Genomic DNA, 57671 nt, shown 5'->3' with positions numbered 1-57671 from the left:
GAACACACTGAGAACCCAATCTGGCCTCAAACCGCTGCATTAAGCCCTGTATATGAAAACATGGAAGCATGGCAAGAAGACATCACTGGCTGTCGTACTTTTGAAAGCCTACCAAAAGCAGCTCAAGCGTATGTATTACGTATTGAAGAGTTAATGGGCGTACCAGTAAGTATGGTGTCAGTAGGTCCTGAACGTGAGCAAATGATCCTTCGTTAATCGAGTCATATAAAACACGTACATTTGCAAACAAAGAATTAGAAAGCCGCACTCCCCTATTTTGTGAGAATTTTAGGGAGTGTGGCTTTTTTTTATCAAAAATATAAACGTAACTTAACTATAAAATGCATATACGATAATAAAATGAAATACAAAACCGACAAGCACAGGTACAGAAGTTCGTTTAGCAACATCAAAGGGACTCAACTTCGCCCCTGTTGCTGACGCAATAACAACCGCCGACACTGGAGACATCGCACGACCAATTGCCGAAGCTTGTTGCATTGGCATTAACATCGCTGCGGTATTCGCTCCCATGCTTGCTGCGATAGTTGGAATTAATTCAACAAACGCTAAGAATGGTGCATTTCCTGACCCCATAATCACTGCTGCCATTAAGGTAACGACAGCAAAAACTAACGTCATAGCAACACTTGGTAAACCAACCGATTCAGCAAGCATGATTAAGTTAGAAATAGCACCAGTCGCTTGAATACCATACGCAAAAACACCAGCTGCCACTAATAAAATAACGACACTACTAAACGCACTTCCCATTCCTTTTGAAAAGACACCAAAGCCATCAAACACAATCTTTAAGCTTCTTTTCGTAACGCATTCACACAGCATGGCGACAAACATGGAAACAAAGACGATTGTTGTCACATCCATATTGATGGTTGAAACCACTAATTTAGAAAAAACAACAGCCATAATAATAGGAAGTAAAGGTAGCATTACATAGTAACTCGGCGCAGCCCCCCCTTTTTTTGATTCAGTCAGTGCGGCGGCTTCAAATTGCTCTGGGTGTTTTTTATCTACATGGGTTTGCCAGATAACATGCATAATCCCGATCACTACCATTGTTGCAATCGATGTTGGTGCTTGGTAATGAGAAACGTAACTCATTAAATCCATTCCTAATGCTTCACTGGCACGAATAGCATCAACACCCGTTGGGGTAAAGCTTACCGCCAATGAGCTAGCAATAACCGCTGCAGCACTACCACGAGAAAGACCTAAGCCTAACATTACAGGATACAGGGTACCCATTAATAACACGCCTAATCCAGTTGCTGATGGAATTGCGAGTTGAAGAATACTCGCCATACAATAAGCAAAGAACAACATGATATTTTTATTTTTAATGCGACTTAATGGTTTTGTGGCTAAGCGAACGACGACATCATTAGCACCAATATGACTCATATAATCAGCAAATCCGACTAACGCCATTATCATCAAGCCTAATGCTCCCGCACGATATCCCATCAAAAATTGGATATACTTAAACGGGTCAAATCCTGAAAAATTAGTCGATGCCACAGAAGCTGGTAGCATCGGTCCCCAACCAAATACCCCAGTAGCAAAAATTAAAACAGTCCCTGACATTAATAAGGTAGGCTCTGCTTTGTAGCCTTTTAGAATCATTCTGGCGGCAATAACGACAACAATAAGAACCAATATTAACTGAGCCATATTTATATACCTTCATGCTCAGTTAAATTGATAATAATTGTCTTAACCACGTTACTTGCAGCCACTAGTGATGGTACAGGCAAATACTCAAATATTGAGTGGAAGTTATGGGCGCCAGTAAAAATGTTAGGACATGGCAAACCTTTTTCTGAAAGCACTGCCCCATCGTAACCACCACGCATAGGGATCACTTTTGGTTCTATGCCATTTTCTTTATAAGCCGCCATTGCTAAATCAACAGGCAATGTAGAGTCTTTTAAAAAATTATGCACGTTGCTATAACGATCACTCATTTCAAGAACGGCTCGATTGTTATTCGCTTCATTAAACATACTTACTTGTTCGGCAATAAAGGCTTTTCGATATGCATAACCTTCTTCCGTAAAATCTCGAATATCCATATTAAGAATGGTTTTCGCTGAATTTCCTGCAAGTTTTTTCATCCAATAATAACCTTCACGCCCCTCGGTGTGTTCTGGCGTTTCTTTTGCAGGGAATTGGGTCATGAAAGAATTGGCTAACAACAAAGAATTGATCAAATTACCTTTTGAGTTCATCGGATGTGCAGATTGTCCTGTGAATGTAACCACTGCATTACCTGCGTTCCAGTTTTCACAAACAAATTCACCAATTCCACAACAGTCTAGTGTGTAAGCAAAATCAGCACCAAACTCATTCACATCAAATGCATTTGCTCCCAGAAGCCCTTGCTCTTCATCAGGAACAAAACCCACCTTTACCGTTCCATGCTCAACTTCTGGATTTTCGTGGAAAAACTGCAATGCATTTAAAATGGCAGCAATCGCCGCTTTATCATCAGCACCAAGTAATGATTGTCCATCACTCACTATGATTTCTTGCCCAACATAATTTGCAAGTTCTGGCTGCTCTTTTAGAGAAAGAATTGGACCAGTAGATAATGGAATATCTCCCCCTTCATAACGAACCACCTCTGCATGCGTATCTTCAATTCGCTCTGAACTGGTATCAAGGTGTCCAAAGAAGGCAACAGCTGGTAATTGTTTTTTGGAGTTAGACGGTAAAGTAGCGGTAAGAATAGCGGTATCTCGAAGAACAATATCAACACAACCTAGATCTTCTAATTGCTTTTTAACCAAACACGCTAATTCATATTGGCCTGTGCTTGAAGGCATGATACCAGCAGCACCATTCGCTTGATTTGTGGTTGTATTGATCTTTGTGTAACCTAAAAAACGTTCTATTACATTCATTTTTTCAATCCAAAATTACTTATAAAACAAAGATATTACGATTTTTTAAATTTTTTTAAGTGACTATTATCTCAATAACCATAATTTAAAAATGGTTATTTAATTTTCAAAAATAACCGTATTAAGAACCTTATTTCTGTCGTCTCAAATTGTCGCTTTTATTCAATCTTCTTTTTTCATTTATATCTACTATTACTCCTAAGAAATAATTCAAAATAATAAACAGATAAATGATGGCCTGATGCGTCATTTAGTCTTTCTCTATACAGGTAGAAACAATGATTAATATAATAAAAATTGAAGAACTGAATGAACTTAGTACTCTAAAAACAGAATATATAAATCAAGCAACAGCACCATTAGATGGCATGTGGCTCTGTGGTTTTGTTCCAATGGCAACTCATTTTGGTTTTTATCACAATGAAGAATTGATAGGCTTTTGTTGCGTCAACAGTGATGGTTACTTATTGCAGTTTTATGTAAATCAACGTCATTATGTACACGCGGCTGACATTTTCACTTCTGTTATTAGCAAAATAGAATCGCCAGTAGGTAAAGTGAATGGGGCTTTTGCAAGTACGGCTGAATCTCACTATTTTTCACTATGTCTTGATGAACAACAAGAAATGCAAGTGAATGGATTCATGTATCAACAAGTGAAAGCACTCACTACTCCTCAAGAGTCATCCCTTACCATGGCAGTGGCAACCCTAGATCAGCTCTCTGAGTTTGTTGAATTTGCAAAAGAAAACATCGGCGCACCCGAAAAATGGGTATCTGGCTATTATGCAAATTTAATCAGTCGCCAAGAACTCTTTGGCCATTGGAATGGATCTCAACTTATCGCAGCAGGCGAATGTCGCTTATTTAATGAACATCAAACAGATTATGCGGACCTCGGGATGGTTGTTGCCACATCAAAACGAGGAAAAGGACTGGGTGCGCAAGTATTAAGGTACTTAGTTGCATTAACAAACAGCCAAGGATTAACGGCCATGTGCTCAACTGAAAAATCGAATATCGCCTCACAAAAAGCCATTACTCATGCAGGTTTTTCCTCATCACACCGTATTGTTCAGTTTGATTTTTAATCTTAGCGTTAATCACTAATCATCAAAAAAGCTAACCAATCAACTCTAATGGTTAGCTTTTTTATTTCTATTTATAACGACTCAATACCACCATAAATATCAATGGTCAAATCTCTGTTCTTTGCGTATTCCTTCGGCGTTACGCCCAAAGTGCTTTTTAAATAACGGATCAAGTGAGGTTGATCGCTAAAGCCAAATTCATGCGCAACCGTCGTCCAATTGATCTCGTGTTCTTCACGCTGATATAAGTAGGTAAGCATCGCTTCTAACCGGTTCATTGATTGACATTGCTTTAACGTAAAACCCGTCACGCGTAAAAAACTTCGTTCTAATGTTCTTTGCGAACAATGAAGTAATTCTCCTAACTTAGCAATCGGGGTTGTTGCTAATAATGGGATAGCCTTTCTTGTTAATACGTAGTGCTTATCTTCTTTTACCGCAGTAAATAAAGACTGAAAAAGGTCATCTAGCTGAAGGCTTAATTGTTCTGAATCGCTCTTTGCCTGCTGCAATAAGAGCACTTGCTCTCCCTCTTTTACGCACAGAAAATCACTAATATTTGTATCTACAATCTCATTAACAACAGGTTGTTTTGGCTCAATACCTAATAAATACAATGCCCCAACCTGAAATTTTATCCCAATAATAGAAAACCCTTTCGTGTGATCCATTTGTAAGGTCTTACTGTAAGGGAACAGCCAATGACTACCCTGCCCTTTTTTTAAGTCGGACTCAATATCATAATTATATCCTTGCGTAGAGGCTGCAATAATTAAATGTCCCGCTGGCTCAGGGTTCAATTTTGGAAATGGGTTACTGTTTGAATCATCCGTTCTTTCTAGAAACCAATAACAATCAATGTATTTAGCTACATCTGGGTTTTTAGGTGTCTGAATCCAATTAATCATTCAATGGCCCATAAATAGTAAGAGAGTCTCTATTCTAGCATTCACTTTTACTTATCTCATTAACAGCACAATAGATCGCAACAGAACGCTATATCATGTCGTCAATAGTTGAGCTAGAGATCTAATTTTGGACAAAAACTCAACAGAATTAAATGTAAGCATAACAAGATCAGGTAAACTCTGCCTCTTCACTTCTACCAAGGATAGGAAAATGAACACGATTCGTATTGGAGAAAAACGAATTACACCAAGTAAATTGTTGTGCGTTGGCCGAAATTATCATGCTCATATCAATGAACTAAACAATGCGGTTCCTGAGCAAATGGTCGTGTTCAATAAACCCAATTCTTGCATTAGCTCTACGCTGTCTTCTTTTCACCAAGAAACCTTACATTATGAAGCTGAAATCTGTTTTTTAATCGAAAATGCACAACTGTCTGCAGTGGCTATTGGGCTTGATCTGACTAAGCGTGAGTTACAATCTTATCTAAAAAAGAAAGGATTACCGTGGGAAAGAGCAAAAGCGTTCAATGGCTCGGCCCTATTTAGTCGCTTTATTCCCTTAGACACGATTGATATTAATACACTTCAAATTGAACTGTTTATAAATAGCATGCGCGTACAATGCGGCAACGTAAGCCAAATGATTTATTCTCCAGAAACCATCCTTGCAGATCTACAAAGTTATACTCAATTATATGATGGAGATGTGATCATGAGTGGAACCCCACAAGGCGTAGGCGAAATCCACTGCGGTGATATTTTTCTTAGTCGCTTAAAATCAGGCGATAAAACCCTAATAGAAGCAGAATGGGTCGCAAGATAGCCTTACCCTATAAATACCCATAAATTCAGCACTAAAAACACCACCATGCTCACAATGGTCGTCAATAATACATTCTTAGTTTTCCATGCGATTACTGCCGCAATTAATGCGCCCCATAAGTACGGGTTAGAACCAGATAGAGACAACTCATTGTTTGGCATAAACACAATTGGAGCCCAAATAGCGGTTAACACCGCCGGACTAGAATAACTTAATAACCGTTGCGTTTGAGCATTAAGTCGCAGTGGGAGTTTAGGTTCTAAAAATAAATAGCGGCTTAAAAACACCAATGTCGTCATGGCTAAAATCGATAAAAATATCATGATTTACCCCCTCTTAGCGTTTCCGTTAAATACCCTAAACACATGCCACCAATGCTTGCTATCATCAAACTCCCTTCCACTGAGAAATAATTTAATACGACAGAAAGTAGCAACGCACTCAACACCGAGACCAATACTGGTATGTTTTTTATGGTAGGTACGACAATCGCGATAAAGGTAGCGGCAACAGCAAACTCTAACCCCAATTCATTTAATAAGAGAAGATAACTGCCTGCAATAATTCCAGCCAACGTAGCAACATTCCAAAAGAAATAGAAACTGAACCCTGCCCCTAATGCATACCACCGATTAAACTGTTTTTTTGATTGATGCCCGCATACCGCAAATAATTCGTCCGTCAGCAGAAAGCCCAACGGCAAACGCCAACGAAGTGGCAAAGGACTGATCTTATCTCTCATCGACACGCTGTAGAGAAAGTGGCGTGACGTAATAAAAAACGTGGTCAATAACATCGTGGTTAGCCCTGCTCCTGCTTTGATCATCCCCATGGCAACGAGCTGTGCTGATCCTGCGAATAATATAGCCGAAAGCGCTTGGCCTTCAAAAGGCGTTAATCCAACATCTATTGCAAATGATCCTGCTAATAAGCCCCACGGTAATACTGCAATACTAAGAGGGAGCATAGCGAATGTGCCTTGCCAAAAAAGACGAGAATTAGAACAAGGCTGTGCAGCGGTATTTATATCCATAAACTACTCTTTATTAAATTAAATCAGCCTATAATTAGAGCTGTATTCCTTTACCTAAGATTGTACAAACTTGCTTAAAACAGTTTGAGGTATTGCCCTGGAGTTATCCCCATCGCTTTTTTAAAATGACGGTGTAAATGGCTTTGATCATAAAATCCCGTTTCTTGTGCAGTATCAGACAAGGAATGCCCTTGCTTAAGAAGTTTGCGTGCCATTCGTAAACGAGACTGAATTTGATAGCCGTGTGGAGGAAGACCAAATGCCTTTTGAAACGATCTAACTAGATGATAAGCACTCAGATTACTAAGCTGTGATAAATCTTCAAGAGAGACATCCGCTTGAGGGAAGTCGTCTAAAAATTCTTTAATTAAATACAATGGCTTTTGAGCTTTTGAAATCGTTACATCGGTATAACGCGCTTTACTGTGCTTACACATGAGTTTAACCAAAACACCATAGACTAAGGTTTCTCTTAATAAACGGTTATCCGATTGATCCAACATCGTAAACACCAGCCTCAACTGGTTCGCTAGCTCTGGATCATAAACCACAGGCTCTGGAAAATATGGAGATCCAACTTGTCCATAGCTCAATTCTCTGCTTAAACTTTCTAATTGCTCAGGCAAAGGATACATCGCCTTATAACCCCACCCTCCATCAGTAGCAGAATGACCGCTATGTATATCATCCGCATTAATTAAGATAATACTGTCTTGCGGTGCGGTATGATTACCACCAGTCCGATAGAAGTGTTGAGCACCACGTTCAATAACACCAATCGTATATCCTTCATGGCTGTGACGTGAGAAAGTCTGCTTTTCATAATCAGCATTTAATATTTCAAGCCCACCAAGTTCTTCTGTTATTTGGTAGTGTGCTATTTCCTTTTTTACTTTCTCATCATTCATCATAAACACATTTATCCCTATTTATTGGAGTATATAGCAAGGCCTCCCATTTCTTTTGTACAAAATTGCGCATTATCGAACATTCAATTTTATTAACAATAAAAACTATGTTTTTTAATATATCGCGCTTATATTATTCAGCGACTTTTTAATCGTGGATCTTGCCTTCCTACTACTATAAAATTCGCCTCTTAATTTATAATTCAAAATATAATAATGATTGATATATCTATTCTTCCAGTTTATTTGACTGCAGTAATTGCCCTTTTATTACTGCCGGGCCCAGACATGTTATTAATTGCAAGCTCAATCATGAGCTATGGCCGTAAGGTTGGCTTATTTGCTAGCTTGGGGAATGCTACATCTGGCATCATCTTAACGCTGCTTGCCGCTTTAGGCGTTTCAGCCTTAATTGCAATGAGCCCGCTCGCATTGAAAGCCCTGCATCTATTAGGTGGCATATATTTATTAAAAATGGGTTGGGATTGCATTCGGGCTGAGGCTGATGAAGCACCAGAACTTGCTGATAGTTCAAAAATGGCGACCACTTTTTACCAACGAGCTTTAGTCAGTAATTTACTGAACCCTAAAGCATTGGTTTTCTTTGTGATGTTTTTACCACAGTTTGTTTCAACGAATATTGCCGCAACATCTGGTGAGCAAATGCTAGCACTTGGCTTATTACTGAATGTACTTGGCCTGCTATTCAATTTACTTTTGGTTGCTTTAGTCGGTAGCCTTGGTAAATCATTAATTAACAACATAAAGTTTAGAACGTATCAACACAAATTCATGGGAGGAATATTTATTATTCTCGCCTTATGGATGTTGAGCACGTTCTTCATCGCGTAATAATGAAAAAAGCCAGTAACTGATTACTGGCTTTTTTCATTTCGACTCTCTATTGCTGAGTTATTTAAAAAAGTAACCAACTCCTCTATCGATTCCATATTCAAGGATAAATTGGTATTCAAACGGTTCCCTACCTCTATAAAGTTATATAAGAATCGATACACTTTTACCCACTGCATTAAATAACGATGACTTATTTTTCTTGTACTCTCATTTGAGATCCATGAATGAAAACCATCCCAAAATAATTGATTCCAATCAGGGTGTGTTGGAAATAAAGCAATCAAACCATCCACCTTATCTTCTTTCTTTTTTGTTAATGATCCCACCGCAATTGACCACGTCTTATCATTGTATTGATGATTAAAACAATGCCATGTTTCGCCCCACCAACTTAGTGGCTTACCTAAAACAACATCATGAATTTTTTCTGGTAGCTGAATGGGATCTGGCCATTCATAAATATGGGAATAGTACAAGTTAGACTGCCCTTTTTTTACCTCAGAACTCAGCGTCGTAATTGCTGCACCTCGAATAAAACTTTCATGCTCTAAAACACAGGTAATAGAGGTAGTAAAAGGGATGATTTGTCGTAAGGTTTGCATATGTGCATGCGCAGAATACACAGGTCTAACCAAGGTTCCCTCACTCGATTGAGCATAAATTGCGTCACAATAACCAAGTTGGTCAAACTGGCTTCTTGCTAAAATCGTACTGTAAGTCATTTCAGCCGTCAGCAACACGTTGTCATTTTTAACAACTGACAACTCTTTTTTTTCTATTTTGTAACGACACTCTTCTCGTTTTTCTATTTCTCCCGTGTCATTATTAATCAGTAGATTGTCATTAAATAATAGATGATAGCCGTTGCTTGCAATGATTGAATTTAAGCACCAAAGCCGGGTGTGTTTTTGAGGAACTTTTTTACGTAGAAACCCTGAACGACATTCAAGATGATGACTGTTCGTTTGTAAGATTATTGAAGTGTTTTTTTTCAACCACATTATTTCTAGTAACTGACTCACTTGATGTAATACATCGACTAATTCATCGATTTGTTGATAGAAAGTCTTCGGGTTACTTTGTATTTCTTGTCGTAATAAATGTGGAGAAATCCCATTGATTATTCCACGCCATAAAGGCTGTAAACGACGAGAAACCTTATCAGAATTTATTAACGAATCCACTGAACCGCATTGTTTACATTGAACCTTTTGAGTCCCTATTTTCGTTTTTCCATACTTACGCCAATTAAACGATGGCTGATAATCACATCGGCAAAAAAGTATCGATTGGGTTTTAGTTTTATCTTTTGTTATTTGATCTGCTAATTCCAGAATAGGAAAATTCAACAGTACCGGCGGATAAGCACCACAAAGTGGACAATGATAAGCTTCATAGCCTAATCGATTAGAACGATGGTAACGTGATAAATCTGATTCACCACAATTAGCGCACCCATAAGATTTACAACCATTATATTCTTGACGAAAAATTGATGTCATCATTATCCACTAAGTATGAGTATTATTAACGAGTAAGGCTTACATCAATTTGACGGCCAAGTTTAGGTACTTTAATGCTTTTTTTCGCTTTAATACCATCAATTAAGACTTGAGTTACTGACTCTCCCTCTGACACTAGCGTACCTTTTTCAAAAACAGTATAGCCATCACCACCACTGGCAGCAAAAGAATACGTTGCAACGCTGTATTGTCGAGTGTCATTCACTTTTTGGTTGTTAATTTTTAACGTTAACAAACGCTCCCCCGCAGATTTTGTACTATCATACGTTGCATTAATACCGGAGAATTGAGCTAAACCATAAGGTAATGAATAACTGTATTCAACCAATTCTTTCACTTGTTTTCCACTCAGCGATACCACCGATAATTTGTCAGTGAACGGGAATAAGTCCATTACATTTTCTTTTGTAATATCACCTTTGTTAAGATCAACGCGAATACTGCCTGAACTTATCATTCCTATATCGGCATTACCCGCTGAACGCATAATATCAGACACTAAATTACCCACATTTGCTTCACGATAATAACGACGATAAGCCGTTTCATCAATGGTTGCTATTTTTTCAGCAAGATCAGGGAATTGTTGACGTGCCGTTTCAATCAGAGCACTTGTTTTTGCATCACGCTTTAGTTTTTCTGACTCAACAGGTATAAGTTTTCCGTCGATAAATTTAACGTCATGTTTCTCGGTATCTACAGTAAATTGAGTATAACCAAGGTATTTACCTTGACCAAAAGTAAGACTGATCACCGTACCTGTTTTTGGATGAACAACGGGGTTCCATAATCCATGATCTGAATGCCCACCAAAAATAACATCCACATTGTTTAATTTACCTGCCATCTCGAAATCTTCATCAAAACCACGCTGTACTTCTGCATCCGCTTCTTTATCGGTTTGCATTGGGGCCGTTTTATTTTGATGCGTTAATACCACCACCATATCAACATCATCATGAATTTTATCTACCCAATATTGCGTTGTTTTTATTGGGTCATTAATGGTTAACCCTTTTCGATTTCCCTTCCACATCGTATTGTAAAAAGCATCAATCCCCATCACACCAATCACGCCAATTCGCACACCATCACGTTCAATAATTGTGTAAGGTTCTGCAAATGGGCTTTCCCCTTCTTCAAACATAATATTCGCATTAAGTACTGGGAAATTCGCTCGTGGCATGGTTTCTTTTAGTGATTGCCAACCATATTCAAACTCATGATTGCCGAGTGTAATTGCGTCGTACCCCATTGAGCTATAAAGATCAAAAGACAATTTCCCCTTTGTTTTTTTAGATAATGAGCCTGTATAAATATCCCCTGCATCAAATAAAAAGCTTAGTTCTTCTTCTGCTCTAACGTTTTTAATTAACGTTGCCATGTATGGGATCCCACCAATTTTCTTGATGTCATCATTCCAAAAGGCATCAACTGGTTCATAAACACTTTCAATATCATTCGTGCTCAGTAGTGTGACGGTTTTTATCTCTGCAAGTGCAGAAAAGGAATTACCTAATAGCAGTAGCCCAATAGGAAATAAAAGAGGTTTTATCTGTTTCATTATAGAGTCCCGTTAATTAACTGTTTCCGCATTATTGAGTACCAATAACCTGACTCGATAATATGAAAGCGATAACATAACCGATTTGAAGTGACTCACAGAACCGTTCTAAAACACAGACAGGAATTTACATAATTACCTTTTGAGTTGGTAAATTTTTAAGCTGATAATAAAAAAACGGTAAGCTTATACCTACCGCTTTAGATCTAATAACTCATATATCTTGAAGCGAACGCCTCGACAACTTCATCACCGCCCAGAAACCTAGGAGTGACTGTTTATGACTTCACTTGAGGTTTCATTGCTTCATTTTTATCCCCTGTCATGACAAAACTTAAATCACCACCCGCTTTAAATTCTTTATGCTCAAAGAATAAACCGCTTTCAAGTTGCTTTCCGTTAATCGTGACCGATTTGATATACATATTTTCATCCGCGTTATTCGCGGCTCTTACCGTAAAGAACCCATTTTTAACAGGAAGACGAATCTCATCAAATAATGGACGTCCAACAGTGTAGATAGGTGCCGCGCCATTCACTTGGTAAAAACCCATTGCAGACATCACGTACCAAGCTGACATTGAGCCGACGTCTTCATTACCAACAATACCTTCAGGTGTCGCGTGATACATTTCATCAAGAATGTAATCAACGACTTCTTGTGTTTTCCAGGGCTCTGAAGTCCAATTATATAAGTAAGGAATATGGTGTGACGGCTCATTACCAAAAGCAACTTGACCAATTAACCCCGACATATCGGCCGTTTCTTGGCCTGAAGGTTTCGCTAAAAACGTGGCATCTAAGTTTGTTAGAAACGCTTTGTCCCCGCCCATTATCTCTTTTAATCCATCAATATCGTGAGGGGCAAACCACGTCCACTGCCATGCATTACCTTCGGTATAATTCCCCGTTTCATGCGCTGTGCCATACGGGTCAAAAGGGGTCATAAAATCACCCGTTGCCATTACTGGGCGCATAAATCCTGTCACACCTTCTGAAGCGTATTTGTCTGGATTGTTATCAAAATATCGTTTAAATAATGCGGCGCGATCTAAATAAAGAGCGGCATTTTCCTCATCCCCCACCATCTCTGCAATCTGCGAAATACACCAATCATAGTAAGCATTCTCTAACCCATAAGATACGGATTCGATTGTGTAATCGGGGTCCACCGCATTACCTTCTGCATCTCTTTGAATAGCAGGAGCAAAGCCAAACGCGGGGTCTTCAATGTATTTAACGTGTGTGGTTAATGTTTTATCAAGAACTTGTTTATCCCACTCCGAAAACTCTTCAGGCTTATACGTTGACGAAGCGATAGCCGCATTCAGAGCTTGAACCCTCTCTTCTTGCGAGAATTCTTCTGGGTACTTAGTCATGGCATCAGCAATAACAGCAACCGCAGGATAACCTACCATTGTTCCAGTTTCGTCACCCATATGCTCCCATTTAGGTAGCAAGCCACTTTCCATTTGCTTTTGAACTAAGTTCTTCGCGTATTGAACCGCTCGGGTCGGCTCTGTAATCGTTTTTAAAGGATGCAGCGCACGGAAGGTATCCCATAAAGAATAGACCGTAAAATTAGGCTTTTCGTCAGTGGCGGTTCCATAAGTAATTCGGTATTCCCCCTCCCCATTACGCATAGAACCAACCCCCATTCCTCGGAAGCTATTATCTACGTCTTGATATACGATTGGGGCAATTTTAGTGTGGTACAATGCCGTATAGAAAATCTCTTTTTCTTCTTCGGTTCCGCCTTTAATAAAGAAGTTTAACGCTTTGCTCCATTTTTTAACCGCATTACCTCGGGCAAGATCAAATGGCGTTAACTTACCTTCCGTATAAGCCTCTGCATCGTGATTCCCTTTCGCACCTTCAGCACTCACGCCAGAAATAGCCACTTGTGCGTTCAATTCTTGACTGTCACCAGATTCAAATTCTATATAGGCAGTTACATCGGCTTTTGTTCGCTTAATTGCAACACCTTCATCGTTGTAAATCAGCTCAGAACGGTGCTCCGCAATCAAACCATTTACTTTAACGCCACCAGCTAATAGATAAACGTCTTTAATTTTCTTATCGAAAGTGGCATGGAAAAATACTTTTTGATTCTTCGCCCAACCAGAAAAGTTCGCCGAATCTTTTTCGCCCGTAATCGTGTAGCCGTCGTTACTTATCTGCAATTGATTACGAAGAGAGGTTGAACCCCAATCAGAATTTAAGATAGAGTTTAAATCTATCTTAAGCTTCATGGCTTCGCCTTTAGGGTAAGTATAACGGTGAAAGCCAACTCGTTCAGACGCGGTAAGTTCTGCTTTAATTCCATTGTCGGCGATTTCTACAGAATAATAACCCGCTTCAGCGACCTCTGTTGTTTTATCTAACTTAACAAATTTTGCCTTACGATAATCATCGGATTCATCAATGTACTTTTGATTCTCCTCTGTGAATGGAAGGAATTGAATATCACCAAGCCCTCCCATTCCCGCACCGCTAATATGAGTGTGAGAAAAGCCGAATAATGTATCTTTATCATAATGGTATCCTGACGCAGAATGCCATCCGACTAATTCAGTATCTGGAGATAATTGCACCATGCCTTCTGGTACAACAGCACCGGCAAAAGTATGACCATTAAAGCCTGTGCCTATAAATGGATTAATGTAAGCGACGTTCCCTTCAAGCGCTGGAAATGGCAATGTGATTGGGTTATCAGAATCATTGGCTTCAGAATAAACATTATTCACGGTTTCGTCACCGCATCCAATAAGACCGAAAACCACAGCGAATGTTAAGAAAGAGAGTTTAAATTTCATGTAAATCCTTATACTTAAAAAAGTCACTGGCGCTGCATAAACAGCACCAGTGTAGGGTTATTTTAGATTCGCTTTCATTGCTTCTTTTTTATCGCCAGTCATCACAAAATGCAAATTACCACCGGCTTTTATATCACTGTGTGCGAATGAAAAATCAGTCAGTGGTTGGCCGTTGATCGTGACCGATTTAACAAATTTATTATGCGGACTGTTGTTATCCGCGGTAACCGTGAACTCCCCTCCTTTGACTGCCAATACTGCTTTATCAAATAGTGGGCGTCCAATGCTGTAAGTTGGATCAACAGGAGTCACTTGATAGAACCCCATCGCTGACATGATGTACCACGAGGACATTTGGCCAACATCTTCATTACCAACAATTCCGGTTGGCGTTGCTGAATACATTTCACTCATGATACGGTCTAAGTACTCTTGTGTTTTCCAAGGCTCATCAGTCATGTTGTATAGATAAGGAATATGGTGTGATGGCTCGTTACCATGCATATATTGACCAACATACCCTGTTAGATCTGGCAGTTCTTCGCCCGTATTTGCAGAGCTTGCATTAAAAAGTTCATCAAGATCTTCACGGAACGCCTTCTCCGGTGAGGTCTCTTTCCCTTTTGTAATATCGGCTTGATAGATGGCTTCTTTTAGCCCTTCAAAGTCATGCATCGGCTGGAACTTCCATTGCCATGCGTTACCTTCAGTAAAGGCGAACTCGTCTACATAATAGGGATCAAATGGTTCGAATATGCACTTTTCAACCCCATTATCCAGTCCACAATTAGCAATTGGATGGTTAAACTCTGAGGCGGGTTTTTCTGGACGAGTACTTTCTGGATGGTTTTTTGGACGTAAAAATCCAGTTTCCTCATCCCAATGGTTTTTCCAGTTATCAGCACGAGCAATAAACTCGTCTTGAAGTGCAACATCACCACTCATACGAGCAATTTCAGACATTGCCCAGTCACCATAAGCAAACTCTAATGTGTAAGAAGCCGAGTTCCAATAACCATGATGTACAAACCCATTTTCTTCATACACTTTTACTTGCACTACGTTCGCGGCACCTAAGTTCTGATCTTCTGTCCAGCCTGCGTTAACGAACTGTGCTTTCTCTTGGTAACGAGCCGTAAATTCAGCGGCTTCTTTTGCTTTTTCAGGATCAACATTAAGGCCTTTCGCCATCGCATCAGCAATAATAGAAATCGCAGGGAAACCAATCATCGTGCCCGTATAGTGACCATGCAATTCCCACTTAGGAAGAATGCCACCATCTTCATATTTACGAATTAAATCATTCGCGTATTCTTCTGCTCGCTGTGGATTAATGATGGTCTGCAATGGGTGGAATGCACGGAACGTATCCCACATAGAGTAAATAGAATAATTTGGCGTTTCCCCTGCGTCTTTAATTTCCTGAGTACGCATTGCGCGATATTTACCATCAGCATCTTGGAAAATCATTGGTGCAATTGATGCGTGGTAAAGCGAGGTATAAAAAATCTCACGTTGTTCTTCGGTGCCGCCTTCAACTTTTATTTTGCTTAATTCTTGGTTCCAAGCATTTAAAGACGTATTACGAACTTTAGCAAAATCCCAATGAGGAATTTCAGTGTCTAAATTACCTTGCGCACCCTCAACACTAACCGGTGAAATAGCCACTTTCATTTCAACGGGTTTATTTGATTTCGCAAACTCTAAATAAGCAATGGTATGAATCGCTTCGATACTTACGTCACTTTTAAGCGCGATTTCAATTTCAACATCATCAACCAGAGCGGTTGCTTTAATGATTGGCTGACTAAATTTTGCATAAAAATAAATATGCTGATTATTAGCCCAACCATCAGAACTTCGTTTACCGTGGATCGTGTATTCATCCACAATTTCAATATCGCCAATGGTCGTTCTATTTCCCCACGATTTATTTAAGGTATGATCAAGATCCAACTTAATAAAAGGGGTGTTTCCATCTTTAAAAGTATAACGATGATAACCAACACGAGGTGATGTTGTTAACTCTGCTTTTATTTCACCATTATTAAGTTCAACAGAATAATAACCCGCTTGAGCCACTTCATTTTTCTTATTAAATGTATTAAACGTTGCACTCGATTTATCTATAAACGGAAGTACAAGAACATCACCTAAATCCGTAATACCCGTACCCGATAAATGCGTATGAGAAAAACCATACACTGGAATATCTATTAATTTACCATGGTCAAAATAACCCGCAGCTGACCCCCAACCATCCATTTCAGTATCAGGTGATAATTGAACCATACCTGAAGGATATACTGCACCAGGGAAAGTGTGACCATCCGCGCCAGTGCCAATAAAAGGATTTACATATTTAGCAACACCAGAAACCGGTGGAATCGTGACAGAAGGTACATGGGGATCAGCATTAGTAATGTGATTCACAGTTTCATCACCACAACCGGTGAGACCAAAAGCGATAGCAAATGCGAGAAAAGATCGTTTAAACTTCATATGAGTCCTTCATTACTTATAGTGAAATGACACTGACACGCTACTGTGTCGTTGTATTCTCTAGATATTTAGCAAATAGGAACGAATATGAAATACGCCTTTCTCTTAAAAAATGACCTTATTTCTACGACATTACCTGACATGCTTAATTATCACGTTGGTATTTATCTCAACAATAAAGAGCACTAAAAAACGCCGCTCGATACTATTAAAACATGTTAATTAAATTCAACATGGATTTAATTAACACAGAGATATTAAGTATTAAACAACCATATAGTAAGTTGATATTTAGACCATTTACTGGATTTTTGAAGCATCAAAATCAATTTGTGATACGTTGCCAAACATTCAAGTGACAAGTCAAAAAATAAGATATATAAATCACACAAATAATATAACGGGCGTAATTATGCTTATATTAGGGGAATAAAATCCGTTATTTATCACATAAAAAATGGCCTCAAATATAATTTGAGGCCATTAATGATTTAAGAAATAGATACAGTAGATGTATTTATAGACTTTTTTGATGCTCTGCAATTAAATGAGACATGGCTGCATTCGCTTTTTCTTGAACGGCAAGATAATCATCCCCTTCTGAAAAAGCTTGTACGACTTCATAGTAACATTTCAGTTTAGGTTCAGTGCCTGATGGACGGACAATGATACGAGCCCCATTATCTAGATGATAAATAACAACATCACTAGCTGGTAAGTCAATAACGTCTGTTGTTCCATCAGCCATGACCCTTAATGACGCGTTAAGATCGTCAGTAACCACCACAGTAAAACCGGCAATTTCTTTCGGTGGATTAGCTCGAAGCTTGTCACCAATAGACGGCGAGTTTGGCGCCAATGCAATACTGCGTTGGGCATTAACATATACACCGTGCTGGCGGTAAATCGCTTCTAACTGATCCCAAACAGTTTTACCCTGAGTCGATAACTCGGCCGCCAATTGAGCAAAGGCAACCAGAGCAGACAAACCATCTTTATCCCATACTTTACTGCCTACGGTGTAGCCAAGAGCTTCTTCATAAGCAAATAAAAATTGCTTTTCTTCACTCTGTTTTTGCATGGCTACATTCGTCAACCATTTAAAACCAGTTAGGGTTTGAAAGTATTCCGCCCCCATCGATTCGGCAATTTTTTTCAACAATGTCGAAGACACTATCGTATTGCCTACAAGTTGTTTACTCGCGTCAGTGTGATTCAATAAATAATGACCAAACAAAATACCAACTTGATCACCCGTTAGCATTTGATAAGTACCATCGGCTTTTCTGGCCGCTAATGCAAAGCGGTCGGCATCAGGATCATTGGCACAAGCCAACTCTGCATTTACAGACTGCGCTAGTGCAATCACCATATCCATCGCCCCCTTTTCTTCTGGATTGGGGAAGTTTACCGTTGGGAATATTCCGTCTGGTTCTCTTTGCTCTGGTACGCTGTACACATGGTTAAATCCAGCATCACGCAACAAGGTTTCTGCCATATCAGCACCCACACCATGCATCGCTGTATAAGCGATTGAAATCGCAGATGGGTTTGTATGATTAGATAACAGTGGATTGTTATTCATGGTATGACGATAACTTTGGTAGTAATCATCTTCTAGCCAGATCAGTAGCCCTTGTTCTTTCGCGTCATCTAATGACAAATATGGAATGGGTTTTACAGAAACCGTATCAATGTCACTTGCGATACCAGAGTCATGCGGGGGAATAATTTGTGCGCCATTTTCCCAATACACTTTAAACCCATTATATTCTGGTGGATTATGACTCGCCGTAACCACCACGGCACCTGCGGCATTAAAATGCTTAATCCCGTACGCGACAATTGGCGTTGCAGCGACTTTACTGGTTAAATAAACGCGGACACCTAATGCTGTTAATACACTGGCAGTATCATAAGCAAATTGTTGTGAATCTGTACGTCCATCATAACCAATCACAACACCACGTTGTTTCGCGTCAGTAATGTGTTCAATTAAATAGTGGCCAAGACCCGCTGCCGTTTCTTGTATCACTAAGCGGTTCATTCTATTTGGCCCAGCACCTACCATGCCTCTCAGCCCTGCAGTACCAAACTGTAGACGAGATTGAAAACGATCAGTCAGTTCTTCTGTGTTGTTTTGATCAACTAGCTGTTGAAGTTCTTCACGAGTTTTAGGATCTGGATCTCTGGATAACCAGTCAGTAATTTTCTGCATCATAATAGGAACCCTATATTTAATTGTTCAGTGAGGATAAATGATATCTATTATCAATTACTAGAACGCAATCGCTAAACTCCCTATTTATTCATGTATTTTCACCCGAAATAGCCTAGACCTGTTCATATATCAACCAATTATAGTTCTGAGATGCATTTTCACCTTATCTATTCTCTTATATTTATTCTAAATAGTGGTAAAGTGTAGGTAGACACTATGAATATAACCCATTTATTTGTAAGGATATTATATGAAAATCGCGATGTTTAGCACTAAGTCTTATGACGAATCTTCATTTAATAGTATCAATGAAAAGTATCAGTTCGAATGTCAGTATTTCAACTTTCAACTAAACGAAAGTACAGCGCCTATTGCCGATGGCGCTGACGTTATTTGTGCGTTTGTAAATGATGACTTATCGGCTCCCGTATTAAAAAAGCTGGCTTCTCAAGGCACTAAATTAATTGCCATGCGTTGTGCAGGTTTTGATCGGGTTGACCTAGATGCAGCAAAAGCCCTTGGTTTACAAGTGGTTCGTGTCCCTGCTTATTCTCCAGAAGCCATTGCAGAACATGCCGTTGGACTGATGATGTGTTTGAATCGTCGTTTCCATAAAGCGTATCAACGCACGCGTGATGCTAACTTCTCTCTAGAAGGCTTAACTGGATTTAACTTCTTTGGTAAAACGGCGGGCGTCATTGGCTCTGGTAAAATTGGTTTAGCGACAATGCGAATTTTGAAAGGTCTTGGCATGAACATTTTGTGCTATGACCCTTACCCAAGCCAAGTAGCGATTGATTTAGGTATTACGTACACATCATTAGACGATATTTTTGCTCAATCAGATGTGATTACTCTGCATTGTCCTTTGACTGCAGATAACACGCATCTTTTAGATACCGATTCTTTCGCTAAAATGAAAGATGGTGTCATGATCATTAATACCAGTCGAGGTGGGTTACTGAATTCAGCAAGCGCAATTGAAGCACTTAAAAGCGGTAAGATTGGCGCTCTTGGTTTAGATGTTTATGACCAAGAAAAAGAGCTGTTTTTCCAAGACAAATCGAATGACATTATTACGGATGACGTTTTCCGTCGTTTATCAGCATGCCATAACGTGTTGTTTACAGGACACCAAGCTTTCTTAACTGACGAAGCACTTGATAACATTGCATCAACGACATTGGGGAATATCAACGATTTCCATCACAATGAAAAATCAGGTAATGAATTGATTTAAAGAAATTACCTTCCTATTCTGAACGATAAATTGACTCGCTTGCAGGTAACGATAATGCAAGCGAGTTTTTTATATCTCACATTAAAATACGATTAACGTAAACGAGCAAGTACCACTTGTTGATCTAAATGCTCTTGATAATCGGTATATTCCAAGCCTTTATCAAAAATATACTCCGTAATTAAACGTCGAGATAACGCTAATAACTCACTCGCATTCCACGGTTTCTCAATGTAACTTTCAATACGTGCTCGGTTAATTGCCGTAATAGTATCTTGATGTGTCGCCTGCCCGGTTAACAACACTTTCTTTGTTCTTAAAAAACGATAGTCTTGAGAAATTTCAGTTAACAGCTCAACGCCACTTTTCCCCGGCATAACATGATCAGATAACACAAGAGCAATATGCCCGCCTTCGTTATCCAACTCTTCCATTAAATCCAACGCCTCAGATGCTGATTCACAATCTTCAATGTTAATCCATGACTTCAATGGCGCTAAATCTTGCAGAACCGCACTCAACACTTCACGTTGATCGTCTACGCAAATCAGATTAATTTTTTCCATGACCGTCCTCGACTGGCAATTTAATTCTAAAAATGGTTTTCTCTTGATTGCTTTTTACTGCAATAGATCCACCGTATCCACTGATAATTCGTTTTACGATGGAGAGCCCCAACCCCAATCCAAAAGAGAGTCCGCCTTTTTTGGTTGTAAAGTTAGGCTGAAAAATTTTCCGTCTTGTCGCTTCATCTATTTCAGGACCATTATTCGCAATAGTCACCAGCACAAAACGGTTTGAAACACGGGTTGATATTTCAATAACAGGTTCGTCAATATCAACCATCGCATCACTGGCATTTTTAATTACATTAGCCCAAATTTGAACAAGCTCGGTAGCTGATGCTCTAATCATAGGTAATGCGGCGGGACTAAGATGTACTGACACTCGACGTAAATCACTTTGTAATAGCACGAGCGCTTTATTAATGCTGTCATTTACATCCAGTAGTTCATCGGTATCGATGTCTGTTCTACCAAGTTGTTTAACTGAACGAACAATACCAACAGAGTGTCTTGCCGCTAATCTCATGTCATGCAAATCACGGCCAATATTCCAATAACGAATGGCTTGCTCTGGGCTATTTAACCAATAATGAGATAACTCACCACTAGGCACCGCTCTTGCTAATTCACGTGCGGTGTCTCTATCAAAACCATAGTGACTTTCTAACTCTCGCCCTCTGATACGTACTTCAGAGGAGCTGATATTTTGTCCGTGTAATAAACCCTGATCAACAAACTGACTGGCTTCTGGGTGTATCTCTTCTAACAGCTCTAAAATAATATTTTGTAGCCGATCTGTTTTACTGCTTAATACACCAACCGCATTATTTAATTCATGCGCAATGCCTGCTGCCAATTGACCTAACGTTGTCATTTGCTCTGCGGTGTATAACTTTTGTAATGCGTTTTCTTTTTCAATCGCTTCTTTTGTCGCCCTTCGCTGCCTGCGAGATAGCTCATTAACGATAACAGGAGTAAATTGTGCACTTAATGGACCATAGCGATCAAAATCAATAGCAACGGTATTGGTATCTATCCAACTTAACTCGCTGTCGGTTTTACTTATCACGGTTGAAGATGCAATGAACGTTTCAGAAAATAAACTGTGTACGCCAATAAACGCCCCCTCTGATGCACTGAACACCTTAACGGAATGCGTCGCCTCTTCTTCCAGATAAAACCCCTCAAGCTCACCTGAACAAACATAATAGAGACGCTCATTATTCTCCCCCTGAACCAGTATCGTCTCCCCTGCTGGAATCATGATTCTACGTTCAGGTTGATTAAAATAAACATCAATAATACGCTGTAATTTCGCTTGATTCATAAGTTAACCAATGTGTCCGACTGTATGTAAAACCCACACCATAACAAAACTCAATAACACACCAACAACACCCAATATAACGCCCGTTTTTGCCATTTGGCTGCTTTCGACATTACCTGTTGCGTGCGCTAATGCATTCGGTGGCGTACTAATTGGTAACGACATACCTAACGACGCAGCAAACGTCACAATTAAGATTAAAGTAAGCTCCCCACCCAATGGCGTTAATGACGTCATAGACGTGCCTAGCGCCGCCATAATCGGCATTAATAAATTTGCTGTCGCAGTATGAGACATAAAGTTAGCCATAATTAAACACAGGAAGGCGGCACCAAATAAAACAACATAAGGTGAGTACGCATCAAATGGAATACTATGAACCACTAACTTCGCTAAACCGGTCTTATCCAAAGCCAAACCAAGTGCAATACCCCCTGATACTAACCATAGAACATCCCATGAAATTTTCTTAAGATCTTCTTTATTAATGATCCCTGTTATTGAGAATATAGCCACAGGTATTAAAGCAACCGTATAAGAGTTCATGCCATGACTTGATCCCATTAACCATAATAAGATCGTTCCAGCAAACGTAATGTAAACCATAATCGCTTTCGGTGTTTTTAAGAACTTACCTTTAATGTCTAAATTCATTACCGTCTGCTTTGCAGGGTATAAGTAGGTAATTAAAAACCATGCTAATGCCATCATGACGATAACAAATGGCACACCAAAGACCATCCACTCACCAAAGGTAATTAAATTATCTCCAACTAAGTATTTCAACGCTATCGCATTAGGTGGTGTTCCGATAGGAGTACCAATACCACCAATATTCGCCGCAATTGGAATACACAATGCAAAAGCAATACGACCTGGATCTTTAGGTCCAAATACGGCAATTACAGGCGTTAAGATAGATAACATCATTGCGGTAGTTGCGGTGTTAGACATGAACATTGAGAAAATGCCCGTAATCAACATCAAACCAAGCATGACAAATTTTGGATCTTTTCCAAATGGCTTCAACAATACTCTGGCTAAGTTAACATCTAAACGGTATTTCGTAGCGGCCATTGCCAGAAAGAATCCACCTAAAAACAACATGATAATTGGGCTAGCAAACGTGGCCATGATGTCGGTGTAATTAAGAAGCTCGCCAAATTGCGGCGCATCTTGATTAAATTTAAATATGAAAAGGCCTTTATCCGATACCATTAGCAGTTCTAAAACAATGATAACAACGGAAGTGGCGTAAATAGGGATTGGTTCAAATACCCAACATAATGCAGCGAGTAAGAAAATAGCGATCACCCGTTGCTGAATAACTGTCATGCCTTCAAAAGGAAAAGCAGACAATGGCATCAAAAGGATGATAAGAGGGATAATTGTTGGGATTAAATACTTCATGTATTGACGCATAACGCTACCGACTTCCATAGAACAATAAATGGTGATGGCTATTATTATCTACTTGAGCGCGCGTTCGGTATGACGTGTTAGATCAATCATTATTTCGAAATAAGAATAAATATGAAATTTTGTGACAGTGGTATCATAAAAAAAGAGCCGCATATCTGCAGCTCTCATTTATCTATTTCTGATTATAATGTCTTAATTATTAAGACTCTTTCTCAGCTTTTGGCTTTTTACGCTTATCGGTAACAGCCCATTTCCCATCAAGATACAACCCCGTCCAACCTGATGGCTTACCATCAGTTTCAGTACGAACGTAATTTTCTTTAGTCTTACGGCTAAAACGAATTACGGCTGGTTTACCGTCTGGATCGTGCGTTGGCGCTTCCGTTAAGTATAAGAACTTAGGTGATAGGCGATCTTTAAAGCGAACTAACTCTTCCACTAATGGCGCACGTGTTTCACGCGATTTAGGGAAGGTACTTGCCGCTAAGAATAACCCAGACGCACCATCACGCAATACAAAGTACGCGTCAGATTTTTCACATTCCAATTCAGGAAGGTGTACTGGATCTTCTTTTGGTGGCGCAACATCGCCATTTCTTAGGATCTTACGTGTGTTTTTACACGTCTCACTCGTACAATCCATGTATTTACCAAAGCGACCGTTCTTAAGTTCCATATCAGAACCACATTTGTCACATTCAACAATGGGTCCATCATAGCCTTTAAGTTGGAATTCACCTTTCTCAACAATATAACCATCACAGTTCGGGTTATTACCACAAACGTGCAGTTTACGATCTTGATCGATTAGGTAAGGGTCCATTGCTGTTTCACACTTAGGACAACGTTTTTTGGCACGTAATGCGGCCGTTTCTACGTCTTCTTCAAGAACATTTATAATGCCCTCTTCATTACCTAAGTTAATCGTTTTCTTACAGCGCTCTTTTGGCGGTAATGCGTAACCTGAACAACCAAGGAATACCCCAGTTGATGCAGTACGAATACCCATATTACGGTCACACGTCGGACATTTAATATCAGTTTCTACGATATTATTTGGTGACATGCCGCCTTCTGATTCATCAAGCTCAGCTTTTGCTATATCGTCAGTGAAGTCTTGGAAGAACGCATTTAGCACTTCTTTCCAATCTTTGCTGCCTTCAGCAATCTTATCCAAATTGCCTTCCATGCGAGCAGTAAAATCGTAATCCATTAAATCATCAAACGATTGATTTAGACGGTCAGTAACAATTTCGCCCATTTTTTCTGCATAGAAACGACGGCTTTCAACACGAACGTAGCCACGGTCTTGAATCGTTGAGATAATAGATGCATAAGTCGATGGACGACCAATGCCTTTTTTCTCAAGTTCTTTAACCAATGCTGCTTCTGTGAAACGTGCTGGTGGCTTAGTAAAATGTTGTTTTGGATCAAGCTGTTCTAGTTTTAGCTTATCGCCAAGTTGAACGGCAGGAAGCAATTGATCTTCATTTTTACCCATTGGACGTTGCACACGAGTCCAACCATCAAACTTAAGGATACGACCTTTCGCTTTTAAGGTGAATTCATCGGCTTTTACGCTCAATGTGGTTGAATCATATTGGGCTGGCGTCATTTGACATGACACAAATTGATTCCAAATTAAATTGTAAAGTTTATGAGCGTCCGCTTCCATACCTTGCAGGTCGTCAACTTTCACATCCACACTAGAAGGACGAATCGCTTCGTGAGCTTCTTGTGCGCCTTCTTTGCTTCCATAAATAATTGGAGCAGCCGGTAAATAGCTCTCGCCATACTCAGAACCAATAAACTCACGTAACGTCTCTACAGCTTCTTTACTCAAGTTAGTTGAGTCAGTACGCATATAAGTGATGTAACCGCCCTCATAGAGGCGCTGAGCTAGCATCATGGTCTTTTTAACACCGTAACCTAAGCGTGTACTTGCTGCTTGTTGCAGTGTTGACGTGATATAAGGTGCCGATGGCTTACTTTTCGTTGGGCGGTCTTCACGTTTACAAACTTCGTATTCCGCTTTTTCAAGAATACTTACCGCTGATTCTGTATCCGCTTGATTCAGTGGTTTAAATACCGAACCATTACGCTGTGCTACTTGCAAACGGAAGTTTTCTTTACCCGCTGTCAATGTATCCGCATGGATATCCCAGAACTCTTCCGGAATGAATGCGTTAATTTCACGCTCACGCTCAACCAAAACTTTCACGGCAACCGATTGAACACGACCAGCAGACAAACCACGAGCCACTTTTTTCCACAATAGCGGAGAAGCCATGAAGCCTACAACACGATCTAAGAAACGACGTGCTTGCTGTGCGTTAACCCCTGGCATACTTAATTCGCCTGGAGTTTCAAACGCTTGTTGAATCGCATTTTTTGTAATTTCGTTAAAAACGACTCGTTTATAGCGTGAATCATCACCACCGATGATCTCGCGAAGGTGCCACGCAATAGCTTCCCCTTCACGGTCTAAATCGGTTGCGAGATAGATAGTGTCTGCATTTTCAGCCAGTTTTTGTAATTCTGCTACGACTTTTTCTTTGCCAGGAAGAATTTGGTAATTCGCCGCCCAATCATTATATGGGTCGATTCCCATTTTATTGATCAGGTTCTTCTTGTCTCTTTCTTTTTTAATGCGTGCTTTATCTTCAACACTCATACCTTTGGTTGACGCTGCCGCCGTTTTCTTTCCGGTGCTTGTCGAACCCATAGGCAAATCACGAACGTGACCTACACTGGATTTTACGATGAAGTCTTTGCCAAGGTATTTGTTAATAGTTTTAGCTTTGGCTGGTGACTCCACGATAACTAGAGATTTACCCATAATGTCTCACTAACGCCCTCGTGCTGAAATACAAAACTGTCGAAAATAATATTATCCACAGCTATAAATTGAGATTTTATCTATATATTACTATTGAGGGTGTATGCCATCACGTCAACCACTTTTTTTACAATTGATGTTAACCGCTCGCACTTTGGACAGTTGTTAAAAGAATGTAATGGCCGATTACTTTGCTCAATATATACAATCATAACGCTGCGCATCTATTAGCATTTACTGACAATTAGCTCAAAAATATTGGTCCAATACCTTGCTGTTGCTCACAATAAAGTTAGATTTGCTCGCTCTTTTTAATTTTATCTACGATGATGTACATCAATTGTGATTTCGGTAAATTCAGCTTAAAATCCCTCTTTTATATCATTAACGATGAGTGACTTATGAGCGTGAAAAAATCCATTTCTGAGGCTGATTTACTGTTAATCGCCAATCAAATCATTCAAGATCACGAAAATTACCTCGAAGGTATGCGTGCAACTGGCGTTGAAGAAAAAGAAGAAGTACTCGTATTTAAAGGCGAGTATTTTTTATCAGACCAAGGCTTACCAACAGAAAAAACCACCGCTGTTTTTAATATGTTTAAATATTTAGCTCACCAATTATCAAAAGAATTTACCATTAAATAATGTCGATAAATTTGGCAATAAAAAAGGCTGAATGATTCAGCCTTTTTTCGTTAATTACTACCGCTTAAAAATTTAAACAATCGGTCGTTGACCAATATTGATCATACGCATGAAGACATTTTCTGCTGACTGCCCTGCGATGCCCGCAATTTTTGCACCCAACTTTTTCTTCTGCACATAATGAATCGCTAATACTTCACGATCTTTACATGCTTGAGTTACATAATCATCAGAGGTTTGTATCGCATCAATGAGACCTAACTCTAGCGCTTGCTTTCCAAACCAATGCTCACCAGTCGCCACTTTTTCAAGATCAAGATCGGCACGATGTTCATGAATGAAGTCTTTAAATAACACGTGTGTTTCTTCCAATTCCAATTGAAACTTCTCACGTGCTTTATCGCTATTTTCACCAAACATGGTTAACGTACGTTTGTATTCACCTGCGGTCAGTTGTTCGAATTCAATATCATTTCTTTTCAACAACTTACTAAAGTTAGGCAATTGCGCCACAACCCCAATAGAACCCACAATCGCGAACGGTGCAGCAATGATTTTCTCACCGATACACGCCATCATATAACCGCCTGAAGCGGCAACTTTATCCACTGAAATAGTCAGCGTAATATTCGCATCACGTAGACGATCTAATTGTGATGAAGCAAGGCCATAACCATGAACCATCCCCCCACCACTTTCAAGACGAAGAAGCACTTCATCCCCTTCTACGGCAATCGCTAAAATTGCTGACACTTCTTCACGAAGGCCCGCAACTTCTTTTGCATCGATGCTGCCTTTAAAATCTAAAACAAATAAACGAGCATCACGCTTAAGCTCTAATGTTCCCGCTTTAGCGGCTTGTTTTATTTCTTTCTGTTTTGCTTTCTCGGCTTCTTTATCCGCTTTTTTTTCTGCTTTATCACGCGCTTTTAATTCTGCGTCATCAAACAAATGATATTCTAAATCGGCCACTGTCTCTTTATATTGCTCAGTCAGATTAGTGACTTCTAGTTCACCTTTTGCGCCAGTCGATTTTCCACTAACGGCTTTAGCTGCCACCAAAATGGCAATAATAGAAACAACCACTGTTGCTATCTTTGCTAAAAAGAGACCGTAATCAAACAAAAATTCCAATGTAATACCCTCTTAACTATGTTTCGTGTATTGTACCTAACTTAACCCTAAGTTAATTCATCTTATTGATAATAAATCGCACTAAACGCGCATTTTATATCAATTTATTGCGATGCTTACGTAATAAAGATCATCAAGATGAACGTTCAGATACAAGGATGACAAAGTGAACTATCACGTTTCAGCTAATGCACTAAAAAATAAAACAATTCTCGTTACTGGTGCTGGAGATGGTATTGGTAAACAAGCTGCATTAAGTTACGCAAAACACGGCGCTACGGTTATTTTATTAGGCAGAACTGTCGCTAAATTAGAAGCCGTTTATGATGAAATTGAAACCGCTGGCTACCCTACCCCCGCCATTATTCCTCTGGATCTAAAAGGCGCAACAAAACAGCACTATATTGATATGGCAGAGACCATTCAAAGTCAATTTGGCAAACTTGATGGACTGCTTCATAACGCTGGTCTATTAGGTATTCTTAGTCCTTTCGAACAATTTGAAGAATCTATTTTTGATGAAGTAATGCAGATTAATGTAAAAGCGCAATTCTTAATGACTCAAGCTTTACTGCCTGTCTTACAAAAATCCGACGACTCTCGCATTATTTTTACGACGTCAACGGTCGGACATCAAGGACGTGCTTTTTGGGGGGCTTACGCTATCTCTAAATTTGCGACTGAAGGAATGATGCAGACACTAGCGCATGAAATGGAAGGCACTCACGTAAAAGTGAACGCTATAAATCCAGGTGGTACTCACACCCGTATGCGTGCTCAGGCTTTTCCTGCTGAAGACATTAGCTTACTTAAAACACCAGAGGACTTAATGCCTTTGTACGTTTACTTAATGGCTCCTGAGAGTATCACGGTTAATGGTCAGTGCATTGATGCACAACCAAAATAATCAGTTGGTGTGATGTACTAACAATAATAGATTACACCAGACAGTAAAAAGGGTTGAAACCATGTGGCTTCAACCCTTTTTTAATTCATCGAGAAAGCGTTAATTAACGCTGTCTTGGTGCTGACTTTGGTGCTTTACCATTTGGTGAAAACTTAGTTCTGATCGGTTTTGCACCATTAGCTGAAGGTTTGCCCTTTGGCTTGCCTTTACCGGCAGGTTTTGCACTTTCAATGCTTGTAGGTTTCTTCGCTGTTGGCAATGAACCACCGACTGGCTTTTTGTTATTACGGCCACGACGACCACCAGCGGTATTACGATCTTCCGTTGTACGCTCATCATGACGCTTAACTGCACGGCGGATCTTTTGAGATTTAGATTTAGCACGCTTACGTGATTCTTTATCTACATCTAATAAACTTTCTTTTTCGTGTGGTAATTCAACCATATCACGCAAGTAGTTTACTTCTTTAAGCTCAAGTTCCATCCAACCGCCACGTGGTAATGCTTTCTCTAGGAAAATATCACCGTAACGTACACGTTTTAGACGACTTACTGTTACGCCTTGTGAATCCCATAAACGACGAACTTCACGGTTACGACCTTCATTAATCACAACATAGAAAGTGTGGTTCATGCCTTCGCCACCAGCGTACATTACATCTTCAAAACGAGCTTCACCATCTTCTAGTTTTACACCAGTAACTAGGTTTTTAACCATTTTGTCGTTAATGTCACCGAATATACGACACATATATTCACGTTCAACTTTGCGGCTTGGGTGCATTAGACGGTTTGCAAGTTCACCATCTGTTGTAAACAACAATAAACCCGCAGTGTTGGCATCCAGACGACCAACAGATACCCAACGAGAATCTTTAATTTTTGGTAAACGGTCAAAAACAGTACGACGACCTTCTGGATCATGACGTGTACATAATTCGCCTTCAGGCTTGTGGTAAGCAAGCACTCGACAGATCACATCAGTAGATTCTTTTACTGATACTACATGGCCATCGATGCGGATTCTTGCATCAACGTTTTCTAGGCGATCGCCTAATTTTGCTTTCTGACCATCAATACTAACTCGACCAGCTTGAATCATCGTTTCTAACTCACGACGAGAACCAAGACCAGCTCGTGCTAATACTTTCTGTAATTTTTCGCTCATTTTTTACCTTATGTCGCCTTCACAGGCGTCAATTATTTTCTTGTTAATCAAGGGCCTAAGTGAAAATCACTCTATCCCTCAATCACTATAAAATTCTATGGAAGCCGATTATACAATAAGGAGACACTAATCGGTAAGTATTTAAGAAAAAATAAATATTAATTTCTATTTAAAAGCGAGCAACGACCACGTAAACCCTTTGACTTATTTCGCTATACTGAAATCACTGAGATTCTCTTATTTCTCAGTGTTTTTAATAACTTATCTATCATTAAGGATTTACTATGAATAACTTAAAACACTTATTATCAACTTTCGATTCTCTAACTGAAAGTGAAAGAATCGAAAAAAAACCTGCAACATGAGTTTATAAAAGAACTTCATGAATATTGCCACCGAACTCAAAATTACAATCTGCTACAACATTTAATTTCAACAAGAGAAGCAACTATTTTATCTCGCCTTCATCATACTGATATTGGCAACTTGGGTCATAATTTCAATACACTACAAGCAACAGAAATTATAGGAAAACAACCTTGTGCCTCTCTTCCTGAGAGTTATTTTATTATCGAACAATTAGCAATGAAGATTTTTGGTTGCCTACTTATCTGCAGAACTGAATATGAAATATTCAAAATAATTCATCATTCAACTCACTCTTTACACAAAAAATCAGTGTCCACGAATCAATCAAGTCATAAAAATACAATAAATGAGAATTACCATTACGAGTTGGTTTCTGATATTGCGCTAGAACAGCGTTATTTCCAAACTGAATACAGTGACGCCCCACTTCTTCTTTCGGATGCCATTGTTCTCATTAACATTGTAACGTTCATTAAAGAACACAAGTGGTACGAAATGCTCAATCACTTAGCACTTTCATCGCAAGGAGAACATTTTATTTTGTACCAATATGAGGATCATACACATGCTCCAATGCTTATCTCTTCAGCATTGATCGAGTCTTACAAAAAAAAAGACGACTGGTTATTTTTTGATGACTTTTTCCAAAGTAATAAATGGGTAAGTGAAAACTCGTTCAATACAATATCGAGCTACTTTCCAAAACTTGACTCCCTATTAACGTCAACTCAAAAGCACTTATCTTTAGTCTCCGTTTCTGAACTAGAGAATGCTATGTTTCATTCAATAGAAGACAAAACAAGTATTTGTGGTGTAATTCGTTTCACTATTAGTGGTCAAACATCAAAAATTAACTATCATATGTACTTAGCACAAAAAGGGTTAGCTAATGCACTATACGATACAGGACGTGATATGATTTTCTCCATCATAGAGCAACCTGCAATGGTACTTTTTTATCAGGCAATGAATTCTGTCAACAATTCTAAGCCCCCTTTTTTATTTACAAGTTCTCAAGATATTAATCATACAGGCTTAGTCACTTATAAAGGCATTTGCTTAACAAATAATGCAAGTCATGCTTTTGATCAATGTAATTTCAAATCCTACAATGTTAATATCATTAGAAAAAGAAAGGAATTAAACAAAAGATGAGTGTTTTATAAATGCTAATTGGCTTCCCAAAAGATAAATTACTGCTATTTATCGCTGTATTCATTTTATTATGGGTAGCCTTTTTCATCCGTTCTTTATTCAAAGAGCGGATGAAAGTTGATCCTAAAATTTACTATCCATATATAGGGTATTCTATATTCATCGTTTTTTGGGTTCTAATAAATTACTATTTCCAATCAAATCTTTTACTTCATTTTAGTGAACGAGTTGCCACGACGATGGCTATTCTTGCTAACTTAGCCTCTTATTTTGCCTTTGCATTTGCATTTTTGTTCTCATGTCGTCTCTCATCAACAAGAAAGAACAAAAAGATGGCAACGTGGCAAATCGTTTTATTTTATGCTGAAACTATCTTTGCAATCACGATAAATACAATTCCAAACCAAACAGTTACAGGAGTGACCATCGTAGAGAAAGGCATTTTCACTATTCACTTTGGCCCTTTTGCTTCTTTCTTTTTTATCAATGCATTTCTTTTCATTGGATTAATTTTTTATAATTTTTTCAAACTAAGAAAAAGTACAATTCGATTAAATAAAGAAAAATCCATTTATTTACTCTTCGGAATTGTTATTTTTATGATTTCAACCATCATATCTCAAATTATCATTCCAATTATTTGGCAAGACTTTTCATATGCTTGGCTTCCTCCTGCGCTTTCAATTACTGAAGCTATATTAATAGGTTACACCTTGTTATATCATCGTTTATATAGCCTTCGTTACCTTGCATTTTGGATATTATCTTATTCCTTAAATGCACTTATTTATTTACTGCCTTTATTTTACCTTTATAAAGGCACATCAGAATCAAATTTATTATACATGAGTATTTTCTTGATCGTATTCACAGGTTTATTCTGGGAAAAATCACTCAAAAAAACCAAGAAAATATCTAGTTTACTTATATATAAAGACAGAAAAACACCAGTAGAAAAGATTTATGCCATTGCTGAAGAATTCAAATTTTCAAGTAATAATGCAATGGTAAAACTGGCTGAATTATTAAATACACCAAAAGAAGATCTTTTATTAGTTGGGAAAAATGCTAATTACAATATTTTTATCCCTCATTTAAACCAAATACATTCAGCGCTAGTAAAAGATGAGCTCGATTATCAAATTCATTACGCTCCAGAAAAAGACAACTCTAGTCTGCATCAAGTACAAGAGAAAATGAATGAAAGCAAGACCGCTTTAATTTTGCCTATTTTTGGAGAAAATAAACACATCTCACATTTATTAATTTCGTCAAATAAACGAGATGGTTCTACCTTTTCAAATGAAGAAATATCAGCCATTCAATGGGTCTTAACTAAAGTTCAAGGCTACATAGAAAGTGAACGAAAAGTACTTCAATCACAAGCACTTGCAAACTCTATTGCTCATGAAATGCGTAATCCACTATCCCAGTTACAATACCATTTTGAACGCATTAAACATCACTCAAGCATAGATAAAGAAAATAAAGAGTTGATTAATAATGAGCTGAGACAAGGAAGTTTAGCTATTCAAAGAGGCGCTCAGTTAATTGATATCATTTTAAGTGAAGCAAAAAACACGGCTATTAATGATGAATTATTTACCCATTACTCTGCGGCATTATTAACCGAACGTATTGTCGATGAATACGCTTTTGATTCTGATGACATGAAAAAAAGAATTAATATCGATCTTTCTCAAGACTTTATTTTCAACTTAAATGACACTCTATATAGTTTTATATTATTTAACTTATTAAGAAACGCAGTTCATTACTTTAGTGAATGTAATAGCACTATATCCATCCGTTTAGTAAAAGGGTTCGCTTCAAATAAAGTGATATTTAGAGATACTGGCCCTGGTATAGATTCTCATATTCTACCTAATATTTTTGATGATTTTTTCACTCATAACAAAGAAGGCGGCAGTGGTTTAGGCCTCTCTTATTGCTTACGAGTAATGCATGCCTTTGAAGGAAACATTGCCTGTTATTCTAAGAAAGGGGAATTTACTGAATTTGTACTTAGCTTTCCTTATATTGAAGGCGATCTCACTTCTTTAATTAATCAGCAAGAGCATCATGAGTCTGCATTGCCTTTAATTGATGTATACGATTCAGGGGATACGATAAAAACGATTCTTATTGTCGATGATAAAAAAGTGCAACGAATGTTAATCCAAACATTTATAGCACAAGATAATATGAATATCCTGCAAGCCGAAAATGGAGAAAAAGCCATTTCTATTGCGATGAATCACCCATTGGATATTATTTTTATGGATTCTAGAATGCCAGTAATGAATGGTATTGATGCTGCAAAAAGAATAAAACTCTCCTACCCAAATTTACCAATCATTGCGTTAACGGGTGAATCCGGACACGATGAAATTCAGCGTATCTCTCAAGTTATGGACGGTTATCTGACAAAACCAATATCAAAACTACAACTCATACAAACGCTGCACAAGTGGGTGTAATGCACATAAAAAAATAGCCAACCTCAGTTGACTATTTACTTCACGATATATCAGCCGTCTTTATTCAAACGGGCTAGGATCGCCAGCGCCAACACGCGCAATCTTGATATCATCATCGCTAAAATCAATCACTGTCGTTGGTTGCTCACCTAAATAGCCACCATTCATGATCAAATCAACCGCATGTTCCAATTGATCACGGATGGCCTCTGGGTCAGCTTCTGCCATTTCATTTCCAGGAAGGATTAACGTGGTAGACATTAATGGCTCACCAAGAGCTTCAAGTAAGTCTAAAGCAATTTTATTGTCAGGCACACGCATACCAATCGTCTTACGTTTTGGATTCATAAGGCGACGTGGCACCTCTTTTGTCCCTTTAAAGATAAAGGTATATGCACCTGGTGTATTATTTTTCAATAGACGAAACATAGTGTTATCTACACGAGCATAAATAGACAACTCAGAAAGATCGCGACATACCAGCGTAAAGTTATGCTTATCATCCAATCGTCGGATCTGACAAATTCGCTCTAACGCTTGTTTATTTTCAATCTGACAACCCAGTGCATAGCCTGAGTCTGTAGGGTAGATAATCACACCACCATCACGAATAATAGCAACAGCTTGGCTAATTAAACGTGCTTGTGGATTATCAGGGTGTACATAAAAAAATTGACTCATAAGTCCTCCTGCTCCGCAGGTAATAGTATAAACAGTGGTTTTATTTTAGTTTTTTATTCTAAATTCACTTTTCTATTCAAATGTAGGTAAAGCCCAATCTTGCCATACAGGAACAACCCCTGCTGGTAACCATAAATTTCGGCCTAATTCGGTCCACGGGGATGGATAATGGAAATCCGAACCTTGTGACACTAATAAGTCAAAATGAATCGCGTAATCAGCAAGTACTCGGCGCTCTTGAACCCCTTGCTGTGGTAAAGCGACTTCCATCGCGTCCCCTTTTGCTTCAACAAAAGCAGCAAGTAAACGCTTAATCCATTTTGCAGTTAAATTATAGCGGCCTGGGTGGGCTAATATTGCCGTCCCTCCTGCGTTATGTATTACCTCAACCGCTTCTTCAATAGAGCACCACTCTGGTGGAACATATCCAATATTGTTTCGAGTTAAGAATTTTTTAAAAACCGCTTGCATGGTTTTTGCGTAACCTTGATCAACCAACCATTTACCAAAATGAGCACGAGTTAAAGTCCCACCGTTAGCAAGTGCTTTTGCCCCTTCCAGAGCACCGGGATAACCCGCTCTTTCTAGACGCTCAGCCATTTTCTCTGCACGCGCAATTCTGCGAGCTTCTTGTTGCTCAATTAACGCTAACAATTCAGGATGATTAATATCTAAATTCAACCCCACGACGTGAATATCTTTATTGCTCCACAGCGTAGAGATCTCAATGCCATCAATTAAATGCAATGGAAGATCTTTCTCTTTTATCGCTTTATGGGCCTCAGCTAAACCAGCAACCGTATCGTGATCGGTAATAGCAAAAACTTTAACATCAAAATTCACCGCTCTTTCTACTAATTCTGTCGGTGATAAGCGTCCATCTGACGCAGTTGTGTGACTATGTAGGTCTATTTTCATAATTATTCTTGACTTTTATTCCTCGCACTAGTTTACTAGTACGCAGTTAAACACTTTCTTATGTTTATTTATAATGATTTCTAATATAGGTACTTTATGCCACAGCACACCAAACAACAAGTGTTCTTAAATACATTAATGACAAATGGTCAACGTTGGTGGCACTACTTAGGGTAGTGTTTTTGTGCTTGGTTTTATAAATACAACATAAAAAACAACTACCCGCCCTTTCAGCGGGTTTTTTTATGCCTAAAGCACAATGTAAAAGAGAAAATACAACATCGATGAAATAGTAAACATTCAGTAATTTAGCCCTCATAAGTTTTAACAAAAGAGTGGCAACAACAGTGAAATATGCGACTATGCCAATACAAAAGAAATTAACAGAAGATCAACGAATTAGCAGAGAGGCTATGATGCAATCATCACACTCAAAAGATGGTCAGTTAGAATTACTTTGCCTTGAGGTACCCTACGTTTCCGACCCAACGGAATTGTATTCGACACTGTGTGCAAACCAAGCCATGAGCTTATTACTTGAGTCTGCTGAAGTTGATTCAAAACAAAACCTAAAAAGCTTAATGTTGATTGATGCAGCAGTCCGTATTCATTGTTTCGATAAAATCGTTACTCTTGAAGCATTAACGAAAAACGGAGAAGCATTATTAAAAACATTAAGTCTTTCTCTTCCTTCTTCGTTAGTTGATTTAATTTCCAGCTCGGTACTGAAGCTTCATTTTCCAGAGATTAATCAAGATTTAGATGAAGACAGTCGCCTAAGAGAGCTTTCTTCTTTTGATGCATTACGCTTTATCCAAAACCAATTCGATTTGACCGAATTACCGTCAAATGCACTCTTTTTGGGTGGTTTATTTGCTTATGACTTAGTGGCAAATTTTGAACAACTAGGCAGTGCAGAAACAACCAACAAATGTCCTGATTACTTATTTTATATTGCAGAATCTTTACTCGTCATAGACCATCAGACAAAAACATCGACAGTACAAGGCTCTATATTTACAAAAGAGTCCACGATCAAACAAAACATATCGACTCGTTTAGAAGCTATTAATGTTTTTTGTTCAGAACCTCACACCTTGCCTGCTGCTCCAATATTAGATCGCTGTGAAGCTCTTCCAAGTGTCTCTGATGAAGATTTTTGTCAAACGGTTCTAGATTTAAAAGAATACGTTATTAGAGGAGACGTATTTCAGGTAGTTCCATCTCGTCGCTTTACGCTTCCTTGCCCTGCGCCGCTTTCTGCTTACCGAGAATTAAAAATCGGTAACCCAAGTCCTTACATGTTCTACCTGCAAGATCGTGATTTTACTTTATTTGGGGCTTCCCCTGAGTCTGCGTTAAAATATTGTAAAGACAGCAATCAAGTCGAAATTTACCCAATAGCAGGGACTCGCCAGCGTGGGAAAAATAACGATGGTTCAATTAATTATGACTTAGATAGCCGTATTGAATTGGAACTACGTTGTGATACCAAAGAAAACGCAGAGCACATGATGTTGGTGGATCTTGCTCGAAATGACGTAGCTCGAATTTCAGCCCCCGGTACAAGATACGTTGCTGATTTATTAAAAGTCGATCGCTACAGCCACGTAATGCATTTAGTTTCTCGTGTTGTTGGACAGCTACGAGGGGATCTTGATGCCCTTCATGCTTATCAAGCGTGTATGAACATGGGAACCTTAACAGGCGCACCTAAAATTCGAGCAATGCAATTAATCCGTGATGTAGAAAAAACACGTCGAGGAACTTATGGTGGTGCCGTTGGTTACTTAACGGGTGATGGCCACATGGATACTTGTATCGTTATTCGCTCTGCTTATGTTGAAGATGGCATAGCTCAAGTTCAAGCCGGTGCAGGGGTCGTTTATGATTCTCATCCACAAGCTGAAGCAGATGAAACACGAGGTAAAGCTCAAGCCGTTATCTCTGCAATTCAAAAGGCGCACCTTGCATCACAGAAAGCAAAGGAGAAAAACTAATGACTCATATCGTATTACTGGATAATTTTGACTCCTTTACTTACAACCTTGTCGATCAGTTTCGCTCACTTGGTTACCCTGTAACTATATATCGAAACAGTTTATCTGCGATAGCATTTGAAGACGCGGTCACTAAATTAGAAAACCCTGTTGTTGTATTATCTCCGGGGCCTGGTGCCCCATCAGAAGCAGGTTGCATGCCTGACGTTATTCAGCGCTTAAAAGGCAAAGTTCCGATGATAGGGATTTGTCTTGGTCATCAAGCCATCGTTGAAGCGTACGACGGCATTGTCGCTGGTGCGGGTGAAATTGTTCATGGTAAATCAGCTATGATGACACATAACCAACACGCCATTTTTGATGGATTACCAAATCCACTTTCTATTGCTCGTTACCACTCTCTTGTTGCCACTAAAGTGACCAAGCAATTAACAGTAACGGCAACGGTTGACGATTTAGTTATGGCGGTCATTCAAGAAGAAGATAAAGTGTGTGGGTTTCAGTTTCATCCCGAATCCATTCTCACTACGCAAGGCGAACAACTTTTAATTAATACCTTGAATTGGGCACTCGATATCACTCAATCCCATTCAGAAAATAAAGAATAAGGATATTCTCATGACTCAAATTGAAGCCATTTTTAATAAGCTATACAGCCAAGTTTCTCTTTCAGAAACTGAGAGCCAAATCCTATTTGATGCCATCATCAAAGGTGAACTTGATCCAATCCTATTAACCGCAGCGCTAACGTGTTTAAAAATTAAAGGCGAAACGCCAAATGAAATCGCTGGGGCCGCAAAGGCATTACTTGAAAACGCGAATCCATTTCCTCGTCCTGACTATGACTTTGCGGACATTGTAGGTACTGGCGGTGATGGCTCAAACACAATCAATATTTCTACTACGGCCGCATTTGTTGCTGCCGCGTGTGGATTGAAAATTGCAAAACACGGTAATCGTGGCGTTTCAAGTAAGTCAGGATCGTCTGATTTACTGGATTCGTTCGGCATCAATTTAGCAATGTCAGCAGAAGACACTCGTAAAGCCGTTGATGACTTAGGTGTTGCCTTCTTATTTGCACCGCACTATCACGGTGGTGTTCGACACGCGATGCCAATTCGCCAAACCATGAAAACCCGTACCATCTTTAATATTCTAGGTCCATTGATCAACCCTGCTCGTCCTAACATCGAATTAATGGGTGTGTACGATGAATCCCTTGTTCGCCCTATTGCTGAAACCATGGTTAACATGGGCATGAAACGCGCTGCAGTTGTCTTTGGTTCTGGTCTTGATGAAGTAGCTATTCACGGTCCAACAACCGTAGCAGAAATTATTAATGGCGAAATAAAAGAATACACACTAACCCCAGAAGATTTTGGCTTAGAAACTCATCCCCTAGATGCGATTAAAGGGGGAGAACCAGAAGAAAATAAAGCCATTATTACTGACATTTTGACAGGTAAAGGCACTGATGCACAATTAGGTGCGATAGCCGTAAATGTATCGTTATTAATGCGCTTATTTGGCCATGAAGATTTAAAAGCCAATGCACAGAAAGCCATTGATGCAATGAACTCTGGCAAAGCATTTACATTAGTTCAGCAATTAGCGGCACGAGGATAGAGAAGATGACACAGCAACTGTCTGAGCATATCTCAGTAGAAAACACACAAATGGCAGAAGTACTTGTGAAGATCGTCAAGGACAAGGTCATTTGGGTTAGCGAACGCAAAGAAACTCAACCTCTTGATTCGTTCAAAAATGGCTTAACGGCATCTGATCGCAGCTTTTACAAAGCATTAAAAACAGGCAACACTGAATTCATTCTTGAATGTAAAAAAGCCTCGCCATCTAAAGGGTTGATCCGTCAAGATTTTGATCTCAATTACATCGCATCAGTGTATAACAATCATGCCAGTGCAATCTCAGTACTCACCGATGAGAAGTATTTCCAAGGCAGTTTTGATTTCTTGCCAATCATTCGTGACCAAGTCAATCAACCAATTCTATGCAAAGACTTCATGATTGACACTTATCAAGTTTATTTAGCTCGTCACTACGGCGCAGATGCAATTCTATTAATGCTTTCTGTTCTTGATGATGAACAATACTGTGAATTGGCGGCCGTCGCCCACTCTTTAAGTATGGGTATTTTAACCGAAGTCAGTAATGAAGAAGAGTTACATCGTGCAGTGGCATTAGAAGCTCAGGTTATTGGTATTAATAACCGTAATCTTCGTGATTTATCTACCGACTTAAACCGTACCAAAGAATTAGCACCTCTTCTCCCTAAAGGCACAACCATCATTTCTGAATCGGGGATTTACAACCATCAGCAAGTGAAAGACTTAGCAAAGCACGCGACAGGATTTTTGATTGGCAGTTCATTAATGTCGGAAGAAAACCTAGAACTTGCTGCACGAAAAGTTATTTTAGGGGAGAACAAAGTCTGTGGCCTAACGTCAATAGAAGATGCGAAAGCTATCTATAACGCAGGTGCGGTATATGGTGGATTAATCTTTGTTGAGAAATCACCTCGGTTTGTTTCTCTTGAAACAGCAAAAGCCATCACCCAAGCCACCACATTAAACTATGTGGGTGTATTTCAAAATGAAACGCTTAAAAACATCGTAAAAACAGCAAATGACTTATCTTTGTCCGTCATTCAACTTCATGGAAATGAGAGCGAAGATTACATTACTGAACTAAAACAACAATTACCAACAACATGCCAAGTGTGGAATGTTATTTCTGTGTCAGATGATGCCCAAAGCATTTCACTTCCGCAAAGTGTTGCTGATAAAGTACTGGTAGATTGTAAGGTTGGTTCTCAAACAGGAGGAACTGGTGTTAGCTTTGATTGGAATAAACTACCACACAATAACATCATTCTTGCCGGTGGATTAAGCCTTGAAAATACGAAAACAGCCTCACAATTAGGGTGCTTTGGACTCGATTTCAACTCTGGAGTAGAAACGACTCCAGGGAAAAAAGATCATAAAAAATTAAGCGCCGTATTTAGCGCATTACGAAATTATTAAGGAAAATATCATGGCGAAATTAGATGCCTACTTCGGCGAATATGGTGGTCAATACGTACCACAAATTTTAGTTCCTGCACTTGACCAACTTGAACAAGCCTTTATTGATGCTCAAGCAGACGAAGACTTCCGTGCAGAGTTCATGACACTGTTGCAAGAATATGCAGGTCGCCCTACCGCCCTTACGCTTTGTCGAAATCTGACAAAAGGCACAAAAACCAAGCTATACCTAAAACGTGAAGACTTACTTCACGGTGGCGCGCACAAAACCAACCAGGTATTAGGTCAAGCTCTACTTGCACTGCGTATGGGTAAAAAAGAAATCATCGCAGAAACAGGTGCAGGTCAACACGGTGTAGCAACGGCTCTTGCCTGCGCATTGCTTGGCTTAAAATGCCGCGTTTACATGGGTGCTAAAGACATAGAACGTCAAAGCCCTAACGTATTTAGAATGAAGTTAATGGGTGCAGAAGTGATCCCCGTTCATTCAGGTTCAGCAACACTAAAAGATGCCTGTAATGAAGCATTGCGTGATTGGTCTGCAACGTATGAAACTGCCCACTACCTATTGGGCACAGCTGCGGGTCCTCACCCATTCCCAACCATCGTTCGCGAATTCCAACGCATGATTGGCGAAGAAACTAAAATGCAAATCCTTGCTCGTGAAGGTCGCCTTCCTGATGCCGTAATTGCTTGTGTCGGTGGCGGCTCAAATGCAATAGGCATGTTTGCGGATTTCATCAAAGAAGAGAATGTAAGACTAATTGGTGTCGAACCGGCAGGTAAAGGCATTGATACCGACCAACACGGAGCACCATTAAAACATGGAAAAACCGGTATTTTCTTTGGTATGAAAGCGCCATTAATGCAAGATGAGCACGGTCAAATTGAAGAATCTTATTCTGTTTCTGCGGGTCTTGATTTTCCATCAGTTGGTCCACAACACGCTCACTTGAATTCGATTGGCCGTGCTGAATACGGCTCAGTAACCGATGATGAAGCACTCGAAGCATTCCAAACATTAGCAAAAGGCGAAGGTATTATTCCAGCACTGGAGTCTTCTCATGCGCTTGCTTATGCATTACAAATGGCACATTCAGAACCAGAAAAAGAACAACTATTAGTGGTAAACCTATCTGGTCGTGGTGATAAAGACATTTTCACCGTTCATGACATCCTAAAAGAAAAGGGAGAAATCTAATGGATCGTTATCAAGCCCTATTTGCTAAATTAGCAGAAAAAAACCAAGGTGCATTTATTCCTTTTGTAACCATTGGCGATCCAAATCCAGAACTTTCTTATGAAATCATGGATACTTTAGTAAAAGCAGGTGCCGATGCACTTGAACTTGGTATCCCATTCTCTGATCCTCTGGCTGATGGACCAACAATTCAAGGTGCAAATATTCGTGCATTAAACAGTAAAACAACGCCTATCGTATGTTTTGATTTAATCGCAAAAATCCGGGCTAAATATCCTGAAACCCCAATTGGCCTATTAGTTTACGCCAATCTTGTCTTCGCAAATGGCATTGATACTTTCTATACTAAATGTCAGAAAGCTGGTGTAGATTCCGTATTGATTGCTGATGTTCCAACCAATGAATCAGAAGAGTTTAGAACAAGTGCAATTAAGCATAATGTTCACCCTATCTTCATTGCGCCTCCGTCAGCCTCAGATGAAACATTAGAAACCGTTGCTAAGCTTGGTGGGGGTTATACTTACCTTCTTTCTCGTGCAGGCGTTACTGGTGCTGAAACTAAAGCGGGCATGCCTGTTGCTCAATTATTAGCACGTTTAAACCAATTTGATGCACCTCCTGCGATTCTTGGTTTTGGTATATCGGAACCTGCTCAAGTAGAAGAAGCGATTAAAGCCGGTGCAGCAGGCGCAATTTCAGGATCTGCAACTGTTAAAATCATTGAACAACATCAAGAGAACCCAGCGGCGTTACTTAATGCACTTACGGCATTTACTTCTGCCATGAAAGCAGCAACACAAAAATAACCAAAACACCTTATTCATTATTTAAAGGAGCTCATTTTGAGCTCCTTTTTTTTAATTCAATAATCCCAATTAAAAATAACTACGTTAATTATCAAAATGAAAAAGAAAAGAAAAACAATCAAAAAAACGGATTTAAGCATAAAAAATCAACAATAAAGACACAATAACCTCCATAAGTTTGATTATATTCGATAAAAATGTTGCTAGTTGTAAATATTGCGTGTAAAACGGCAACCAATATATTTAACTAATGAATAGATACATTTTAAGGGCTATTGATTAGCTTTTATAACAAACACAACACAGAGGTAAAGAAAGTGCTAAATAAGAAAGGACTTCTAAACAATATCGGTATTCAAGTCGTTATTGCTATGATCATTGGTACACTTGTCGGTGCAACCATGGGTCAATCTGCCGTAATGTTCGCTCCATTAGGGACTATTTTCATTAACCTAATTAAAATGCTCGTTATTCCACTGGTTGCTGTTGCGCTGATCTCTGGTGCGGCTGGCCTAGGAAACAGCAGCAACGCAGGCAAAGTAGGCTTAACGACATTAAGTTATTTCGGAATCACTTCTGCTCTGGCTGTTGCTCTGGCTTTATTCATGGGTGAAATATTTGAACCAGGTAAAGGCATTGATGTCTCTGGCGTTGAAGGCATGTTCTCTTCCGCTTATGCTGCCAAAGGTGAACTACCAACCTTCTGGGCAACCATTACTGGAATGATCCCAACGAACGTATTCCAATCGCTAAATGAAGCTAACATTTTACAAATTCTCGTTTTCTGCTTATTTTTTGGTATTGGTCTTTCTAAATTAGAAAAAAAACGTCGTGAACCAATGCTTAATGCCGTGAACTCAATTGTTGATGTTATGGTTTGGATGATCAACAAAGTCATGATAATTGCTCCTATCGGTGTATTTGGCTTAATGGCCGAAGCCGTAGGCACGTTTGGTTTTGGTGCATTGATGGTTGTGTTTAAACTATTCCTTGTTTATATCGCCGCTATTTTTATCTTTGGTTTTATTGCTTACCCACTAATGGTTGGTTTGTTAACCAAAACATCAGCGAAAAAATTCCTGATTGCGATGAAGAAACCACAAGCCGTTGCTCTATCAACTGCTTCTTCAATGGCAACACTACCCGTGACAATGGAAACGGTTGAGAAAGACTTAGGTGTGCGTAACTCTACCGCCTCATTTGTTCTACCATTAGGCGCAACAATCAACATGTCTGGTAACGCAATTTACTATGGCTTGGTTGCTATCTTCTTTGCACAGCTGTTCAATATTGATTTATCTATCGGTGCTTATGTCGCTATCATAATCACTTCAACGTTAGGTGCCGTTGGTCAAGCCGGTGTTCCTGGTCCATCATTTCTTGTTGTTGCCGTATTACTGGCGGCAGGTATTCCGATTGAAGGCTTACCACTGTTATTCGCATTAGATCGTATTTTCGATATGATCCGTACTGCACTGAACATTACAGGTGACGCAGCGTGTGCTGTAATTGTTGACGCTATGGTCGATGATTCTCCAGTAGAAAAGACGGCATCAGAGAAACAACAAGCGTAACGTTTTTTCACAAAAAGACTAAAAGCCTGCTTCTTGAACCAATTCAGAGCGGGCTCTTTATCTCAATTCAAATACTCCCTTCAATATCGCCTTTGTCATAAAATAATAAGTAAAATGTAACAAGCAATTTTTAGCGATTCCCTCTCCTCTCAATTTTAGATACACTCGCTGCATAATTTATTATTGGCTCAACATATAAACATGAAACAGATCTTAGATTTTATCCCACTGATTATCTTTTTTGCTTTATACAAAATGTACGATATCTACACAGCAACAGGTGCACTTATCGTAGCCACAGCCGTTCAATTAATACTGACTTACGTACTGTACAAAAAAGTAGAAAAAATGCAGTTAATCACCTTTATTATGGTGACAGTTTTTGGTGGCATGACCATATTTTTACACGATGATAATTTCATAAAATGGAAAGTAACCATCGTATACGCTGTTTTTGCTGCTGGTTTAATTATTGCTCAAATTTTAGGCAGACCTATTATTAAAGGTATGCTTGGTAAAGAAGTGACTTTACCTGATGATAAATGGAATAAAATTAACTACGCATGGATTTTATTCTTCACTGCATGTTCTATTGCTAACTTGTACGTTGCTTTTGAAATGCCATTAGATGTATGGGTAAACTTTAAAGTATTTGGTCTGTTAGGACTTACTTTCATATACACCCTACTTACCGGTATGTACGTTTATAAACACATGCCAAAAGAGAAAAAAGAAGAACAAGAGTAAGTTTTATTACTCCCTCTCTTTTAAACCGTGTTGTTTACAACACGGTTTTTTTATATTTACTATTTTGTGATAGACTTCTAACAATTTCATTTTTGTTGTATGGAAATCATGTTGAACACCTCAGTAAATACCGACCAAGTTCCTAAAGGCCAACTTCTTTTACGTACCCTTTCGATGCCTGCAGATACGAATGCCAATGGTGACATCTTTGGCGGTTGGATAATGTCACAGCTTGATTTAGCGGGTGGCATTTTAGCAAAAGAAATATCTGGTGGTCGTATTGTTACCGTTTCTGTCTCTAGCATCACATTCAAGAAACCAGTAAAAGTTGGCGATGTCGTTTGCTGTTATGGTGAATGCGTTAACATTGGTCGAACTTCAATGTCGATTAATTTGGAAGTATGGGTAAAACCAATCAAAGAAGATGGCATTGGTGATCGCTTTCAAGTTTGTGAGGCCACTTTTAATTATGTTGCTATCGATGCTAAAGGAAAACCTCGTCCTATCCTCAAAAATGCGTAAGAAATAGAGGAATATCACCTTTATTTGTAAAATGCTCTGGTTTAACACCAGAGCTTTTTTTATTATGGTGTAAGCTATCTCAAATCAAATACAAATTATCACCAAAATAAAAGGATTCTATAATGTGGTATGTCATATTCTCTCAAGATGTTGAAAACAGTTTAGAGCGTCGTTTAAGCGTTCGTGAACAACATTTAGCACGCTTAACAACATTACAGAACGAGGGTCGTTTACTTGTTGCAGGGCCAATGCCTGCTATCGATTCTGAAAACCCTGGTGAGGCTGGTTTTACAGGTTCTACTGTTATTGCCGATTTTGACTCTTTAGCGTCAGCACAAGAATGGGCAAATAATGATCCTTACATCGACGCTGGCGTTTACGCTAACGTAATTGTAAAACCATTTAAAAAAGTACTTCCTGCATAATTGATATTAAGAATTTAAATGAAAAAAATACTATTCACCGCATTCAGTCTTATTCTACTTTCTGGTTGTGCTTCTAATGAACAGCAAAAAGAAATTGATATGCTTGCTGATTATAGAGCCAGCGTTCTTAGCAGCGTATTACCTTTAGAGATAGGTCCACTGACTCTACTTCGTGCAAAAGCAAAGCATGGCGTTGTTGAAATGATGTTTTTAGACAGTGGAAATGGAAAAGTCAGTACAACAGAAGTCATAGAAAAAAGTATTACTACTTTCTGTAAAGACAATGAAGTTCGCCCCGTGATTGATAAGGGGGTAACCTATCAATACATTATCCGTAACTCACGAGGTCAGCAACAAAATAACATTATCGTGAATGAGCAGTCTTGTTTAGATCGAGAGCAAACAGAAAACAAATAATCTAAAACTAAAATGCCTTCTCAATAGAAATATGAAAAGGTATTTTTTAATTAAAACAACATCAGTTTCAGATGAATTAGCGAGTAAATCGCATCACTTTTAACCCACTTTCAGGATTGATATCAGCAAACTCAGGTGGATTATCTAAACGCTCAATATATTTCAACTCTGGTGCTTCTTCTGCCATACCATCAATTAAGAAATCCGTTGATACTGCTGGTGAATTCACACACGCCAATACCTCTCCATTTTCTGTTAACAAATCAGGTAGGCGACGTAAGATCTTCTGATAATCTTTAGTTAACGCAAAGCTGCCTTTTTGAAAACTTGGCGGATCAATAATGATCAAGTCATACAAACCCAATTTCTTAATCTTTCCCCATGACTTAAATATGTCATGACCTAAGAATTTTACTTTAGAAAGATCGTGTTCATTTAGCCGATGATTATCGCGGCCACGGCCTAATGACGCTTTTGCCATATCAAGATTAACCACTTGAGTGGCACCACCAGCAATCGCAGCCACAGAGAAACCACATGTGTATGCGAACAAGTTTAATACTGACTTGCCTTCGCTATGTGCTTGAACCCACTGACGACCATAACGCATATCTAAAAAGATACCCATATTCTGGTTCTTTTTTAGCTCTAGTTGGTACTTTAAACCGTTTTCTTCAACGACAGGAAACGTATTTTCGTCTCCCCATACCACTTGTGTTGGCGCTAGTTCTTGGTAACGATGTTGCAATAAGATAGAAGACCCTTTCGCATTCGTCCATAACTCTGAGTCTGCAAATGCTTTTAGTCTAGCTTCTAACTCTTCTACAAATTCAAGGTCTTGCTCTTTAAATAACGCCACCACTAGTTGACCTTGAGAGCCTTGCCCCTGAGAGTCTTTCGCTTGCAGCCAATCTACCGTGATTTGCTCTAATCCTTCAAAGCATTGGCCACGACCGTGAAATAAGCGGCGTAGTTCACCTAATGGCTGAGTCAGTTGCTGTTCAAGATGCGTAAATAACGTGTTTAATGCTTCTGCTTTCATTATTTCTTCTTAATCTCTGGCCAAGTTAATGTCCATGGCGCTTGCCATTGGGTTAATCCTGCTTGAATGGTTTCATTCTCCCATTCCGTACCTTGCTTTGGTAATTCAACAAACTCAAACGCTCGCCCTTGATAACTAAATCGTAAGGCATAAGCGTGTAAATAACCGCGGTCAGACGTTGATGAACTATAAATCGAGTCACCTAAAATACCAGAACCTACGCTTTTTAAAGCCACTCGAATTTGATGTGTTTTGCCAGTATGAGGTTTGCATAAAAACAAGCGGTTGCCATCATGCGCTGCTGTTGAAAAAAACTGAGTAATCGCAGGGTTTTCTTTGCTATTTATTAGCTTCCATGAAGAACGGCGTGAACGCTCCATATCACCAATAACTAAGCCTTGTTTTTTCTTTGGCTTTTTATCGCCAATCGCTAAATAGTATTTTTCAACTAAACGATTTGCAAACAATTGTGATAACTCACTGGCTGCTGATTGGTTTCGTCCAATAAGCAACAACCCTGACGTCATCTTGTCTAAACGATGAATAAGATAAAGCTGTTTATCACCAGTTACTTTAGCGAGTTCGATTAATAATGAAGTGTCGCCATCATCTTTATGAACGCTAACATTAGGGTGTTTATTGATGATAAGAAAATCTGAATTTTGATAAAGGATATCGAACATTGGCGCTCCTAAAAGTAAGCGCTGAGTATAACGAGGTTGGTTTCTCAATTCCAACAAAAACGCCGATCAGATGATCGGCGTTATCTTTGAATCTAAGTCATTCAGGGCGATAGACTTACTTATGACGTTCTTTCAACTTGTTGATCACATCATCAAACGACAAGCCTTGATCTTGAAGCAGAACAAACAAGTGATACATCAAATCTGCCGATTCACACACTAGCTCCGCCTTGTCACCCGACGTCGCTGCAAGCGCGACTTCAACGCCTTCTTCGCCAACTTTCTGCGAAATACGCTTGGTGCCACGGGCGTAGAGACTTGCTGTGTAAGATGAGTCAGGATCAGCATTCTTACGCTCGGCAAGTAGCTGTTCCAGCTGATGAAGCCAAACTAATTGGCTTTCTTCTGTTTTATCGCCATCCCAACAAGTGGTTGTTCCTGTGTGGCACGTTGGACCAACAGGTTTAACTTTGATAAGTAATGTGTCGTTATCGCAATCTAAAGAGATATTAACCAAATTTAAGCTATTGCCTGATTCTTCACCTTTAGTCCATAAACAGTTTTTAGTGCGAGAGAAAAACGTCACCTTCTCTGTTTCTAATGTTTTCGACAGTGCTTCTTGGTTCATGTAGCCCATCATCAATACTTGGCTTGAACTAAAGTCTTGAATAATTGCAGGTACTAAACCGTCCACTTTTTCCCAATCAATACGTGTTGCAAAATCTTGTTGGCTCATCGGCGTACCTCTATTTTTTGTTGTGCTAAATATTCTTTTAATTCACCAATATTGATGATTTGCTTATGGAATACCGATGCTGCTAAAGCACCGTCCACGTTTGTTTTCTTGTATACGTCGGCAAAGTGCACCATTTCACCCGCGCCGCCTGAAGCGATAAGCGGAACATGACACACTTCACGCACCATGTTTAATTGTTCGAGATCGTAACCGTTACGCACACCATCTTGATTCATCATATTAAGCACGATTTCACCCGCACCGCGTTTTTGTACTTCTTGCACCCAATCTTTGGTTTCCCATTTGGTTGCTTTGGTGCGTTCTTCATCACCCGTGAATTGGTAAACTTGGTACTTACCTGTTTCTTTATCAAAGTATGAATCAATACCAACAACGATACATTGAACACCAAATTTATCCGCAAGCTCAGTGATGAGTTCAGGATTAGCCAGTGCAGGGGAGTTAATCGATACTTTATCAGCACCAAACTCTAAAATCTTCGCGGCATCTTCTGCTGTTTTAATGCCACCCGCCACACAGAATGGAATATCAATCACTTCAGCTACACGTGCGACCCAGCTTTTATCTACGACGCGACCATCACTAGATGCGGTGATATCATAAAAGACCAATTCATCTGCGCCCTCTTCTGCATAACGCTGTGCTAGAGGAACAATATCACCAATGATCTCGTGATTACGAAATTGAACGCCTTTTACGACTTGTCCATCTTTAACATCTAAACAAGGGATTATTCGCTTTGCCAACATTGGAATGCCTCCTCTGCGGTGAACTTGCCATCAAGCAGTGCTCGTCCAACGATGACTCCAGCAACACCTGAGCCTTTAAGCGCAACGATATCATCAAGAGAGCCAATGCCACCTGAAGATTGGAATTGCACTTGTGGGTACTGCTTACATAAGTCTACGTACAGCTCTACATTTGAACCTTGCAGTGTGCCGTCACGAGAAATATCAGTACATAAGACGTGCTTAAGGCCAACGGTTAGATAATCTTTAAGCAGTGCTTCAATAGTCACGCCAGAGTCTTCTTGCCAACCTGAAATAGCTACATTACGTGTGCCGTTTTCATCAATGTTGATATCTAGCGCTAATACGATTTTTTCTGCACCGTATTTTTCCATCCAACCTTTAACAAGTTCTGGCTGTTTTACCGCAGTAGAACCAATAACTACACGTTGTGCGCCGGCGTTCAATAAATCTTGTACATCCGCTTCGTTACGTACACCACCACCGATTTGAATATTGGCAGGCGTGCTTGCTAGCAAACGAGCGATTAAATCTAGTTGACGTGCGGTAGTGTCTTTTGCGCCGGTTAAATCAACAAGGTGTAGCCAATTTGCCCCTGCTTGGTGATACAGATTAAACTGCTCTGCTGGTTCAACTTTGTACTCAGTTACTTGCCCATAGTCGCCTTGAAACAGACGAACCACTTGGCCTTCAATTAAATCTAATGCTGGAATGATCATAAATATCCTTATTAGTAGAATAGAGAAGCGAAGCAATCTTGCATCTCGTCCCTACTCTTATAACTCCAAAAAGTTCTGAATAAGTTTTGAGCCCACTTTACTTGAACGCTCTGGATGGAACTGAACACCGTAATAATTACCCACTTGTAATGCGGCAGTAAACGGTTGTCCATAGTCACAAGAAGCAATCGTATAATCACCCACTTGCATGCCAAAGCTGTGTACAAAGTAAAAATAGCTGTTCTCTGGAATATCTTTAAATAACGGATGACCATCGACAGGCTTAATCGTGTTCCACCCCATGTGAGGCAGCGGTAAATCACCTGTTTGAAGCTTACGAACTTCACCGTCACACAAGCCTAAGCAATCCACAATTTGATCTGCTTTTTGGCCTTTCTCTTCAGAGAGCTTACCTAATAATTGCATACCTAAACAGATACCCAACAGCGGCTTTTCAACTTGTTTTACCAATTCAATTAGATCGCGCTCAGCAAGGTTTTTCATTGCCTCGCTTGCTGTACCAACACCCGGTAAAAACAATTTATCTGCAGCTAAAACGACTTGTGGATCTTTACTGATTGCTACCGTATAACCCAAGCGTTCAATAGCAAACTTCACCGAAGACACATTCGAGCAACCCGTATCAATAATAACGACGCTTTGGTTTTTCATAGTCACTCCTACAATACGCCTTTTGAACTTGGTAGTTCATTACCTTCTACTTTAATTGCTTGACGTAAAGTACGGCCAAAGGCTTTAAATAAGCTTTCAATAATGTGGTGGTCATTATGACCGGCAGAAGAAAGGTGCAATGTACAAGCTAATGTATCAGTAAGTGAACGGAAGAAGTGAACCACCATTTCTGTTGATAAATCTCCCACTTGATCACGACTAAATTCAGCATCAAATTTTAGGTATGGGCGACCAGATAAATCCAACGCACATTGCGCTAAACACTCATCCATTGGTAAGCTGAAACCAAAGCGACCGATGCCACGTTTGTCACCTAACGCTTCTTTTAACGCTTCACCTAATGCAAGCGCTGTATCTTCAATGGTGTGGTGATCATCAATGTGTAAGTCACCGTCGACATTGATCTTCATTTGGAAACCGCCGTGTGTGGCAATTTGATCAAGCATGTGGTCAAAGAAGCCAAGACCCGTTGAGATTGTATTACCGCCTTGTTCATCAAGATTAACAAAGACTTTGATATCGGTTTCTTTGGTGGTGCGGATCACTTCAGCAGTACGAGCATTTACCGTAAGATCTTTTAAGATCGCAGGCCAGTTCATTGTCTCAGGGTGATATTGAATACCACGGATTGCCATGTTCTCAGCCAATTGAAGATCCGTTTGGCGATCACCAATCACAACCGAGTGTTGAAAATCAACTTTTCCACCTTGAAGGTACTCTTTTACCATTCCCAATTTTGGTTTACGGCATGAGCAGTTATCTTCTTCAAAATGAGGACAGATAAGAACGTCATCAAACTTCACACCTTGAGATTCAAAGAATTCCATCATCATATTGTGTGGCGCATCAAACTCATCTTGTGGATAGCTATCTGTACCCAAACCATCTTGGTTGGTTACCATGACTAAACGGTAACCCGCCTCTTGAAGAGACAACAGAGAAGAAATAACCAGAGGCTCGAATTTTAACTTATCTAAACGGTCTACTTGAAAATCGACAGGTGGCTCAACAATTAAGGTGCCGTCACGATCGATAAATAAAATCTTTTGTTGTTTGCTCACAGGAACTTCCTTTTAATTTTTCTAATTCTATTATTGATAGCCCAAGCCTCATTCCTAAGCTCGGGGATAAAATATACCAATCACAGTAAGTAAATGATCATCCTAGCGAAGGAAAAATGCTTGAGAACAAGGCAAAATTTTTCGATAAGTAGTTATTCTACAATCAAAAATTTTAACGCAGTTATCGAGTATTTTAACTAGCTAGGATGATCAGTTATTTACTACGATTGGTATTAAATTAATTGGTTACGAATAAAGCTTAATGTTTTTTCACATTCTTCACGATTACCAATGCTAATTCGCACACAATCTTTAATTGGTGAGTTACGCAAAACAATCCCATGATCCCACGCGGCTTTAAATACCACATCGCCATCAGGAAACTTTACTAGTAAGTAATTACCCCATCCTTCATAAACGGTAACCCCATTCAATACCATTAAACCTGCATGTAAATAAGCACGATTGGCACTTAAATCAAGGGTTTGATATTTCATTCGAGCTAAGCCAGCTTCTGATAATGCTTGAGTTGCAATGTCAGAAACAGGAACAGGAACAGGGTACGGAGCAATCACTTTAGATAACACATCAATCAACTCTTTATTTGCAAGAGTGAAACCACAGCGTAATCCCGCTAAGGCAAATGCTTTAGATAACGTTCGTAAAATGGCTAAATTGGGGTATGTCGCTAATAAATCAACGGTTGACACTTCCATACAAAAATCAATATAAGCTTCATCCATCACCACAATCGCACGATCTTTTGTCATCTCTAATAAAGACAAAATATCCTTACGGTTAATCACATTACCTGTTGGGTTATTTGGACTACATACAAAGACCAATTTTACATTATCTAAATTGCGTTCAATGCTTGGAAGATCAAGCTGCCATTCTGATGTTAAAGGGATTGTTTTAGTCTCAACCCCAATCGTCTCAGCACTGATGGAATACATACCATAGGTTGGTGGACAATATAAAATCGCGTCTTCATTTGGCTCACAAAAAGCACGAATTAATAACTCAATACCCTCGTCAGCACCGCGAGAAGTCAGCACCTGCTCTGGCGTTACTTTTGCATAAGCAGCATAAGCATTAATCAATTCTGGAGGCTGACACTCACTGTAACGATTTAGACGAGTAAAATTTACGTTATACTCATTATCAAATGGGGACTCATTAGCATTAAGCCAAACATCACCACTGCCACCAATACGACGAGCCGATAGATACGGCGTCAAGGCTTGAACTTGTTTACGAGCTAATTTTTCCATATCTATGGTCTCTATTAATTCAATTTAGCTAATTTTTCAATTCGAATAGTCACGGCACGTTTATGTGCATCTAGCCCTTCAGCATCAGCCATTGTGACAACCGTTGGCGCTAACCCTTTTAAACCATCAGCAGTTAACTCTTGTACCGTCATGCGTTTAGAAAAATCAGCTAAACCTAAGCTTGAGTGCGTTCTTGTATAACCATAAGTTGGTAAAACATGGTTTGTACCCGATGCATAATCCCCTGCTGATTCTGGAGAATACTCACCCAAGAAAATAGAACCTGCATTATCTAGCAATGGTAATAATTCACGTGGGTTTTTAGTTTGAACAATCAAGTGCTCAGGACCATAAAAGTTTGAGATTGAAACACATTGCGTCAATGATTCAGCAATAATCAACAAACTAGAACCTAGCGCTTGACGAGCGATATCCGCACGAGTCAGTTCTTTTAATTGTTTTTCGATTGCATCAGCAACTTGATCTGCAATTATTGGCGAAGGCGTGACTAAGATAACTTGTGAATCAGGACCATGCTCAGCTTGGCTAAGAAGATCTGCCGCAATAAAATCAGGATCAGCCGTTTCATCCGCAATAACCAAGACTTCAGAAGGTCCCGCAGGCATATCAATAGCAGCACCACGAAAGTCATTAGAAACTTGGCGTTTTGCTTCAGTGACGTATGCGTTACCTGGGCCAAAGATCTTATCTACTTTAGAAACAGATTCAGTACCATACGCCATAGCAGCAATCGCTTGTGCGCCACCAATGTTATACACCTCATCGACTTTACATAGTTTTGCAACGTATAAGATCTCATCAGCAATCGGCGGTGGCGAACAAAGTACCACTTTATGGCAGCCCGCAATCTGTGCAGGAATGCCTAACATTAATACTGTTGAAGGCAATGGCGCACTGCCACCCGGAATATACAAGCCGACTTTATTCACTGGCATCGTGATTTGTTCACATACGACACCAGGTTGAGTTTCAACTTTGATTGGCAGAGGCTTTTGTGCTTTATGAAACTTAGAAATATTACTATAAGCTTGTTGCAGTGCCGCTTTCATCTTTTCAGATAAACGTTCACTCGCCGCGTCAATTTCTGCAGCTGAAACACGAATTGAATCAGGCTTCACCTTATCAAACTTTTCAGTCAACGCTAACACACCAGCATCGCCGTCTTGTTTTACGGTATTTATCACACTGGTTACAGCCGCCGTTATATTTGCGCCTTCTGTAACTGCTGGACGTTGAAGCACCGTATCTTGTTGTGAGTCGCTTAATGATTGCCAAACTAAGGTTTTCATAATGGTTACTCCATCATCTTCTCAATTGGCAAGACAAGAATTGAACTTGCACCCAATGCTTTTAGTTGTTCCATCGTTTCCCAGAATAGATTTTCAGTACTCACTAGGTGAACTGCCACTTTCGCACCGTCACTTGATAGAGGAAGCACCGTTGGATCTTCCGCACCCGGTAGTAGTGATTTAATCGCTTCTAATTTATCGGTTGGCGCGTGTAGCATGATGTACTTAGATTCTTTCGCTTGGATACAGCCTTGCATACGAGTCAGTAATTTATCAATCAAGGCCGCTTTATCAGCATCGAATTCACCTTCACGTTGAATTAACGTCGCTTTAGAGCGGAAAATCACTTCAGCTTCTTTTAGGCCATTAGCCTCAAGAGTTGCGCCTGTTGAAACTAAATCAGCAATCGCATCAGACAGACCGGCACGCGGAGCAACTTCAACTGAACCATTTAAAATACAAGTTGAGAACGGGATATTTTTCTCATCCATAAAGCTTTTAAGCAATTGTGGGTAAGTCGTTGCAATGCGTTTACCAGCAAGGTCTTGTGGTCCGTTATAAACAGCATCTTTATCAATCGCGATAGACAGACGACAACCACCAAAATCTAAGCGACGTAATGTTGTAAATGCCGAAGGCTCGCCTAATGCTTTACGCTCTAAACGAACTTCTTCTAATTCGTTTTCGCCAATAACACCTAAGTCAACAACGCCATCCATGATAAGACTTGGAATATCATCATCACGAACCAACAATAAATCAATCGGCATATTTTCAGAATGAACCACTAAACGCTCACCTGATATATTAAATTTCATACCACAGCGCTTAAACAGCTCTTGGCACTCTTTAGACAAACGTCCTTTCTTTTGAATTGCGATGCGTAAACGTTGTGCTGACATAATCTCTTCCTTGTAAAAATGTAATTCTAAATTTGTTGTTAACTATCAATTGCTCAATTATTTAGTCATAAAACGAAAAAACCCTCAGAAGTTTTACCTTCCGAGGGTTTGAAATTTTATTCATCGGAAGGAAATTCTAATTGCCTTCCGGATATAACGTATCCTCCCGAAAGACTACTCAGGATGGTGATGGTGATGAATGTTCAGACCTTGAATACGCATAATAATAAACCTTTAAGTAACAAATTGATTTTGTTTTTAACCTTGTAAATACATTATCAAACTGTGGTTTTATTTCAACAAAAAAGATCTGTTTTTTTAAATAAAGTTTCAGGGAAGAGATAATAGATGGTGGGATATACAGATATTAAAGAAGAAAGAAGTCAGCAGATGTGGTTACAAAGTCAGGAAAATAAGTTGATTAACGTAATTATATTTTTATTTTACCAACAAAAAAAGCCAGTCATGATGACTGGCTTAATAATTCTATTTACTTTAAATCAAGAGATTAGAAGTAGTAGTAGCCCGCTGCGAATACGTAAGTTTCTTCGTCTTTAGTGCCAGCGTCAAGGTCTTGACGTACGTCGATACCCATATCCATGTTCTTAGCTAGTGTGTACATTGCTGCAACGTTCACGTAAGAGTAGTCAGTATCAACTTTCTTTTCTTCTTCTGTATTAGCAGCATAACCTGCAGCTAATGTTAGATCTTCAGATACTGCGTAACCAGCTGATACATAGTAACCAGTGTTAGTCATATCTTTAGCTGTTGTATCTGTTTCTTCGATCCAGAAGTTAGCACCAAGTTTAACTTCACCTAGTGTTACATTACCTGTCACAGTGTATACGTCGTAATCAGAATCACGAGTTTCGTAACCAGCATATACATTAAATGCTTCTTGTTCGATACCAACGTAACCATTCACGCCTTTCTCTGCGTCTACATGAACGTCATCAGTTTCAAAGTAAGATACGCCGTAAGCAAAACCGCTTGTTGAACCTTGGAATTTAACTACGTTGAATGCATCAGATGCATCACCAGCAGAAGCACCAAACTCGTATGTAAAGTCACCAGCGCCATCAACAGCATCTAGTGCAGTATCATTTTCCCAACCGTAAGATGCGATACCAAAACCAGTATCAAAACCTAACCAAGCTTTATCTACATCAGTCGCAGGGCTTGAATTCTTCTCAGTAGAAGAAGCATGCTTAGTTTCGCTGTCTGTTGTGTAGTTAAGCATGAAGTCAGTTTCAAAATAACCAACAATGCGGTTGTTACGGTAGTTAACAGCAAGAGTTAAACCAGTAGCCCAATCATCATAGAATGCTTTAGTACCAGTGTCGTAATAACCACCAACGCCCACAGAACCAGATACTGAGAATTGATCTTTATGCATTGCATCAAATGCAAACATTTCATCGTTTTTGCTGTTTTGGCTGCTTGTATCAACAGCAAAAGCTGAAGTTGAGATACTTGCGATTGCAAGCGCTAAAAGAGTCTTTTTCATAATATTCCACTGCCTTTTCTTATGAGATTGGAAATCCGATTTCCGGTTCCATTTTATATATCAACACAGAGCTCAACATCTAACGTGTTATAAATCTGTATCTCTTAAATCTGGCGATTACTTTGCTAAAAGTTCCTCAACATGTCAACGGCGAATGTCAAGGAAAGCAAAAAAAAATAAATACCACGAATACAAACAGTTAAAAAACCAT

Annotated in this window: 50 protein-coding genes and 1 other annotated feature (1 of these 51 running past the window's edge); of the genes, 20 read left to right on the top strand and 30 right to left on the bottom strand. The window is 39.3% G+C overall.

Features of this window, described 5'->3' with window-relative positions; translation table 11 throughout:
- Positions 1-216, top strand: the final stretch of a protein-coding gene (locus AACV33_RS06530; RefSeq protein WP_065610699.1) for an adenylosuccinate synthetase. 1041 nt of this gene lie to the left of the window's left edge; the window shows 216 of its 1257 coding nt (coding positions 1042-1257); the start codon falls outside the window, past its left edge; it ends in the stop codon at positions 214-216.
- 114 nt (positions 217-330) lie between these two features.
- Here AACV33_RS06530 and dcuC read toward each other — a convergent pair whose 3' ends face one another.
- Positions 331-1695, bottom strand: coding sequence for a C4-dicarboxylate transporter DcuC (dcuC, locus tag AACV33_RS06525; RefSeq protein WP_182699982.1), 1365 nt, complete (start codon positions 1693-1695; stop codon positions 331-333).
- A gap of 2 nt (positions 1696-1697) precedes the next feature.
- Positions 1698-2927 (bottom strand): peptidase T, encoded by a 1230-nt coding sequence (gene pepT, locus AACV33_RS06520; protein ID WP_023603058.1) that lies wholly within the window; start codon positions 2925-2927, stop codon positions 1698-1700.
- A gap of 278 nt (positions 2928-3205) precedes the next feature.
- Here pepT and AACV33_RS06515 point away from each other — a divergent pair, with 278 nt between their 5' ends.
- Positions 3206-4018: a GNAT family N-acetyltransferase gene (locus tag AACV33_RS06515; protein WP_182699981.1), complete on the top strand. Its 813-nt coding sequence runs from the start codon at positions 3206-3208 to the stop codon at positions 4016-4018.
- A gap of 71 nt (positions 4019-4089) precedes the next feature.
- On the opposite strand, the gene AACV33_RS06510 is transcribed toward AACV33_RS06515, so the two are convergent.
- Positions 4090-4926: a helix-turn-helix domain-containing protein gene (locus AACV33_RS06510; RefSeq protein ID WP_017020596.1), complete on the bottom strand. Its 837-nt coding sequence runs from the start codon at positions 4924-4926 to the stop codon at positions 4090-4092.
- Between the two features lie 211 nt (positions 4927-5137).
- On the opposite strand from AACV33_RS06510, the gene AACV33_RS06505 reads away from it, so the two are divergent.
- Entirely contained in the window at positions 5138-5752 is a 615-nt protein-coding gene (locus AACV33_RS06505) for a fumarylacetoacetate hydrolase family protein (RefSeq protein ID WP_182699980.1), read from the top strand.
- A gap of 2 nt (positions 5753-5754) precedes the next feature.
- Here the strand turns inward: AACV33_RS06505 and AACV33_RS06500 are convergent, their stop codons facing one another.
- From AACV33_RS06500 to AACV33_RS06490, 3 genes are all read right to left on the bottom strand, one after another.
- A complete protein-coding gene (locus tag AACV33_RS06500) occupies positions 5755-6075 on the bottom strand; it encodes an AzlD domain-containing protein (RefSeq protein ID WP_017020598.1) in 321 nt (106 codons plus the stop codon).
- On the bottom strand, positions 6072-6785 hold the full coding sequence (locus AACV33_RS06495; protein WP_182699979.1) for an AzlC family ABC transporter permease: 714 nt from the start codon (positions 6783-6785) through the stop codon (positions 6072-6074). The genes AACV33_RS06500 and AACV33_RS06495 overlap by 4 nt, the downstream gene beginning before the upstream one ends.
- Positions 6786-6859: 74 nt before the next feature.
- Entirely contained in the window at positions 6860-7696 is an 837-nt protein-coding gene (locus AACV33_RS06490) for an AraC family transcriptional regulator (RefSeq protein ID WP_017020600.1), read from the bottom strand.
- Positions 7697-7909: 213 nt separating this feature from the next.
- Here AACV33_RS06490 and AACV33_RS06485 point away from each other — a divergent pair, with 213 nt between their 5' ends.
- Positions 7910-8545, top strand: coding sequence for a LysE family translocator (locus tag AACV33_RS06485; protein ID WP_182699978.1), 636 nt, complete (start codon positions 7910-7912; stop codon positions 8543-8545).
- Between the two features lie 23 nt (positions 8546-8568).
- Here AACV33_RS06485 and AACV33_RS06480 read toward each other — a convergent pair whose 3' ends face one another.
- The 5 genes from AACV33_RS06480 to AACV33_RS06460 all read right to left on the bottom strand — a co-directional run bounded on the left by AACV33_RS06480 (position 8569) and on the right by AACV33_RS06460 (position 19174).
- On the bottom strand, positions 8569-10053 hold the full coding sequence (locus AACV33_RS06480; RefSeq protein ID WP_182699977.1) for a hypothetical protein: 1485 nt from the start codon (positions 10051-10053) through the stop codon (positions 8569-8571).
- Positions 10054-10075: 22 nt separating this feature from the next.
- Positions 10076-11635 carry a bifunctional metallophosphatase/5'-nucleotidase gene (locus tag AACV33_RS06475; RefSeq protein WP_182699976.1) on the bottom strand — a complete coding sequence of 520 codons (1560 nt, stop codon included), beginning with the start codon at positions 11633-11635 and terminating at the stop codon, positions 10076-10078.
- 278 nt (positions 11636-11913) lie between these two features.
- The gene (locus AACV33_RS06470) at positions 11914-14451 is read right to left on the bottom strand and encodes a GH92 family glycosyl hydrolase (RefSeq protein ID WP_182699975.1); all 2538 of its coding nucleotides are present in this window, start codon (positions 14449-14451) and stop codon (positions 11914-11916) included.
- Between the two features lie 57 nt (positions 14452-14508).
- Positions 14509-16953 (bottom strand): GH92 family glycosyl hydrolase, encoded by a 2445-nt coding sequence (locus tag AACV33_RS06465; RefSeq protein ID WP_182699974.1) that lies wholly within the window; start codon positions 16951-16953, stop codon positions 14509-14511.
- Positions 16954-17470: 517 nt separating this feature from the next.
- Complete coding sequence (locus AACV33_RS06460; RefSeq protein WP_182699973.1) at positions 17471-19174, bottom strand: phospho-sugar mutase; 1704 nt, start codon at positions 19172-19174, stop codon at positions 17471-17473.
- 250 nt (positions 19175-19424) lie between these two features.
- Between AACV33_RS06460 and AACV33_RS06455 the strand changes: the two genes are divergently transcribed.
- Entirely contained in the window at positions 19425-20414 is a 990-nt protein-coding gene (locus AACV33_RS06455; RefSeq protein ID WP_065610705.1) for a 2-hydroxyacid dehydrogenase, read from the top strand.
- 92 nt (positions 20415-20506) lie between these two features.
- Here AACV33_RS06455 and AACV33_RS06450 read toward each other — a convergent pair whose 3' ends face one another.
- The 4 genes from AACV33_RS06450 to topA all read right to left on the bottom strand — a co-directional run bounded on the left by AACV33_RS06450 (position 20507) and on the right by topA (position 26568).
- Positions 20507-20980, bottom strand: a complete 474-nt coding sequence (locus AACV33_RS06450) for a response regulator (RefSeq protein ID WP_017020608.1) — start codon at positions 20978-20980, stop codon at positions 20507-20509.
- Positions 20967-22307: an ATP-binding protein gene (locus AACV33_RS06445; RefSeq protein WP_017020609.1), complete on the bottom strand. Its 1341-nt coding sequence runs from the start codon at positions 22305-22307 to the stop codon at positions 20967-20969. The genes AACV33_RS06450 and AACV33_RS06445 overlap by 14 nt, the downstream gene beginning before the upstream one ends.
- Positions 22308-22310: 3 nt before the next feature.
- Positions 22311-23729: an SLC13 family permease gene (locus AACV33_RS06440; protein ID WP_182699972.1), complete on the bottom strand. Its 1419-nt coding sequence runs from the start codon at positions 23727-23729 to the stop codon at positions 22311-22313.
- Between the two features lie 199 nt (positions 23730-23928).
- Positions 23929-26568: a type I DNA topoisomerase gene (gene topA, locus AACV33_RS06435; protein WP_182699971.1), complete on the bottom strand. Its 2640-nt coding sequence runs from the start codon at positions 26566-26568 to the stop codon at positions 23929-23931.
- Positions 26569-26969: 401 nt separating this feature from the next.
- Here topA and AACV33_RS06430 point away from each other — a divergent pair, with 401 nt between their 5' ends.
- Positions 26970-27215: a YciN family protein gene (locus AACV33_RS06430; RefSeq protein ID WP_012549906.1), complete on the top strand. Its 246-nt coding sequence runs from the start codon at positions 26970-26972 to the stop codon at positions 27213-27215.
- A 72-nt stretch (positions 27216-27287) separates the two neighbouring features.
- Here the strand turns inward: AACV33_RS06430 and sohB are convergent, their stop codons facing one another.
- Entirely contained in the window at positions 27288-28349 is a 1062-nt protein-coding gene (gene sohB / locus AACV33_RS06425; RefSeq protein WP_012549905.1) for a protease SohB, read from the bottom strand.
- Positions 28350-28515: 166 nt separating this feature from the next.
- Here sohB and AACV33_RS06420 point away from each other — a divergent pair, with 166 nt between their 5' ends.
- Positions 28516-29256, top strand: coding sequence for a YciK family oxidoreductase (locus tag AACV33_RS06420; RefSeq protein ID WP_017020612.1), 741 nt, complete (start codon positions 28516-28518; stop codon positions 29254-29256).
- 103 nt (positions 29257-29359) lie between these two features.
- On the opposite strand, the gene rluB is transcribed toward AACV33_RS06420, so the two are convergent.
- Positions 29360-30424, bottom strand: coding sequence for a 23S rRNA pseudouridine(2605) synthase RluB (rluB, locus tag AACV33_RS06415; protein ID WP_012549903.1), 1065 nt, complete (start codon positions 30422-30424; stop codon positions 29360-29362).
- A 333-nt stretch (positions 30425-30757) separates the two neighbouring features.
- Between rluB and AACV33_RS06410 the strand changes: the two genes are divergently transcribed.
- Positions 30758-31948: an acyl-homoserine-lactone synthase gene (locus AACV33_RS06410; RefSeq protein ID WP_017020613.1), complete on the top strand. Its 1191-nt coding sequence runs from the start codon at positions 30758-30760 to the stop codon at positions 31946-31948.
- Between the two features lie 332 nt (positions 31949-32280).
- Entirely contained in the window at positions 32281-34428 is a 2148-nt protein-coding gene (locus AACV33_RS06405; RefSeq protein WP_304503135.1) for an ATP-binding response regulator, read from the top strand.
- Between the two features lie 60 nt (positions 34429-34488).
- On the opposite strand, the gene AACV33_RS06400 is transcribed toward AACV33_RS06405, so the two are convergent.
- Together AACV33_RS06400 and rnm are read right to left on the bottom strand one after the other, a co-directional pair.
- Positions 34489-35109, bottom strand: coding sequence for an L-threonylcarbamoyladenylate synthase (locus tag AACV33_RS06400; protein ID WP_012549900.1), 621 nt, complete (start codon positions 35107-35109; stop codon positions 34489-34491).
- A 72-nt stretch (positions 35110-35181) separates the two neighbouring features.
- Entirely contained in the window at positions 35182-36027 is an 846-nt protein-coding gene (gene rnm / locus AACV33_RS06395; RefSeq protein WP_017020616.1) for an RNase RNM, read from the bottom strand.
- A 416-nt stretch (positions 36028-36443) separates the two neighbouring features.
- Between rnm and AACV33_RS06390 the strand changes: the two genes are divergently transcribed.
- The 11 genes from AACV33_RS06390 to gspS2 all read left to right on the top strand — a co-directional run bounded on the left by AACV33_RS06390 (position 36444) and on the right by gspS2 (position 46763).
- Positions 36444-38027, top strand: a complete 1584-nt coding sequence (locus tag AACV33_RS06390; protein ID WP_182699984.1) for an anthranilate synthase component 1 — start codon at positions 36444-36446, stop codon at positions 38025-38027.
- Positions 38027-38635 (top strand): aminodeoxychorismate/anthranilate synthase component II, encoded by a 609-nt coding sequence (locus AACV33_RS06385; protein ID WP_012549897.1) that lies wholly within the window; start codon positions 38027-38029, stop codon positions 38633-38635. The genes AACV33_RS06390 and AACV33_RS06385 overlap by 1 nt, the downstream gene beginning before the upstream one ends.
- Positions 38636-38654: 19 nt before the next feature.
- Positions 38655-39653 (top strand): anthranilate phosphoribosyltransferase, encoded by a 999-nt coding sequence (gene trpD, locus AACV33_RS06380; RefSeq protein WP_175365419.1) that lies wholly within the window; start codon positions 38655-38657, stop codon positions 39651-39653.
- 5 nt (positions 39654-39658) lie between these two features.
- Positions 39659-41071, top strand: coding sequence for a bifunctional indole-3-glycerol-phosphate synthase TrpC/phosphoribosylanthranilate isomerase TrpF (trpCF, locus tag AACV33_RS06375; RefSeq protein ID WP_065610714.1), 1413 nt, complete (start codon positions 39659-39661; stop codon positions 41069-41071).
- A 10-nt stretch (positions 41072-41081) separates the two neighbouring features.
- Positions 41082-42272 carry a tryptophan synthase subunit beta gene (gene trpB / locus AACV33_RS06370; RefSeq protein WP_065610716.1) on the top strand — a complete coding sequence of 397 codons (1191 nt, stop codon included), beginning with the start codon at positions 41082-41084 and terminating at the stop codon, positions 42270-42272.
- On the top strand, positions 42272-43078 hold the full coding sequence (gene trpA / locus AACV33_RS06365; protein WP_182699969.1) for a tryptophan synthase subunit alpha: 807 nt from the start codon (positions 42272-42274) through the stop codon (positions 43076-43078). Before trpB ends, trpA begins: the two co-directional genes overlap by 1 nt.
- Positions 43079-43395: 317 nt before the next feature.
- A complete protein-coding gene (locus tag AACV33_RS06360; RefSeq protein ID WP_339379718.1) occupies positions 43396-44652 on the top strand; it encodes a dicarboxylate/amino acid:cation symporter in 1257 nt (418 codons plus the stop codon).
- Positions 44653-44853: 201 nt separating this feature from the next.
- Positions 44854-45399 (top strand): septation protein A, encoded by a 546-nt coding sequence (locus AACV33_RS06355; protein WP_182699967.1) that lies wholly within the window; start codon positions 44854-44856, stop codon positions 45397-45399.
- 99 nt (positions 45400-45498) lie between these two features.
- Positions 45499-45921: an acyl-CoA thioester hydrolase YciA gene (gene yciA, locus AACV33_RS06350; RefSeq protein WP_083198930.1), complete on the top strand. Its 423-nt coding sequence runs from the start codon at positions 45499-45501 to the stop codon at positions 45919-45921.
- 122 nt (positions 45922-46043) lie between these two features.
- Positions 46044-46346: a YciI family protein gene (locus tag AACV33_RS06345; protein ID WP_065610720.1), complete on the top strand. Its 303-nt coding sequence runs from the start codon at positions 46044-46046 to the stop codon at positions 46344-46346.
- Positions 46347-46364: 18 nt separating this feature from the next.
- Positions 46365-46763, top strand: a complete 399-nt coding sequence (gspS2, locus tag AACV33_RS06340) for a type II secretion system pilot lipoprotein GspS-beta (RefSeq protein ID WP_065610722.1) — start codon at positions 46365-46367, stop codon at positions 46761-46763.
- Positions 46764-46839: 76 nt separating this feature from the next.
- Here gspS2 and AACV33_RS06335 read toward each other — a convergent pair whose 3' ends face one another.
- From AACV33_RS06335 to AACV33_RS06285, 11 genes are all read right to left on the bottom strand, one after another.
- On the bottom strand, positions 46840-47805 hold the full coding sequence (locus AACV33_RS06335) for a class I SAM-dependent methyltransferase (protein ID WP_017020626.1): 966 nt from the start codon (positions 47803-47805) through the stop codon (positions 46840-46842).
- Positions 47805-48488 (bottom strand): TIGR01621 family pseudouridine synthase, encoded by a 684-nt coding sequence (locus tag AACV33_RS06330; RefSeq protein WP_017020627.1) that lies wholly within the window; start codon positions 48486-48488, stop codon positions 47805-47807. Before AACV33_RS06330 ends, AACV33_RS06335 begins: the two co-directional genes overlap by 1 nt.
- A gap of 115 nt (positions 48489-48603) precedes the next feature.
- Complete coding sequence (gene hisIE / locus AACV33_RS06325; protein WP_182699966.1) at positions 48604-49224, bottom strand: bifunctional phosphoribosyl-AMP cyclohydrolase/phosphoribosyl-ATP diphosphatase HisIE; 621 nt, start codon at positions 49222-49224, stop codon at positions 48604-48606.
- A complete protein-coding gene (hisF, locus tag AACV33_RS06320) occupies positions 49221-49994 on the bottom strand; it encodes an imidazole glycerol phosphate synthase subunit HisF (protein ID WP_012549884.1) in 774 nt (257 codons plus the stop codon). Before hisF ends, hisIE begins: the two co-directional genes overlap by 4 nt.
- On the bottom strand, positions 49976-50713 hold the full coding sequence (gene hisA / locus AACV33_RS06315) for a 1-(5-phosphoribosyl)-5-[(5-phosphoribosylamino)methylideneamino]imidazole-4-carboxamide isomerase (protein ID WP_065610725.1): 738 nt from the start codon (positions 50711-50713) through the stop codon (positions 49976-49978). The genes hisF and hisA overlap by 19 nt, the downstream gene beginning before the upstream one ends.
- 57 nt (positions 50714-50770) lie before the next feature.
- A complete protein-coding gene (gene hisH / locus AACV33_RS06310; RefSeq protein WP_182699965.1) occupies positions 50771-51385 on the bottom strand; it encodes an imidazole glycerol phosphate synthase subunit HisH in 615 nt (204 codons plus the stop codon).
- A gap of 8 nt (positions 51386-51393) precedes the next feature.
- Positions 51394-52467 carry a bifunctional histidinol-phosphatase/imidazoleglycerol-phosphate dehydratase HisB gene (gene hisB / locus AACV33_RS06305; RefSeq protein ID WP_065610730.1) on the bottom strand — a complete coding sequence of 358 codons (1074 nt, stop codon included), beginning with the start codon at positions 52465-52467 and terminating at the stop codon, positions 51394-51396.
- Positions 52468-52700: 233 nt separating this feature from the next.
- The gene (gene hisC, locus AACV33_RS06300) at positions 52701-53741 is read right to left on the bottom strand and encodes a histidinol-phosphate transaminase (RefSeq protein ID WP_017020632.1); all 1041 of its coding nucleotides are present in this window, start codon (positions 53739-53741) and stop codon (positions 52701-52703) included.
- A 14-nt stretch (positions 53742-53755) separates the two neighbouring features.
- Positions 53756-55051, bottom strand: a complete 1296-nt coding sequence (gene hisD, locus AACV33_RS06295; protein WP_017020633.1) for a histidinol dehydrogenase — start codon at positions 55049-55051, stop codon at positions 53756-53758.
- Between the two features lie 5 nt (positions 55052-55056).
- The gene (gene hisG / locus AACV33_RS06290) at positions 55057-55953 is read right to left on the bottom strand and encodes an ATP phosphoribosyltransferase (protein ID WP_017020634.1); all 897 of its coding nucleotides are present in this window, start codon (positions 55951-55953) and stop codon (positions 55057-55059) included.
- 72 nt (positions 55954-56025) lie between these two features.
- Positions 56026-56152: a sequence feature (His leader region), on the bottom strand.
- A gap of 309 nt (positions 56153-56461) precedes the next feature.
- Complete coding sequence (locus AACV33_RS06285; RefSeq protein WP_182699964.1) at positions 56462-57460, bottom strand: porin; 999 nt, start codon at positions 57458-57460, stop codon at positions 56462-56464.
- Positions 57461-57671 lie beyond the last annotated feature (211 nt).

Origin of the sequence: Aliivibrio sp. SR45-2 (assembly GCF_963890165.1) — a bacterium.
Lineage (GTDB): Bacteria > Pseudomonadota > Gammaproteobacteria > Enterobacterales > Vibrionaceae > Aliivibrio > Aliivibrio salmonicida.
This window is presented reverse-complemented; position numbering and strand designations above follow the sequence as displayed.

Excerpts from the sequence above, each read along its gene's own strand:
- dcuC (WP_182699982.1), bottom strand. The coding sequence starts at position 1,695 with ATGGCTCAGTTAATATTGGTTCTTATTGTTGTCGTTATTGCCGCCAGA.
- pepT (WP_023603058.1), bottom strand. The coding sequence starts at position 2,927 with ATGAATGTAATAGAACGTTTTTTAGGTTACACAAAGATCAATACAACC.
- AACV33_RS06515 (WP_182699981.1), top strand. The coding sequence starts at position 3,206 with ATGATTAATATAATAAAAATTGAAGAACTGAATGAACTTAGTACTCTA.
- AACV33_RS06510 (WP_017020596.1), bottom strand. The coding sequence starts at position 4,926 with ATGATTAATTGGATTCAGACACCTAAAAACCCAGATGTAGCTAAATAC.
- AACV33_RS06505 (WP_182699980.1), top strand. The coding sequence starts at position 5,138 with ATGAACACGATTCGTATTGGAGAAAAACGAATTACACCAAGTAAATTG.
- AACV33_RS06500 (WP_017020598.1), bottom strand. The coding sequence starts at position 6,075 with ATGATATTTTTATCGATTTTAGCCATGACGACATTGGTGTTTTTAAGC.
- AACV33_RS06495 (WP_182699979.1), bottom strand. The coding sequence starts at position 6,785 with ATGGATATAAATACCGCTGCACAGCCTTGTTCTAATTCTCGTCTTTTT.
- AACV33_RS06490 (WP_017020600.1), bottom strand. The coding sequence starts at position 7,696 with ATGATGAATGATGAGAAAGTAAAAAAGGAAATAGCACACTACCAAATA.
- AACV33_RS06485 (WP_182699978.1), top strand. The coding sequence starts at position 7,910 with ATGATTGATATATCTATTCTTCCAGTTTATTTGACTGCAGTAATTGCC.
- AACV33_RS06480 (WP_182699977.1), bottom strand. The coding sequence starts at position 10,053 with ATGATGACATCAATTTTTCGTCAAGAATATAATGGTTGTAAATCTTAT.
- AACV33_RS06475 (WP_182699976.1), bottom strand. The coding sequence starts at position 11,635 with ATGAAACAGATAAAACCTCTTTTATTTCCTATTGGGCTACTGCTATTA.
- AACV33_RS06470 (WP_182699975.1), bottom strand. The coding sequence starts at position 14,451 with ATGAAATTTAAACTCTCTTTCTTAACATTCGCTGTGGTTTTCGGTCTT.
- AACV33_RS06465 (WP_182699974.1), bottom strand. The coding sequence starts at position 16,953 with ATGAAGTTTAAACGATCTTTTCTCGCATTTGCTATCGCTTTTGGTCTC.
- AACV33_RS06460 (WP_182699973.1), bottom strand. The coding sequence starts at position 19,174 with ATGATGCAGAAAATTACTGACTGGTTATCCAGAGATCCAGATCCTAAA.
- AACV33_RS06455 (WP_065610705.1), top strand. The coding sequence starts at position 19,425 with ATGAAAATCGCGATGTTTAGCACTAAGTCTTATGACGAATCTTCATTT.
- AACV33_RS06450 (WP_017020608.1), bottom strand. The coding sequence starts at position 20,980 with ATGGAAAAAATTAATCTGATTTGCGTAGACGATCAACGTGAAGTGTTG.
- AACV33_RS06445 (WP_017020609.1), bottom strand. The coding sequence starts at position 22,307 with ATGAATCAAGCGAAATTACAGCGTATTATTGATGTTTATTTTAATCAA.
- AACV33_RS06440 (WP_182699972.1), bottom strand. The coding sequence starts at position 23,729 with ATGCGTCAATACATGAAGTATTTAATCCCAACAATTATCCCTCTTATC.
- topA (WP_182699971.1), bottom strand. The coding sequence starts at position 26,568 with ATGGGTAAATCTCTAGTTATCGTGGAGTCACCAGCCAAAGCTAAAACT.
- AACV33_RS06430 (WP_012549906.1), top strand. The coding sequence starts at position 26,970 with ATGAGCGTGAAAAAATCCATTTCTGAGGCTGATTTACTGTTAATCGCC.
- rluB (WP_012549903.1), bottom strand. The coding sequence starts at position 30,424 with ATGAGCGAAAAATTACAGAAAGTATTAGCACGAGCTGGTCTTGGTTCT.
- AACV33_RS06405 (WP_304503135.1), top strand. The coding sequence starts at position 32,281 with ATGGCAACGTGGCAAATCGTTTTATTTTATGCTGAAACTATCTTTGCA.
- AACV33_RS06400 (WP_012549900.1), bottom strand. The coding sequence starts at position 35,109 with ATGAGTCAATTTTTTTATGTACACCCTGATAATCCACAAGCACGTTTA.
- rnm (WP_017020616.1), bottom strand. The coding sequence starts at position 36,027 with ATGAAAATAGACCTACATAGTCACACAACTGCGTCAGATGGACGCTTA.
- AACV33_RS06390 (WP_182699984.1), top strand. The coding sequence starts at position 36,444 with ATGCAATCATCACACTCAAAAGATGGTCAGTTAGAATTACTTTGCCTT.
- AACV33_RS06385 (WP_012549897.1), top strand. The coding sequence starts at position 38,027 with ATGACTCATATCGTATTACTGGATAATTTTGACTCCTTTACTTACAAC.
- trpCF (WP_065610714.1), top strand. The coding sequence starts at position 39,659 with ATGACACAGCAACTGTCTGAGCATATCTCAGTAGAAAACACACAAATG.
- trpB (WP_065610716.1), top strand. The coding sequence starts at position 41,082 with ATGGCGAAATTAGATGCCTACTTCGGCGAATATGGTGGTCAATACGTA.
- trpA (WP_182699969.1), top strand. The coding sequence starts at position 42,272 with ATGGATCGTTATCAAGCCCTATTTGCTAAATTAGCAGAAAAAAACCAA.
- AACV33_RS06355 (WP_182699967.1), top strand. The coding sequence starts at position 44,854 with ATGAAACAGATCTTAGATTTTATCCCACTGATTATCTTTTTTGCTTTA.
- yciA (WP_083198930.1), top strand. The coding sequence starts at position 45,499 with ATGGAAATCATGTTGAACACCTCAGTAAATACCGACCAAGTTCCTAAA.
- AACV33_RS06345 (WP_065610720.1), top strand. The coding sequence starts at position 46,044 with ATGTGGTATGTCATATTCTCTCAAGATGTTGAAAACAGTTTAGAGCGT.
- gspS2 (WP_065610722.1), top strand. The coding sequence starts at position 46,365 with ATGAAAAAAATACTATTCACCGCATTCAGTCTTATTCTACTTTCTGGT.
- AACV33_RS06335 (WP_017020626.1), bottom strand. The coding sequence starts at position 47,805 with ATGAAAGCAGAAGCATTAAACACGTTATTTACGCATCTTGAACAGCAA.
- AACV33_RS06330 (WP_017020627.1), bottom strand. The coding sequence starts at position 48,488 with ATGTTCGATATCCTTTATCAAAATTCAGATTTTCTTATCATCAATAAA.
- hisIE (WP_182699966.1), bottom strand. The coding sequence starts at position 49,224 with ATGAGCCAACAAGATTTTGCAACACGTATTGATTGGGAAAAAGTGGAC.
- hisF (WP_012549884.1), bottom strand. The coding sequence starts at position 49,994 with ATGTTGGCAAAGCGAATAATCCCTTGTTTAGATGTTAAAGATGGACAA.
- hisA (WP_065610725.1), bottom strand. The coding sequence starts at position 50,713 with ATGATCATTCCAGCATTAGATTTAATTGAAGGCCAAGTGGTTCGTCTG.
- hisH (WP_182699965.1), bottom strand. The coding sequence starts at position 51,385 with ATGAAAAACCAAAGCGTCGTTATTATTGATACGGGTTGCTCGAATGTG.
- hisC (WP_017020632.1), bottom strand. The coding sequence starts at position 53,741 with ATGGAAAAATTAGCTCGTAAACAAGTTCAAGCCTTGACGCCGTATCTA.
- hisD (WP_017020633.1), bottom strand. The coding sequence starts at position 55,051 with ATGAAAACCTTAGTTTGGCAATCATTAAGCGACTCACAACAAGATACG.
- hisG (WP_017020634.1), bottom strand. The coding sequence starts at position 55,953 with ATGTCAGCACAACGTTTACGCATCGCAATTCAAAAGAAAGGACGTTTG.
- AACV33_RS06285 (WP_182699964.1), bottom strand. The coding sequence starts at position 57,460 with ATGAAAAAGACTCTTTTAGCGCTTGCAATCGCAAGTATCTCAACTTCA.